The organism is Prescottella subtropica (assembly GCF_005434945.1).
Classification (GTDB): domain Bacteria; phylum Actinomycetota; class Actinomycetes; order Mycobacteriales; family Mycobacteriaceae; genus Prescottella; species Prescottella subtropica.
On the sequence record NZ_SKCH01000007.1, the window covers coordinates 1 to 57671 of the forward strand.

Genomic DNA, 57671 nt, shown 5'->3' on the forward strand with positions numbered 1-57671 from the left:
AGCTCGGATAGGGCAGACTGGTCCAGGGCCATCGCGTGGTCTCCTTGTCGTGAGTTCCTTGGTCGGTACTCACAGAGCTTCACGCGGTGGCTCTTCCGCTTCCGGGACCGACACGGTCACGGATTCGGGGATCCCGGTTTACACCACCCCAGGGGACTCTCCCCAGAGGAGGGTGCATCGCACCAATTCCGGCCCGAACTTCTCGACCGAGCGGTGCGAGGAATGCGGCGTGACACGTGGTGCGGTGTCTTCCGTGAAGACCGTCGAGGCCGCAGCCGGAAAGGGGGAGGCGCAACGTAAGCGAGAAGAGAAAATTGCCCGAGCCGAACGCGAACTGGCCAAGGCGGAAAAGGCTGCGAAGGAAGCCCGCCGCAAGCTCGATGGACTACGGGCAGATGGCGCAGACTAGCGCCGACTCGGTCCTTCGCTGATCGCACTGGCGAGTTTCGGGCGGCGACGGTCGCGATGCCACCCCATCTTGCCCGCCGCCTCCGACAGCTTCGGCGTCAACTGTCCGAGTGCCCACGGGGTGGGGAGGACGCTGCCGCACTGTACGGCGCCCGGTCCGGATTGATCGCCGACAGAGTCTTGTCGCCGCACTCGGATCGAACTTCTCCTGCAGCCACGGCATCACCCGTTCATCTCCGCGCCGAGCGCGTAGACGACGTCCTGCGCGTTCCATCCCAACGTCACCAGCCGCTCGGGTCGCGACTCGATCGTGGTGTCGCCGAACATGTTCACGATCGTGACCGGGAACGCGCCGTCGGACACCGGCGCCGTGGTAGCCCCGTCGTCGGAGGCGGACGAGCAGGGCGGCAGTAGCGCGCCCATACCGAGAACGGCGGCCGCGGTCGTGAGGGACGGCGAGCGGAGGTCGGAAGAACGCAAGTGAGCCTAGCTTTGTTCACTCGGTAGTGGTTCGGGAGGAAGCGAATCCGTGATTCACGACACTACATACCGGCCGGTAAGTATCGTCACGGGGGATCGTGTGGCGGGTCGGATCGAACCGATGGGGGAGCACATGGTGTCGGACAGTGGGAAGCGGCAGGGCGTGCGGATGCTGCTCGCGGGGACGTTGGCGGCGGGCCTGATGGCCACGGGAGCGGGCACCGCCACCGCCGAATCATCCGCCGCCCCAGGATCACTCGGGTCCACAGGATCGCTCGGGTCGAGCGGCTCGGCAGGCTCCCTGTCCAGCGATCCGCCCGCGGTGCGGACCCCGAGCCTGGGGGAGGTGTTCAACGGGTTCGTCGTCGGCGCCCTCGACTCCGGCAACGCCGTCGGACGAGGGGAGGCGTTCCGGGCGCTGACGGCCCGCGACCCGTTCTACGACGAGCCGGCCCTCACAGGCCGGGAACGCCCCGGCACCGTCCTGAAAGCGCAACCGGTCGACGTCATGTTCCTCGGCTACCAGCCGGGCCGGATCGACGCCCACAAACTGATGTACGTCACCACCGGCCTCGACGGGGTCACCCCCGAGATCAGCACCGGCATCGTGATGATTCCCGTCGACGGCACGCCGGTGTCGCAGAAGAAGGTGGTCTCCTACCAGCAGGCCAACGACAGCGTCGGTGCCTACTGTCATCCGAGTTCGCAGTGGACGGGCCGCAATCCGCTCGACGGTTCGGCGTGGTCGGCGCTCGGCCCGCTGGCCCTGATGTTCGGCAAGGGCTACGCGGTCGTCATCTCCGACGTCGGCAACGACGCGGACCCCGACCCGCACGCCGTGTTCGCCGGACGGTTCGCCGGCCACGCCCAACTCGATGCCGTCCGCGCCGCGTTCGCGGCCCCGCGGATCGGACTGGACGCCCGCGCCCCGATCTCCCTGTTCGGTATCGCCGGCGGCGGTGTCGGTGCCGCGTTCGCCGCCGAGACGCAGCCGCAGTACGCGCCCGAGTTGAACGTGCGCTCGGCCGTCCTCGAGGGCATGGTCGTCGACCAGCGCAACTTCCTGCGGGTCGCCGACGGCTCCGTCGGCTCCGGGTTCGCGTTCGCCACCCTCCTCGGACTCGAACCGAAATACCCGCAGATGCGGATCGACGAGAAACTCACCCCCGTCGGCCGAGCGATCGCGGACGCCTACCGGGCGCAGTGCCAGACTCCCGCCTACTTCACTGCGCCGTTCGTGCCGTTGAAGACGTTCTTCGCGGGCGGGCAGAGTCCCGCCGACATCCCCGAATTCCAGCCGGTGTTCGACGACAACCGGCTCGGCACCCGGGCGCCCCGCGCGAAGGTCCTCATCGCGTCGTGCGCGAGAGACGACTCCCCGATGTCGCTGGTGCCCGCGCAGGACGCCCGCGACCTCGCCGACCGCTACCGGGCCGGCGGCACCGACGTCACCTACGCGCCCAGCGACTGCAGCATGGGCCGATTCCTCACCGACCTGTACGGGTGGGGCACCGACCTGTTCGGCATGCAGACGATCGACTGGGTCGACCGCACCTTCGGTAACTGAATCACGTTCTGCCCCCACCACCGTCGAGGAGACGATGCCCGATGTTCGATGCCTTCCTCACCGGCAGCAACTACATGCTCTCCCTCGGGCCCGTCGCGTTCGCCGAGGCATTCGGGCGTCTCTTCGGCTCCTGACCCCCGAGATCGACCCCCGAAACGCGGACCGGGCGCGCCCCCCGACAGGAAGCGCGCCCGGTCCGCCGCGGCTCAGACGCTCGCGACACCCTCGCCCAGGAACGGTTTTCCGTTCACGGCGACCGACGTGCCGGTGCGGTCCAGGTACGGGGTGATGCCGCCGTTCCAGAACCCGAACCCGCCGCCCAGGATCAGGCACAGGTCGATGTCCTCGGGGGCGGCGACGACACCCTCGTCGAGCATGATCCGGATCTCCTCGGCGAACGCGCGCCGCGTCCGCTCGAGCACCTGCTCGGACGTCGACGGCTGGTCGCCCTGACGCCACAGTGTGGCGACCTCCGGGTCGACGACCTGCCCCTGCTCGGTCCACGACCACACGCCCGGCCGGCGGGCCTCGACGATCGCCTCCAGGCCGGGGGACGGCCGGAACCGCTCCGGGTAGGCGGCGTGCAGGGTCTCCCCGGTGTGCAGCGCGATGGCCGGCCCGACCAGTGCGAGCAGCGTGAACGGCGTCATCGGCATGCCGATCTCGCCGAGCGCGGTGTCGGCGACGTCGAACGGGGTGCCCTCGTCGACGGCGTTCATCACCTCGCCGAGCGCGCGGATGAGCAGCCGGTTGAACACGAAACCGGGCTTGTCCGCGGAGCCGACCGCCGACTTCTTCAGCGCCTTCGCGGTGGCGAACGCGGTGGCGAGGGTGGCATCGTCCGTCCGGTCACCCTTGACGACCTCGAGCAGCGGCAGCACCGCGACCGGATTGAAGAAGTGGAAGCCCACCACCCGCTCGGGATGCTGCAGATCCGACGCCATCTCGGTGATCGACAGCGACGACGTGTTCGTCGCCAGCACCGTCTCCGGGGAGACGTACTGCTCGAGTTCGGCGAACACCTGCTTCTTGACGTCCATGTTCTCGAACACGGCCTCGATGACGAAGTCCGTGTTCGCGAACGCGGCCTTGTCCAGCGACCCGGTGACCAGTGCCTTGAGCCGGTTCGCGCCGTCCACCGACAGTCGGCCCCTGCCGAGCAGCTTGTCGATCTCGCCGTGCACGTAGCCGACGCCCTTGTCGATGCGCTCCTGATCGATGTCGGTGAGGATCACCGGCACCTTCAGCTGCTTGACGAACAGCATCGCCAACTGGCTGGCCATCAGGCCCGCACCCACGATGCCGACCCCGGTGATCTTCCGGGCCAGCGACCGGTCCGGCGCCCCGGCGGGACGCTTGGCCCGCTTGTTCACCAGATCGAACGCGTACAGCCCGGCCCGCAACTCGTCGGTCACGAGCAGGTCCGCGAGGGCCTCGTCCTCGGCGGCGAACCCGGCGTCCAGCGACGCGGCATCCGTCAGATCCGTGTTCCGGGCGCGGTCGAGCAGCGCGACGGTGCGGACCGCGCCGAGCGCGTTGTTCGACGTCTTGGCAGCCACGAGCGCCGTCGCCCGTGCGATCGCCGCATCCCAGCCGGCGCCGCGGTCGATCTCCGGACGCGCCGGGGTGATCTCCCCGGCGAGGACCTGCGCGGCCCATGCGAGGGACTGCTCGACGAAGTCGGCCGACCCGAGCACCACATCCGCGATGCCGAGCTCGAGCGCCTTCTTGGAATTGATCACCTTGCCGTTGGCGAGCGGATTCTCGATCGCCACGGTCACCGCGTTCGACGGCCCGATCAGGTTGGGCAGCAACTGCGTTCCACCCCAGCCCGGCACCAGGCCGAGCATCGCCTCGGGCAGGCCGAGCGCGCCCACGTTGTCGGCGTACGTGCGGTAGTGGCAGTGCAGACCCACCTCGAGGCCGCCGCCGAGCGCGACCCCGTTCACGAACGCGAACGTCGGCACCGACGACTCGCGCAGCCGACGGAACACCTTGTGCCCCAACCGGCCCAGCTCGAGACCCTGCTCGCGGGACGTGATCGACGGGACCCCCTTGAGGTCGGCGCCCGCCGCGAAGATGAACGGCTTGCCGGTGACCGCGATCGCGGCCGGGTTCGCGGCGAACGCGTCGTCGAGGGCCCGGTCGAACGACAGCAGGCCACGCGGACCGAACGAGTTCGGCTTGGTGTGGTCGAACCCGTTGTCGAGGGTGATCAGTGCGACCGGCCCGTCGATCCCGGGCACCGCGACCAGCTTGGTGTAGGCGTTCGTCACGACCTCGTCGGCGAAAGCGCTTGCAATGTCGGTCATCTACTTCACTCCAGCCTGGTAGTCGGCATGGTGGGGGTTCTCCCAGACGACGCTGCCGCCCATGCCCAGACCGATGCACATGGTGGTCAGGCCGTAGCGGACGGACGGGTTCTGCGCGAACTGGTGGGACAGCTGCGTCATGAGCCGCACCCCCGATGAGGCGAGTGGATGGCCGCACGCGATCGCGCCACCCCACTGGTTGACGCGTGGATCGTCGTCGGCGATGCCGAAGTGCTCGAGGAACGCGAGGACCTGCACCGCGAACGCCTCGTTGATCTCGAACAGGCCGATGTCGTCGATGCTCAGACCGGTGCGGGCCAGGACCTTCTCGGTCGCCGGGACCGGGCCGATACCCATGACCGCGGGATCGACACCCGCGAACGCGAACCCGACCATGCGCATCCCGACCGGCAGACCCAGTTCGGCGGCGGTGTCCTCACCGGCGAGCAGGCACGCGGTGGCACCGTCGTTGAGGCCCGCCGCGTTACCGGCGGTGATCCGGCCGTGCGGACGGAACGGCGTCTTGAGTGACGCGAGACTCTCGAGCGTGGTGCCCGGACGCGGCGGCTCGTCCGCGGTGGCCAGACCCCAGCCGTCGACGGCGCGGGTCGCGACCGGCACCAGGGTGTCGGCCAGGTGCCCGGCGGCGCGGGCGGCCTCGTACTTGTCCTGCGACGCGACGGCGTAGGCGTCGGTGCGCGCCTTGGTGATCGACGGGAACCGGTCGTGCAGGTTCTCGGCGGTGTTGCCCATCACCAGTGCGGACGGGTCGACCAGACGGTCGGCGAGGAACCGCGGGTTCGGATCGGCGCCCTGCCCCATCGGATGGTGGCCCATGTGCTCGACGCCGCCGGCGACGACCACGTCGTACTGGCCGAAACCGATACCGGACGCGGTGGTGGTCACGGCGGTCATCGCACCGGCGCACATGCGGTCGATCGCGAATCCGGGGACGGTCTCGGGCAGGCCCGCGAGGATCGCGGACGTGCGGCCGATCGTCAGACCCTGATCGCCGGTCTGGGTGGTCGCGGCGATCGCGACCTCGTCGATCCGGGCGGGATCGAGCGCAGGGTTGCGGCGCAGCAGTTCGCGGATCGCCTTGACGACGAGGTCGTCGGCGCGGGTCTCGGCGTAGATGCCCTTCGGCCCGGCCTTGCCGAACGGCGTGCGGATGCCGTCGACGAAGACGACGTTTCTCTGAGTAGCGGAAGCAGCCACGCTGGATTCCTCCTGGCGGGAACGATGCGGAAACGACGGGCACGAGACCCGTCACGCACCACTGTAGCGCTGATTACCCGTCAGTAACATACGGGGTGCCGGCGTGGCTGCTTCCGCAGGTCAGGACTGTGCGCGCACCGCATCGACCAGGATCGGACCGACCAGTTCGCGCTGCCACGGGCGGGCCCCACCGGCGGCGAGCGCGTCGTCGACCGACACCGGTCGCTCCCAGCACACCCGCCGCACCAGATCGGGGCTCAGCAGGTTCTCCACCGGCACGTGGACGCGTTCGCTCAGCGCCGTGATCCCAGCCTTCGCGGCGGCCAGCCGGGCCGCGGCCTCGGGATCCTTGCGGGCCCACCGGCTCGCCGGCGGGGGACCGGTGAACGGCTGGTTCACCGGCGGCAGGTCGGCGTCCGGCAGCGCCCGGGCACGTTCGAGCGCGGCCAGCCAGATGCGCGACGACCGGCGTTGCCGCGGCCCGCCGAACACCGGCAGCTTCCGCAGCGCCTCGATCGATGTCGGATCGGCGGTCGCCGCCGCCACGATTGCAGAATCGGGCAGGATGCGGCTCGGGGAGATGTCCCGCTTGGCGGCGATCTCGTCCCGCGCGGTCCACAATTCCCGCACCGCCGCCAGTTGGCGGGGGCTCTTGAGACTGTGGATCTGCGACGTGCGTCGCCACCGGTCCGGCTTGGGCTGCGGCGGCCCGGCCTGGCGGACATGCTCGAACTCCTGCGCCGCCCACTGGGTCTTGTCCTGGGCGGCAAGCTCACTCACCATCGCCTCGCGCAGCTCGAGGAGAACCTCGACGTCGAGGGCCGCGTAGTTGAGCCACGAGTCCGGCAGCGGCCGGGTGGACCAGTCGGCGGCGCCGTGCCCCTTGCGCAGTTCCAGGCCGAGGGTGCGTTCGACGATCGCCGCGAGCCCGACCCGGTCGAATCCGGCCAGCCGACCCGCCAATTCGGTGTCGAACAGGGCCGCGGGTGCGAGACCCAACTCGGCCAGGCACGGCAGATCCTGGTCTGCCGAGTGCAGCACCCATTCGAGGCCGCCTATCGCATCGGCCAGCGGCGCCAGATCACCGGCGGTGGGGATCGGGTCGAGCAGGAACGATCCGGCACCCTCCCGGCGCAACTGCACCAGATAGGCCCGCGACGAATACCGGAACCCGGACGCCCGCTCGGCATCCACCGCGAGCGGCCCCGTCCCGGCGGCCAGACGCTCGGCGGCGTCCCGCACCCCCGCGGCGGTCTCGATCACCGGCGGCACCCCGTCGGCCGGGACCAGCAGCGGCACGGGAACGGGGGTGGATTCTGCGGGGGATTCGGTGGACTCTGGCATAAGGCAGAACTCTACGTGCCCCGCCACCGTCGTCCCGGAACCTCCACCACAGCGGCGAAACCGACGCCACCCGTTGACATATCGACGAATTCCGGCAATTGTGTCAAATGTTGGACAAGTGACCGACAACTTTCCAGGGCGCGCCGGGGATTTCGGGGCAGGTGCGGCCGGACCGTCGAACCGGAAGGTGATTCGATGCTCAACCTCGCGGCCGCCGTGGCGCCCGTCGGTGCACTACCGACCGGATCGATGGTGGAACTTCCCGGTCGGGGCAGCACATACGTGCTCGACACCGGAGCCCGTGCCGGACACGACGACCGGCCCACGCTCGTGCTGCTGCACGCCCTCGCCTGCACCGGCACCCTCACCTGGTATCCGGTGATCGACAAGCTCGCCGAGAAGGCGCGGGTCGTCGTCCTCGACCAGCGCTGGCACGGCCGGGGCATCCGCTCCGAGCGGTTCACCCTCGAGGACTGCGCCGACGACGTCGTCGCGCTCGCCGACGTCCTGGGTATCGAGCGGGTCGTCCCGGTCGGCTACTCGATGGGATCGCTGGTCTCCCAGCTGGTCTGGAAGCGGCACCGGGACCGGACCGCCGGCCTGGTGCTGTGCGCGGGTGCCGCGCACTTCAAGCGGAACTCGCGTGAGCGGATCGCGCTCGAATCGCTCAGCGCCGGCCTCGGCGCGCTCAAGCCCCGGCCCGGCCCGGTCCCGGTGGGCGGGCCGCGACTCGGCGGCGACCGGGTGTGGGCGTACGCCCAGTTCCGGGAGACCAGCTACGGCGCGATCGGCCGCGCCACCGCCGAGATCGGCAAATTCGACTCCACCGCGTGGGTCGGCGACATCGACGTCCCCACCGCGGTCGTGGTCCCCACCAGGGACCTCATCATCCCGCCGCGGCGCCAGCGCTGGCTCGCCCGCCAGATCGCCGGCGCCGCAACGTACGAGGTGAACTGCGGTCACTCCGCCTGCGTCATGGACGCGGGCCCGTTCACCGAGGGGCTACAGGCTGCTTCTGCGTCCGTGCTTGCGCGCGTGCTGCCGTGACCAGCTCGGCCAGCGCCTCGGGGAACGCGTCCGCCAGATCCCACAGGTGCGGGGCCAGTTCCTTGCACGACACCAGGCCGACGTCCAGGCGGCCCTCGAGCGACATCACCGTCACGTTGAGGCCGGCCCCGTGGAACACCGGTCCGAGCGGATACATCTGCTTGATCCGCGCGCCGAGGAAGTACAGCGGCATCGGCGGACCCGGCACGTTCGAGACCACCAGGTTGTGCACCACCGGGTGACGCTCGGCGAGCTTGAGCTTGGAGTACACGCGCATCGCGCTGCCGAACGTGGCCGGGGCGGCGAACTGCGCCCAGTCCTGCAGCAGCGTCGCCCCCAGCGACTCGGCGTGATGGTTCTTGTTGATCGCGTTGTGCTCGGCGATGAAGTGCAACCGCTCCACCGGATCGGCGATGTCGGTGCCGAGCTGCGTGAACATCACCGAGATCTGGTTGGTACCCGGCCGATCCGACTTGTCGTGCACCGACACCGGAACCGTCGCGACCAGTGAGCTGTCGGGCAGCTCGTTGCGGTCCTCGAGGTACTTGCGCAGGGCGCCGGCGCACAGCGTCAGCACGACGTCGTTCACCTTCACCCCGAACGCGTTCTTGACCAGCTTGACGTCGTCGAGGCTCAGTTCCTTGTAGGCGAGGATCCGTCGGCCGGTGATCGCGCCGTTGAACGATGTGCGCGGCGCCGTGAACGGCGTCGGCATCGCCTTGCCCTCGCGGGCCCGGCCGATCCAGCGGAACGGCAGCGTGACACTCTCGGGCAGCAGCTTGGCCATCTTCAGCGGCCGCGACGCGAACGACAGCAGGCCGCCGAGCGCGATGTCGAGCGACGACGCACGTCCCGCACCCTCGGGCAGTTCGTCGAGCTCCGGACGCGGGGCGTCCGGTTCGAGACCGCACAGCTGCGACATCAGATTCGAGCCGGTGACCCCGTCGACGTTGGCGTGGTGCATCTTCGACATCACCGCGACCGAGCCGTCCTCGAGACCCTCGATGACGTACATGTCCCACAGCGGGCGGGAGCGGTCCATCGGCTGGCTGGCGATGGAGCTGCACAGCTCGGACAGCTCGTCGCGGCCGCCCGGTGCGGGCACCGCGATGCGGTGGAAGTGCCGGTCGATGTCGAAATCGGTGTCGTCGACCCACACCGGATGGTCCAGGTTGAACCGGCTGTCCTCGAGCCGGCGCTTGAAGCTCGGCATGGCCTTCACCCGTGCCGCGAGTTCGTCGCGTAGTTTTGCGAAGGAGTAACCACCCGGGACGGTGGTGCCGTCCAGGATGATCAGGCCGCACACGTGCAGCATCTGCGTCGGGGTTTCGAGGTACAGGAAGCTGGCGTCCATCCCACTGAGTCTCTCCATGCAGCTAACGGTAGAACCTGTTCTAACTTCCCGTATGCGTTGTGACAAAGGTCATGCTTGAATGTGTTTATGACCATCGGTAACGCGTTCTTGTTCCGACAAATAGCAACCCTCGGGGCGACGGTAAATGCGCTTCGTCCGATTCCGGGCATGCCGCTGTCGGTGCCGACGTTCCTGTCCGGCTGGCTCACCGCCGAACTTGCTCCACAGTTGCTTGCCGTGACCGTCGCCGATGCCGCGCAGCGTGTCGTCCGCCGGGGTGTGCGCACGCCCGGCGACGCCGCGGGACTCGCCCTGGCCGGTCTGTCGATCGCGGGTCTCACCGCGGTGATCGGCGAAGCTCGCGGGGCCCGCCACGAGTCCGAGTCCGCGCTCACCGAAGCGCTCGGCGCCGACTACCGCACCGTCGCCGGCCGGGACGGGGCCGACGCCCGATCGTCGTGGCGGCAGCTCGCGATGCCGTTCCGGGTCCGCCGCGACGACGTAGTCCGCGTCCGTGATCTCGCGTACGCGCCGGGCGGGCGACGCTTCCGCGTCGACGTCTACCACCGCCGCGACACCCCGGCGAACGCGCCGATCCTGCTGCAGATCCACGGCGGCGGCTGGGTGTTCGGCAGCAAGGACGACCAGGGGATCCCGCTCATGATGGAGATGGCGTCCCGCGGTTGGGTGTGTGCGGCGGTCAACTATCCGCTGTCCCCGAAGGCGGTGTGGCCGGCGCACCTGATCGCGATCAAGCAGGCCGTCGCCTGGCTGCGGGACAACGCCGCCACGTACGGCGGCGACCCCCGGTTCGTGGCGGTCACCGGCGGCTCCGCGGGCGGACACCTTGCGGCGATGCTCGCCCTCACCGCCGACGAACCCGGACTGCAGCCCGGATTCGAGGACGCCGACACCTCGATCCAGGCGTGCGCCCCGCACTACGGGGTCTACGACTTCACCGGCGAGACCGGGATCAAGGCCACCCGACAGCGCGTCGAATCCGGGCTGATGCCGATGGTTCTCGGCAAGAAGGCGCGCTTCCCGCAGGACTACGCGGCCGCGTCCCCGCTGTGTCACCTGCGCGCCGACGCGCCCCCGTTCTTCGTCGTCCACGGCACGAGCGACTCGTTCATCCCGGTCGCCGAGGCCCGCGAGTTCGTCCGCCGACTCCGGGACGTCTCCGACAGCCCCGTCGCCTACGCGGAACTGCGCGGCGCCCAGCACGCGTTCGACATCTTCCCGTCCATCCGGTCCGCTGCCGTCGTGCAGGCCGTCGCCGACTTCCTGGACTGGACCCGGGCCCGGCAGCAGGCAGGTATGAGGGATGCAGCGGACGTAGTGGAGGCCGAGAACGTCGGCTAGTGGCCGTCGAGGCGGGTGACCCCCGCAGGCGGCAGCCCGGCCGCGTACGCGAGGACGTCGCAGAACGCCTCGACGTGCGCGGCCAGCGCCGACGGTGTCGGCGTCCACGACGCCCGCACCTCCAACTGGTGGGCGTGCGGGGGTCCGGCGATGTCCCCGAACCGTACCGAACTGGTCGCCGTCACCGTCCCGCCCAGGGCGACCACCTCACCGGTCCGCGCGGCGAGGGTGTCGACCAGCCAACTCCACGCGACCTCCGGCAGCAGCGGATCGGCGGCCAGCGCCGATTCGATGTCGGCCTGGATGTAGGCGACCAGACGCATCGTGCCGTTCCAGGCGTCGTCGCCGTCCGGGTCGTGCAGCAGGATCAGCCGCCCGAACGCGTCACTGTCGGAGTGTTCCGCAACCGCATCGACAGCGCCGTCGCCGGGGTGACGCACCTCGGCGCCGAGCGCGAAACTGTAGGGGGCGAGCCGCTGCGGCGGCCGGATCGGACCGACCTCGATGCCGGGATGAACGACAGCCGTGTTCATCGCTTCGACGGCGGCGCGGAATTCGGCGGGTTCGTCGGTTGCTCGCGGGGTCGTCACACCTGCGGACGGTAGACGCCACTCCTGGTGGGGCGGGGGAGGCGCGCCGATTCTCCGGACGCGCCCGGTCATGGCAGCATGAACCGCGTGAGCGGCTTGGAAGATACGAACGCAGGTATGGCGGGGCGCGTCGACTACCCGTCCCGACGAGTTCTCGACGACGCACCGTTGCTGGCGGCGGCCACCGGCCGCGCCCCGAAGCATCGGCCGGTGTGGTTCATGCGGCAGGCCGGACGGTCGCTGCCCGAGTACCGGGAGATCCGCGCCGGGGTCGGCATGCTCGAATCCTGCTTCGACCCGGAACTGGTCTGCGAGATCACGATGCAGCCGGTGCGCCGGCACAAGGTGGACGCGGCGATCCTGTTCTCCGACATCGTCGTCCCCCTCAAGGCCGCCGGCATCGACCTCGACATCGTCGCCGGTGTCGGCCCGGTCGTCGCGAACCCGGTGCGGACGGTCGCGGATGTCGACGCGCTGCCGCGGCTCGTGCCCGACGAGGTCGGCGCCGTCGCCCGCGCAGTGCGGCTGCTGACCACCGAACTCGGGGACACCCCACTGATCGGGTTCGCCGGTGCCCCGTTCACGCTCGCGTCGTACCTCGTCGAGGGCGGCCCGAGCCGTAACCACGAGCGCACCAAGGCGCTCATGCACGCCGACCCGAAGACGTGGCACACGCTGCTGGGACGCATCACCGACATCACGATCGCGTTCCTGCAGGCGCAGCTGCACGCCGGTGTCGACGCGGTGCAGCTGTTCGACTCGTGGGCCGGGGCGCTGTCCCTCGCCGAGTACCGGCAGTTCGTGTTCCCGCACTCCGAGCGGGTGTTCGCGGAGGTCGCGTCCGCGGGTGTGCCGCGCATCCACTTCGGGGTCGGCACCGGCGAGCTGCTCGGCGCGATGGGGGAGGCCGGCGCGGACGTCGTCGGCGTCGACTGGCGTATCCCCCTCGACGTCGCGGCCCGCCGCGTCGGACCGGGCAAGGGACTGCAGGGCAACCTCGATCCGGCGGTGCTGTTCGCCGGCCGGGACGCTGTCGAAACGCAGGTGCGCCGCATCTGCCGCGAGGCCGACGCCGCACTCGCCGCCGGCGCCACCGGGCACATCTTCAACCTCGGGCACGGGGTGCTGCCGGACACCGATCCGGCCGTGATCACCGATGTCGTGGAGCTGGTGCACTCGCTGTGACCAGGGTTGCGGTCGTCGGCGGCGGCGTCACGGGTCTCGTCGCCGCCTACCGGCTGCGGCAGCAGCTCGGCGGCGACGCCGACATCGTGCTCGTCGAGGCCACGATGCGGCTCGGCGGCAAACTGCGGACGATCCCGCTCGCGGGCGGGCCGGTCGACGTGGGCGCCGAGGCGTTCCTCGCCCGCCGGCCCGAGGTGTCCGATCTGATCGCCGAACTCGGCCTCGGCGATCAGCTGGTGTATCCGGCCGGACGGCAGCCGCTGATCTGGTCGCAGGGCGCACTGCACCCGCTGCCGACGCGCACCCTGATGGGTATCCCGTCGACCGCGGCATCCGTCGCCGGTCTCGTCGACGACGCCACCTGCGCCCGCATCACCGCAGAACCGTCGGTGCCGCTGGAGTGGGACCGCGCGTCCGACATGTCGGTGGCCGCGCTGGTGGCCGCCCGGTTCGGGGAGCAAGTGGTGCGCCGCAGCGTCGACCCGCTGCTCGGCGGCGTGTACTCGGGCCTGGCCGAATCGATCGGGGTCCGGGCCGCGCTACCGACGCTCGCCGCCGCCCTCGACGGCGGGGCGACGAGCCTCACCGAGGCGGTCGCCGCGGCCCTGCCCACCCCCGCACCCGGACCGGTGTTCGGGGCGCTGCGCGGCGGCTACGCCGCCCTGCTCGAGGCCCTGCGCGACGCGGCCCGCCCCCGCATCCTCACCGGCACCGCCGCGACCGGACTGCGCCGGGACGGCGACGGCTGGTGGCTCGACCCCGTCGGCCGGGTCGACGGGGTGGTTCTCGCCGTGCCCGCGCCGCAGGTGGCGGAGCTGGTCGCCGACGCCACACCCGCCCTCTCCGACGCGGTCTCCGGGATCGAACTGGCGTCGTCGGCGGTCGTCGCGCTCGCCCTCCCGGCGCACGCGGCACTGCCGGAGAACTCCGGCATCCTCGTCGCCACAGGAGAAGCGTTGGGCGCCAAGGCGTTCACGCTGTCGAGCCGCAAGTGGCCGCACCTCGCGGAACGGAACGTCACCCTGGTGCGGGCGTCGTACGGACGATTCGGGGACGCCGCCGTCGTCGACCTGCCCGACACCGACCTGATCGCGCGGGCCCGCGCCGACCTCGCCACCGTCACCGGCGTCGACGACGCACCCGTCGACGCGTTCGTCCAGCGCTGGCACGGCGGGCTGCCGCAGTACGCGCCCGGCCACCTCGGCCGGGTCGCCGCGACCGAGGCGACCGCCGCGGACGTCGAAGGCCTCGAGGTCGCGGGCGCCTACCTGCACGGAGTGGGGGTCCCGGCGTGCGTCGCGTCGGCGACGACGGCGGCGACCCGGCTCGCGGCGCGAGTGGCAGGATGAGGCCATGGCACGCCTCGATTACGACAAACTCAACTCCACCCTCCGCTACGGCATGTTCTCCGTGTTCCAGGCCCAGCCCGGTGTCCTCGGCGAGGACCGCGCCGCCGCGGTGAAGAACGCGCAGGACTTCTTCGACTCCTACGCCGACTCGGACGTCGAACTGCGCGGCATCTACGACGTCGCCGGCCTGCGCGCCGACGCCGACTACATGATCTGGACGCACGCGGAACGGCTCGAGGACCTGCAGAAGCTGTACAAGGACTTCCGCCGCACCACCGACCTCGGCCAGGCCAGCGACCCGGTGTGGTCCAACGTGTGCCTGCACCGTCCCGCCGAGTTCAACAAGAGCCACCTGCCGGCGTTCGTCGCGGGCGAGGAGCCGGGCGACTACATCTGCGTCTACCCGTTCGTCCGCTCCTACGAGTGGTACCTGCTGCCCGACGCCGAACGCCGCAAGATGCTCGCCGACCACGGCAAGGAAGCCCGCGACTACCCGGACGTGCGCGCCAACACCGTCCCCGCATTCGCGCTCGGCGACTACGAATGGCTCCTCGCATTCGAGGCCCCCGCGATGGACCGCATCGTCGACCTCATGCGCGACCTGCGCGCCACCGAAGCCCGCATGCACGTCCGCGAGGAGACCCCGTTCTTCTCCGGCCCGCGCGTGAGCGTCGAGCAGCTGGTCACCGAACTGCCGTAAGGCTGCCTCGATGTCCCGGAGTCGTCACCAGCACATGGCGCACTGGGGCATGTTCGAGGTCGAGGCATCCGGCGGCGACGTCACCGCGGTGCACCCGTACGCGGGCGATGCGGACCCGTCACCGATCCTGGGGAACCTGCCCGGATCGGTGCGGGACCGCACCCGCGTCACCGGCCCCGCCGTCCGCCGCGGCTGGCTCGACCACGGCCCCGGATCGTCGGATGTCCGCGGCGCCGACGAGTTCGTGCCCGTGACCTGGGACGAGCTGCACGACCTGTTGGCGGGCGAGCTGCGACGCGTCGTCGACGAGCACGGCAACCGGGCGATCTTCGGCGGCTCCTACGGATGGTCGAGCGCCGGACGCTTCCACCATGCCCAGAGCCAGATCCACCGCTTCCTCAACCTGCTCGGCGGCTACACCCGCTCGGTGCAGAACTATTCGATCGGCGCGACCGGCGTCATCATGCCCCACGTCGTCGGCGCCCACTGGAAGCTGTTCGCCCGCGCCACCGACTGGACCGTCATCGCCGAGCACACCGACCTGATGGTGTGCTTCGGCGGGGTCCCGGTCAAGAACACCGCCGTCGCATCCGGCGGCACCAGCGCCCACCCCACCCGCGGCGCCCTCGACCGGCTCCGCGCCCGCGGCGGGCGACTGGTGTCGATCAGCCCGCTGCGCGACGACCTGCACGGCGAGTACGAGTGGCTCGCCCCCGTCCCCGGCACCGACGTCGCGCTCATGCTCGCCCTCGCATACGTCCTCGCGTCGGAAGGGTTGCACGACAAGGACTTTCTGCACCGCTACTGCACCGGCTACGACCGCTTCGAGACCTACCTGTTCGGCGCCGGCGACGGCGTCGCGAAGACCCCGGAGTGGGCGTCGACGCTGTCCGGGATCCCCGCCGAGCAGATCGCCGCCCTGGCCCGCCGGATGGCCGCCGGCCGCACCATGGTCACCGTCACGTGGTCGCTGCAACGCGTCCGGCACGGCGAACAGGCGCCGTGGGCGGGCATCACCCTCGCAGCGATGCTCGGACAGATAGGGGTGCCCGGAGGCGGATTCGGGCACGGCTACGGCTCGATGAACGAACCCGGACTCGGACCGGTGCCGTACCCGCTGCCCACCCTGTTCCAGGGCAGCAACCCGGTCGACGACTTCATCCCGGCCGCCGCGATCTCGGAGCTGCTGCTGCGGCCGGGGGAGGAGTTCGACCACGACGGCCGACGCCACACCTACCCCGACATCCGGCTCGTGTACTGGGCCGGCGGTAACCCGTTCCACCACCACCAGAATCTGCCGCGGCTGCGGCGGGCACTGGGCCGTCCGGACACGATCGTCGTGCACGACCCGTACTGGACGCCGATGGCTCGGCACGCCGACATCGTCGTCCCGTCCACCACGAGCCTCGAGCGCGACGACCTCGCGTGCAGCCGCAACGATCCGCTGCTCGTCGCCATGAGCCGGGCGGTGCCCCGGTACGCCGGGGCCCGCGACGACTACGACACGTTCGCCGCCCTCGCCCACCGACTCGGGTTCGGGGAACGGTTCACCGAGGGCCGCACCGCCGGGCAGTGGATCGAGCACCTGTACGAGCAGTGGCGCGGGTTCGTGCGCGCCGACCCGCAGCATGTCGAGGCGCCGACGTACACCGAGTTCCGGCGGCGCGGGCACGTGCGGATGCGCACCGAGGACCGGCTCACCCTGCTCTCCGACTTCCGCGACGACCCGGTCGCGAATCCGCTGCGCACCCCGAGCGGGCGCATCGAGATCTTCTCCGCGACCGTCGAGAGTTTCGGCTACGACGACTGCCGCGGCCACCCCCGCTGGTACGAGCCCGACGAATGGCTCGGCAGCGAGCGCGCATCCCGGTTCCCGCTGCACCTGATCGCGAACCAGCCGAAGACCCGCCTGCACGGGCAACTCGACCACGGCCCGGTCAGCCGGGCGTCGAAGATCCGTGGCCGCGAACCGATCCGCATGCACCCCGACGACGCCGCCGCCCGCGGCATCACCGCCGGGGACGTGGTGCGGGTGTTCAACGACCGCGGCGCGTGCCTCGCCGGCGCCGTCCTCGACGACGGCGTCCGCCGCCACGTGGTGCAACTGTCCACCGGCGCCTGGTACGACCCCCTCGACCCCGCCGACCCGGACAGCATGTGCGTGCACGGCAACCCCAACGTGCTCACCGCCGACGTCGGCAGCTCCCGGCTGTCCCACGGCTGCACCGGCCAGCACGTCCTGGTGCAGATCGAGAAGTTCGACGGGGAACCGCCGCCGATCCGGGCGTTCGAGCCGCCGATCCGACGGCCGCTGCGCGCAGAATGACACCCCGCGCGCGCCATCGTGCGCGCGGCGCGTCGACTCGCGAGCGGGAGCGAGCGGTTCAGTCCCCGGCAGGCTGGAGCGTCAGGGAAATGCTGTTGATGCAGTACCGCTGGTCGGTGGGGGTGGGGTAGCCCTCGCCCTCGAAGACGTGGCCGAGGTGGCTGTGACACGAACGGCACAGGACTTCGACGCGGTGCATGCCGAGCGTGTTGTCGGCGCGCAGCAGGACGGCGTCCGAGTCGGTGGGGTCGAAGAACGACGGCCACCCGCAGTGCGACGCGAACTTTTCGCTGCTGCGGAACAGTTCGGCCCCGCAGCCGCGGCACGTGTACACGCCCTCGGCGGTGGTGTCGGTGTATTCGCCGACGTGTGGCGGCTCGGTTCCGGCCTGCCGCAGCACGTGGTATTCCTCGGGCGTCAGCTGCGCCCGCCATTCCCCGTCGTTCCGGCGGACGGTCGGCTCCGGCAATCCTGCATCATGTGAGGCGGTCATACCTCGACGCTAGCCCGTCCGGTCGACCGTTCGGCGACGAGGAAGTCCGGGTCGATACCGCGGTCGAGGCGTCCCTCCCGTTTCGCGGTGAGGTACCGGTTGGTCAGGACCGCGAACACCACGATCAGCAGCAGGCTCCAACCCATCGTGCCCTTGAGGTATTCGGCGGCCCGCCCCTCCTCGAGGAAACGGTTCGAGATCCACGAGTCGGCGGCGAACACGCCGTAGATCGCGAGCCACGCCGGCCAGTTCCGGAGCACCGAGTTCCGCAGCACCACCGTCATGACCAGTGGGAACAGCAGCATCGAATAGTACAGCTGGCCGAGCGATCCGATGAGGAACGATGCGGCCACGAGCACACCGGACGCCGTGGTGACGAAGAACAGTTCGTCGTGGCGGTAGTAGCGGTACAGCAGCCACAGCGACACCGCGACCATCGCGACGAAGCCCAGGCGCAGCGCCCAGATCATCACGAGCGGAAGACCGTAGTAGGTGCCGTTGCCGACGATCGCGCTGTTGAAGTAGTCCCGCGACTCCAGCAGGTACGGCAGCGTGTGCTCGACGAACGCCCACGGATCCGCGGCCAGCGGCCACGCCACCGCCGTCAGGATCAGCGGGATACCGGCGGCGGTGACGAACACCTTCCACTGGCCGCGCACCAGCGGCAGCAGCAGCAGCGGCGCCAGGATCGGTTTCACCGCGAACGTCAGACCGATCGCGGCACCCGACCACAGATCCTTGCGGCGCATCAGCAGGAACAGGAACGCGATCTCGCCGAGCAGGACGAGCCCGTTGATGTTCGAGAAGACCAGCGTGTTCGTGACGGTTTCGGTGGAGAACGCGGCCAGCAGCAGGATCGGCGCCGCCACCGAATCCAGGGCCAGCCCGAACATCTTGAGCAGCAGATACAGGGCCGCGATCACCGCGATCGCGTTCACCAGGATGAACAGCCACCGCGACTTCTCCGGGTCGAGGATCGCGATCGGCGCCATCAACAGGGTTCCGGACGGCGGATACAGGTAGTGCGGATCCACCGAATTGAAGTTCGCGGTGTAGACGTCCTCACGATTGAGGAACCGCAGCGCCGCCTGATAGACCGGCGCGTAGTCGTCGGTGTAGGCACCGTTGACGGCCCGGACGACGACCCGGTGGATCACCGTCATCACGGCGAGGGGCCACAGGGCGAAGTTGATGACCTCGGCGGTGGTGCGTCCGGTACGCGGCTCGAATCGTCGAAGGAACACCACGGCACGGTACACCGGATACCCTCCCGAATCGGACTCGGCCCAGATCAGGCCGGGCAGGCGCCCGCGTTCGGCGGCAGCGTCGCATCTTCGAGATAACGGGTCAGGTGCCCGCGGGCGCACTCCGAATGCGTCGTCGCCGGGTGCCCGAACCCCTCCCACCGCACCCCCGACCACGGTGCCCCGGCGAGTGTGAGGGAGCCGGTCAGCGTGGACAGCCCACCGGTGCCGACGACCGGGTCGGCGGCGCCGTCGAACACCAGGATCGGGACCGGAACGGCGGTCGGCAGCGCCGGCGGGGGAGTCGCCGGCCACGCCGCGCACCGCAGCAACCCGAGCGCGGCGTCCGCACCGAACACCGGATACGTCGTCGCCCACTCCTGCCGCAACTGCTCGACGCGTCCCGGGCCCGGCCACTGCTGACCGTCCGAACAGCGGGCGACGAACTGGCCGTCGGACCCGGTGACCGCATCGGTCGCCGCGATCAACCCCTGCAGCGGTGCGACGTCACCTCGGTCGGCGGCCGCCAGCACGTCCGCCAGCTCCCGCACCCGGGCAGTCTGGTCGCCGCGCGGCGACCCCAGGAACCCGGACACCGAGGCCAGCAGCGCACTCGACGACACCGTCCCCAGCTCGCCGGCCGCCGCCCGATCCCGCAGCGCGGTGACCGCCGCGACCGGATCCGCGCCGAGCGCACACGCGAGCGCGGCGCAGCGGCGGGCGTACGCGGCCAGCGCCGCCTCCTGCCCGGCCGCGCGGTGCTCGGCGGCCGTCGCCGCGTCGACGGTCGTCCCGGCCGGCGCGTCGAGCACCAGCCGTCCCACCCGCTCCGGATACTTCGCGGTGAACGCCAACGCCACCGCGGCGCCGTTCCCGGTGCCGAGCAGAGCGATCGTGTCCACCTGCCACATCCGGCGCAGCTGCTCGAGATCGTCGGCGGCATGCGCGGTGTCGAACGCGAGCGCGTACGGCGCCGCCGCATCCGTGCACGCCACTGTCGCGTCCCGGCCGGCCGCCGCCACCGCATCGGCCGCCGACCCGCCGCCCGCGGTGAACTGGCCCAGATCGGCGAGTGCCCGACGGTCGACGGTGTCCCCGCAGTCGATCGGGGTCGACGCCCCGAACCCGCGCCGGTCGACCGCGACGATCGGCTGCCGTTCGAGCAGCGTCGCGCTCGGACCCGTCGCGAGCGCCGCCAGCGTGGTCGACGACGCCGCATCGGCGCCGGACGTGAGCACGAGCGGTGCCGCATCCAGGGGTGTCCGCGGCAGGCGTGCCCGGGTGGCACCCACCTGGATCGACCGGGCCGGACCCGCCGCCGGCGTGTCGACCGGGGATGTGAACGTGGCGCACTCGAGGACGAGACCGTCCGGGCCGGGACCGACCCCGAGCGGGGCCAGGGCCGCGGTGGTGCAGTCCGTCCACGCGAGGTCGTGCACCGGCGCCCGCAGGTCCGGCGCCGGCGGTGCCTCGCTCGTCCGGGGCGTCGACCCGCCGCCGTGTTCGACGACCGCCACGTCCGGCCGGGACGACGGGCCCGCCCCGCACCCGGTCCCGACCGCGAGCACCACCCCGGCGATCGCGGCCACCCCGATCCTGCGCGCACCCGTCTGCATGCCGGACAGCCTGCCAGCCCGATCACGCATCGTCGGCCCGGACCCACCGGGTCAGCAGGGTGCCGTCGTCGTCACCGAGGACGTGGGCGCGCCGCATCGGCGTCGGGGACGCGGCAGGGGACACCGCGATCCGCCCGGCGGCCCCGGCCACCAGCTGCGGCGACATCGTCAGACACACCTCGTCGACGACACCGTCGGCGAGGAGTGCCCCGAACAGGCCCGGCCCGCCCTCGCACAGCACCCGGTACAGGCCGCGCCGGCGCAGGGTCGCCACCAGCTCCCGGCCACCGACCGCGGCGTCGGCGATCACCGCCACCTCCGCGCCCGCGTCCTGCAGTCGCGTCAACTGTCCGGCGTCGGCTCGCGCGGACGTCAGCACGATCGGCGCCACGACCGTGTCGGTGAACAGCCGCGACCCCGGATCGAGGCGTCCGCTCGCGGTCACCACCACGATCGGCGGCACGTCCGACTGTCCCCGCGACCGTCGCCGCTCCACCTCGGCGGCCGACATCCGGGCGCCGCCGTAGTCCTCGGCGCGGGCCGTCCCGCCGCCGACGACGACCGCGTCGGCCAGCTCCCGCAGAATCCCGAACACCCGTTGGTCGGCGGGTGTGCCCAGTCCCGCGCTCGCCCCGTCGACTGCCACCGCCCCGTCGATGCTGGACACGAAATTCACCCGCAGCCACGGCCTGCCCCGGCCGGACGGATACCCGTAGAGTGAACGCAGATCCTCGTCGCCGAGCGGCTCGTTTCTTGTGAAGTAGGTCGCATTATCCAGACGCTGCACGTGATCGATCACAGCACGTCGATACGCTCGGTGCATGCATGCACGTCTTGTCGATCGCAATCCGGTGGTGCCGGCCGATCAATTGGTTGCCCAGATGGTGCCCCCGGCGATGTTCGACGAGGTCAGCTTCGCGTCCTACATTCCCGACCCCAAGGAACCCAGCCAGGCGGCCGCGGTCGTCAAGGCCGAGGAGTTCTCCGCGAAGGTCGGCAAGATCCGCGGCGGCGGCCGGCGTGGCCTGTTCGGACGCAAGACACAGCAGTCCGGTGCCGGTCTGTACCTCGACGGCGGCTTCGGTGTCGGCAAGACCCACCTGCTCGCGTCGATCTTCCACAGCTCCCCGTCGCCCAAGGCGTTCGGCACGTTCGTCGAGCTGACGCACGTCGTCGGCGCGCTCGGCTTCAACCGGGCCGTCGAGGAACTGTCCCAGCATTCGGTGCTGTGCATCGACGAGTTCGAGCTCGACGATCCGGGCGACACCATGCTCGTGTCCCGGCTGCTCACCGAACTGTCGGCGCGCGGCGTGTCGATCGTCGCGACGTCGAACACGCTGCCCGGCCAGCTCGGCGAGGGCCGGTTCGCCGCACAGGACTTCCTGCGTGAGATCAAGAAGCTCGGCTCGATCTTCGAAACCCTCCGCGTCGACGGCCCCGACTACCGGCACCGCGACCTGCCGCCGGCCCCGGAACCCACCGACGACGCCGACCTGATCGCCCGCGCGGAGTCCATCGACGGTGCCACCCTCGACGACTTCGACGAGCTGTGCGCGCACCTGAGCACGCTGCACCCGTCCCGCTACGGCAAGCTCGTCGAGGGCGTCCCGGCAGTGTTCATCAAGGGTGTCCATCCGGCCGCCGACCAGTCCGTCGCGCTGCGTCTCGTCGTCCTCGCCGACCGCCTGTACGACGCCAGCATCCCGGTCACCGTGTCCGGCGCGAAGCTCGACGAGATCTTCACCCCCGAGATGGTCGCCGGCGGCTACCGCAAGAAGTACCTGCGCGCCATGTCGCGTCTGCTCGCGCTCTCGCGTTTCGAGGTCGCAGCCTGAACCACCGGCTCACGTGATGCGGCGCGGCTACAGGCCGCGCTGCATCACGAAGTCGTGGTGGGTCCGGCTACCCACCCGGAAGGTTTTCGTCCCGACCTTCTCGAACCCGTGTTTGATGTAGAACTTCTGCGCCCGCACGTTCTCCTGGTTGACGCCGAGCCACACCCCGGTGCAGTCCGCGTCCCGGGCGTATTTCACCGCCGCCTCCATGAGCGCCGCCGCCACCCCCGACCCGTGCCGGTCCGGCAGCACGTAGAGCTTGCTGATCTCCATGGTCGGCTGCAGCGACACCGCGGACCGGATGTCGTGGTCGTCGGGCATGCCCTCCACGAGCATCACGTAGCCGACGATCTCGCCGCCCGCAGTCGCCTCGAGGACCGTCCGCGCCGGATCGGTGAGGTATTCGGAGAACTTCTCCGCCGAGAGCACGTCGTCGATGAACGCCTCGATGTCCTCCTGCGTCGCGTGCGGCGGGCACGCCAACGGGAAGGTCACCGCGGCGACGTCGGCGAGCGCCTCCGCGTCCCACAGTCCGGCGCGGTCCACGGAAATCGTCACGGTGTCACCTCGGGGTCGCCTCGGGCAGGGTCGGGTCGGTCCCGGTAAGTACACCATCCTCCGGTGACGCACCGGTCCGGCGCGGCGCGAACGCCGGGGCCAGCGCGAACAGCACGACGGCGAACAGCAGCGGCACCACGAACCCGATCCGCAGGTCGGTGACGGCCGCGACACCGCCGATCACCCCGCCGGCGACGATCGTGCCCGCATAGTTGAACAGGTTGATCCGGGCGACGACGGCGTCCGTCTGCTCCGGCGGGGCCAACCGTCCGGCCGCACTGAAACTGAGCGGCGCGATGACCGGCGCACCCAGACCCACGACGAAGAATCCGACGATCGCGACGACCGGGCTCGGGGCGAGGACCGCGATCAGCAGGCCGACGACGCTGATCGCGGCACCGGCCCGCACCACCGCGGTCTCCCCGAACCGGCGCACCCAATGGTCGCCGGTGAGCCGCGAGATCAGTGCCGTCACCTGGTAGGCGCCCATCGCGAGGGCGGCGGTGCCCGCATCGGACAGCAGCACCTCCTTGAGGTACAGCGGCGAGTAGGTGCCGATCCCGAAGTCGATGGCATAGAACAGCAGCATCGCGACACCGAGCGCCAGGAACGGGCGCATCGGCACCGACAGCGGTGCGGCCGCCGACCCCGCGGCCGCCCGCTCGTGCCCGGTGCGCAACAGGTGCGGCCCGATCCACGCGCAGCATCCGGCGACCACCACGGCCGCGACGATCACCGACACCGCCACCGACAGATCCAGCGCCGAGCAGGCCGCGACGTATCCGGCGCCGACGATCGCACCGACACTCCACGACGCATGGAACGACGACAGGATCACCCGCCCGTAGGCGTGCTGGATCGACACGGCCTGCATGTTCGCGGCCGCATCCACGATGCCGAGCCCGATCCCGTACAGCGCGAACGCCGCCAGGAACGCCGGCGTCGATCCGGCGAGCGCGATGACGGCACCACCGGCTGCGATCACGACCAGCCCGGTCCTCAGTGTCGTCCGGCTCGACGTGGCCTTCGCGAGTTGCTCGGCCACGACACTGCCGACACCCGCGACGACGGAGATCCCGACGACGGTCGCCGCGACCAGGGTGTCACCGAATCCGAGGTTCTCCTTGAACTGGGGGAGCTGCGTGAGCAGCACGGCCAGCAGGAATCCCTGCAGACCGAAGGCGATCGAGGCCGAGATCCGGGCGCGGCCGGGGGTATCCGTGTTTCGTATCACTGGACGAGTGTCCAATATTGTGCTCCGTTTCGTGGCGTTCTCTGCTTCACTGCACATCATGGCGGCACAACAGTCTCTACCGGAGTTTCCCGACAATTTCCTGTTCGGTGTCGCGGCAGCGGCCTATCAGATCGAGGGGGCGGTCGACGAGGGCGGCCGCGGCCGATCCATCTGGGACGAGTTCTGCCGCAGGCCCGGCAAGGTCGCCGGCGGCGAGACCGGGGACATCGCAACCGACCACTACCACCGCTACCGCGAGGACGTCGCCCTCATCCGCGACCTCGGCGTCGACGCCTACCGGCTGTCGATCGCGTGGCCGCGGATCCAGCCCGACGGCGCCGGCGCGGTCAACGCGGCGGGACTCGACTTCTACGACCGGCTGATCGACGAACTGTGTTCCGCCGGAATCACACCCGCGGTCACCCTGTTCCACTGGGACCTGCCGCAAACCCTGCAGGACGCCGGTGGCTGGTGCAGTCGGGAGACGGCGCACCGGCTCGCGGACTACGCGACGATCGTGGGGGAGCGACTCGGCGACCGCGTCGGCATGTGGATGCCGCTCAACGAACCCGTCGTCCACACCCTCTACGGGCACGCGCTCGGCGTGCACGCCCCCGGCCTCGAACTCGGGTTCGGGGCACTGCAGGCCGCGCACCACCAACTGCTCGGACACGGCCTGGCGGTGCAGGCGCTACGCGCCGCCGGCTGCAGCAACATCGGGATCGCGTCGAATCACGCCCCCGTGCACCCGGCGTCGGACACGGACGCCGATGTGGAGGCCGCCGACATCTACGACCACATCGTGAACTGGACGTTCGCCGACCCGATCCTGCTCGGCAAGTATCCGGCCGACGAACTCGCCGCGATCCTCACCGGACCCGTCGACGACGACCTGGCCGTGATCGCGCAACCTCTCGACTGGTTCGGCATCAACTACTACGAGCCGACGCGCATCGCCGCACCCGGCGACGGGGAGGGCACGTCCGGGGTGCTCGAGGTGGATCTGCCACCCGGAATGCCGTTCGCGCCCGTGGCGCTCGACGGATATCCGCGCACCGACTTCGGCTGGCCCATCGTCCCCGACGGCCTGCGCGAGATCCTCGAGATCTTCCGGGACCGCTACGGCGCCGCACTGCCCCCGATCCACATCACCGAGAGCGGTTGCTCGTTCCACGACCCGGCACCCGACGCCGGCGGCCGGGTCCGTGACGACCGTCGCATCGCCTACCACGCCGAACACCTCGCCGCGGTCCGCGCCGCGATGGACGCCGGCGTCGACGTGCGCGGCTACTTCGTGTGGTCGATCCTCGACAACTTCGAATGGGCCGCCGGCTACCGGGAACGCTTCGGACTCGTCCACGTGGACTACGACACACTCACCCGCACCCCGAAGGACTCCTACCGGTGGCTGCAACGCGAACTGGTCGCCCGCCGGAACCGGTGAGAAACGACGAAAGGCACCTCCGAGTGGAGGTGCCTTTCGTGTGTGGTGCGCGATACTGGGATTGAACCAGTGACCTCTTCCGTGTCAGGGAAGCGCTCTCCCGCTGAGCTAATCGCGCGGGTCGTGCAGACCGGCCACAGGGGCCGATCGTGGAGCGGATGACGGGATTCGAACCCGCGACCCTCACCTTGGCAAGGTGATGCGCTACCAGCTGCGCTACATCCGCATGTCTAACATTCAAGTCCCTCGACAGCGTACTGCCGAGAAACTTGGTGCGCGATACTGGGATTGAACCAGTGACCTCTTCCGTGTCAGGGAAGCGCTCTCCCGCTGAGCTAATCGCGCGAGGTGGAGACGGGAATCGAACCCGTGTGCACGGCTTTGCAGGCCGTTGCCTCACCACTCGGCCACTCCACCATAAAAGGTCGAGTCCAACCTCTCGAGCGGATGACGGGATTCGAACCCGCGACCCTCACCTTGGCAAGGTGATGCGCTACCAGCTGCGCTACATCCGCATTTGCTCCGGCGGGGCGTTTCCGCTTCCCCGGTGCGGTGAGAACATTAGCGGACCATTCGAGAAAGGCACAAATCAGCAGGTCAACGGCAGAAAAGAGCGTGTAGAAGTGCCATTGCGGCAGGTAGTCGGACGGGCTCAACCGGTGAACGGTGAACATTCCGCGCCGCGACGGCTGAAGGGACCCCTCGTACGCCCCTGGGAGCTGAAGGGACCCTTCAGTCGGCAGTGCGAGGCCGGCGCGGCGTCGGAGAGCTGAAGTGCGCCCGTGCTCGCGTGTGTGTACGCGCGCGAGACGGCCGGCCGGTATGCGCCCGACAGTGCTGCAACGGTCGTGACCTGGGGATTCGTGTTCAGCGATGGTAGGTGTTAGTGTTTCGTCTCGTTCGACCGCGAGCATTCGGCGCGGTTCGGTCCCGTGGCTCAGTGGGAGAGCGTCCGCTTCACACGCGGAAGGTCGCTGGTTCGATCCCAGCCGGGACCACACACGACAACCCCCGATCGGTTCGCCGGTCGGGGGTTGTCTCGTTCCTCTGCCGAGGTTGTCGTCGCAGGGGTTCTGTGACTGCCCAGACCGTGTGCGCAGGGAATCGGTCTGCGACGGTTCGACAACCCCTGCGACAACCTCTGCGACGCCGCCGGCGGATCGGCCCCGACATCCGCGGCGGCGGTACGCCTCCACTCCACGCGGCACGGTGCCGATAGCATGGGATCGCCCCGGAACCGGGGCACATCCTCATACCTAGGAGCGCATCGCCGTGACCACGCCCGCATCCGTTACCCCAGCCGCACGCGTCCGGGTGCCCGCCGGGACGACCGCGGGCGCGGCAGTCCGGGAAGCCGGCCTCCCGACGAAGGGGCCCGACACGATCGTCGTCGTCCGTGACGTAGACGGCAACCTCAAGGACCTGTCGTGGACGCCGGAGACCGATGCCGAGGTGGAGGCCGTCGCCGCCGACACCGAGGACGGCCGCAGTGTCATCCGGCACTCGTGCGCGCACGTGCTGGCGCAGGCCGTCCAGCAGGAGTTCCCGGACGCCAAGCTGGGCATCGGCCCGCCGATCAAGGACGGCTTCTACTACGACTTCCAGGTCGCGGAGCCGTTCACCCCGGAGGATCTGGCGCGTCTCGAGAAGCGGATGAAGAAGATCGTCAAGGATGCGCAGCGGTTCTCCCGCCGTGTCGTCGAGGACATCGAGGACGCCCGCGTCGAGCTGGCGAACGAGCCGTTCAAGATCGAGCTGATCAGTGACAAGTCGGGGATCGACGATCCCGAGGTGATGGAGGTCGGCGGCAACGAGCTGACGATCTACGACAACCTCAATCCGCGCACCGGCGAGGTGATCTGGAAGGACCTGTGCCGCGGCCCGCACATTCCGACCACCAAGTTCATCCCGGCATTCAAGATCACCCGCAGTTCGGCGGCGTACTGGCGCGGCAATCAGGAGAACGCGCAGCTGCAGCGCGTCTACGGCACCGCGTGGGAGTCGTCCGAGGCTCTCGACAAGCATCTCGAGCTGCTCGCCGAGGCGGAGCGCCGCGACCACCGCAAGCTCGGCGCCGAACTGGATCTGTTCTCGTTCCCGGACGAGCTGGGCTCGGGTCTGCCGGTGTTCCACCCCAAGGGCGGCATCATCCGCCAGGAGATGGAGAACTACTCGCGGCAACGGCACGTCGAGGCCGGCTACGACTTCGTCAACACCCCGCACATCACCAAGGGGCATCTGTACGAGGTGTCCGGTCACCTCGACTGGTACCGCGACGGCATGTTCCCGGCGATGCACATCGACGAGGAGCGCAACGAGGACGGCACGGTGCGCAAGCCGGGCCAGGACTACTACCTCAAGCCGATGAACTGCCCGATGCACGACCTGATCTTCCGTTCGCGGGGCCGGTCGTACCGGGAGCTGCCGCTGCGCATGTTCGAGTTCGGTTCGGTCTACCGCTACGAGAAGTCGGGCGTCGTGCACGGACTGACCCGCGTGCGCGGCATGACGCAGGACGACGCGCACATCTTCTGCACCCCCGAGCAGATGCGCGACGAACTCACCAGCGTTCTGCGCTTCATTCTGGACGTGCTCAAGGACTACGGCCTCGACGACTACTACCTCGAGCTGTCGACCAAGAATCCGGACAAGTTCGTCGGCAGCGACGAGCTGTGGGAGACCGCGACCGAGACGCTGCGTGAGGTCGGTGAGGCGTCCGGCCTGAACCTGGTGCCGGATCCGGGTGGCGCCGCGTTCTACGGCCCGAAGATCTCGGTGCAGGTGCAGGACGCGCTGGGCCGCAGCTGGCAGATGTCGACGATCCAGCTGGACTTCAACCTGCCGGAGCGGTTCGAGCTCGAGTACACCGGCACCGACGGTGCCAAGCACCGTCCGGTGATGATCCACCGTGCGCTGTTCGGATCGATCGAACGGTTCTTCGGCGTGCTCACCGAGCACTACGCGGGTGCGTTCCCGGCGTGGCTCGCGCCTGTCCAGGTGGTCGGCATCCCGGTAGCGGAGGCGTTCGAGGACCACCTGTTCGACGTCGTGAAGCAGCTGAAGAAGCTCGGGGTGCGCGCCGAGGTCGACGTCAGCGACGACCGCATGCAGAAGAAGATCCGCAACCACACCACCGCGAAGGTGCCGTTCATGCTGCTCGCCGGAGAGCGGGACGTCGAGGCCGGCGCGGTGAGCTTCCGGTTCCGGGACGGCACCCAGGTCAACGGGGTGCCCGTCGCGCAGGCCGTCGCCACGATCGCCGATTGGATCGCGCGGCGCGAGAACGCGTCGCCCACGGCGGAACTGCTCGGTGGTGCGTAGTGACGGACCAGGCGAACGGCGACACGGACCACGGCACCCTCGTCGACACCGGCCCCGGTGACCCGGACCGGTTGCAGCGGCTGTGGTCGCCGCACCGCATGTCGTACATCGCGGAGGCCCCGAAGACCGCCGCGTCCGACGAGGGTCCGTTCACGGCGATCCCGAAGATGAGCGACGAGGAAGGGTTGATCGTCGCGCGCGGCGAGCACGTGTACGCGGTGCTCAACCTGTACCCGTACAACCCGGGCCATCTGATGGTGGTGCCGTACCGCAAGGTCGCGGCGCTCGAGGATCTGACGCCGGAGGAGAGCGCCGAGTTGATGGCGTTCACGCAGCAGGCGATCCGCGTCATCAAGCGGGTGTCGAATCCGGACGCGTTCAACGTCGGCCTCAATCTCGGTGCGGCGGCGGGTGGTTCGCTCGCCGAGCACCTGCACCAGCACATCGTGCCGCGCTGGGGTGGTGACGCGAACTTCATCACCGTCCTCGGTGGTGTGAAGGTGATGCCGCAGTTGCTCCGCGAGACGCGGGCGCTGCTCGCGGAAGCCTGGAACGCGTGATTCACAGCCGGCGCGGTAGGGGGGGAACAGCGTGCTGAGTTTCTTCGGACGCGCCTCTGTGTCCAAGGTGACGGCGCCGATGGGGCAGGCCCTGGTGAAGACCGGGCTCACCCCCGACACGGTGACGATCGTCGGCACCGTCGCGAGCGTCGCGGGTGCGCTCACGCTGTTCCCGTCCGGGCATCTGTTCTGGGGAACCATGCTGATCTGGTTCTTCGTGATGTTCGACATGCTCGACGGGGCGATGGCCCGTGCCCGCGGCGGCGGCACCCGCTACGGTGCCGTGCTCGACGCGACGTGCGACCGGGTCGCCGACGGCGCGATCTTCGCGGGTCTGGCGTGGTGGGCGGTCTACCACGAGGACAGCAAACCGCTGCTGGCCGCGACCCTGATCTGCCTGGTGACCTCGCAGGTCATCTCGTATGCGAAGGCCCGCGCGGAGGCCAGTGGCCTGTCCGCCGACGGTGGCCTGATCGAGCGCCCGGACCGGCTGGTCATCGTGCTGGTCGGTGCCGGGTTGACCGGTATCGCCGGGCACTACGGCATCGGCTGGCTGCACTGGGCGGTGTACGTCGCGATGTGGTTCCTCGCGGCCGCGAGCGTCGTCACCGTGTTCCAGCGGGTCCTCGCGGTCCGTAACTCGGCGGGGGCGCGTGAACTGCTGCCGACGACGCCGCCGCGTCCGGCAAGTGACGTCGAGGACGTGTCGTGACGTCCGCGGTGTCGTTCTCCGAACGTCTCACGGACCTCGGTTACGCCGCCGGCTGGCGGCTCGTGCGGGCCCTGCCCGAGCGGGTCGCGGCGACCCTGTTCGACGCCGGAGCCGATCTCGCGGCCCGGCGCGGTGCATATGGCGCGGCTCGCCGCGGTGGCGGCCCACAACAGTTGCGCCGCAACCTCGCCCGGGTGTTGGGGGTCCCGCCGGAGCAGGTGCCCGACGAGCTGATCCGGGCGTCGCTGCGCTCGTATGCCCGCTACTGGCGGGAGGCGTTCCGGCTGCCGTCGATGGATCTGGCGGCGGTCCGGACGATGCTCGACGATGTGATCGTCGGCACCGAGTACCTCGAGGCGGCGATGGCCGACGGCAAGGGCGCAGTCCTGGCGTTGCCGCACAGCGGCAACTGGGACATGGCCGGGGTGTGGTGTACCCGGACGTGGGGTGGACTGTCCACCGTCGCGGAACGGTTGAAGCCCGAATCGCTGTACCGCCGGTTCGTCGACTACCGGGAGAGCCTCGGATTCGAGATCTTCCCGCTCAGCGGCGGCGAGCAGCCGCCGTTCCGGGAGTTGACGACACGGCTGCGTCAGAACAAGGTGGTGTGCCTGCTCGGGGAGCGGGACCTGGCCGCGAAGGGGGTGCCGGTCACGTTCTTCGGTGAACCCACCCGGATGCCCGCCGGCCCGGCGAAGCTCGCGATCGAGACCGGGGCGGCGCTGCTGCCCGTGCACTGCTGGTTCACCGACGACGGCTGGGGCTTCTCGATCGCCCCGCCGATCGACGTGTCCGACGGACTCGAGGCGGCCACCCAGGCTCTTGCGGACGCGTTCGCGTCGAACATCGCCGCCCATCCCGCGGACTGGCACATGCTGCAGCCGCTGTGGCTGGACGACCTGTCCGACGCCCGTCGTGCCCGCATGGAGACGCCCGGGACGGAGGCGCCGTGAGGATCGGCATGGTCTGCCCGTACTCGTTCGACGTGCCGGGCGGGGTGCAGGCGCACGTCGTCGAACTCGCGCAGGTGTTCATCGAACGCGGGCACAAGGTCAGTGTCCTGGCGCCGGCGTCGGAGGGCACCGAGCTGCCCGACTTCGTGGTGTCCGCGGGCCGCGCCGTCGCGATCCCCTACAACGGGTCGGTGGCGCGGCTGACGTTCGGGCCCGTCTCGTATGCGCGGACCCGGCGCTGGATCGCCGACGGCGACTTCGACGTCCTGCACATCCACGAGCCGAACGCGCCGAGCCTGTCGATGCTCGCGATGAAGATCGCGGAGGGGCCGATCGTCGCCACGTTCCACACGTCGACGACGAAGTCGTTGGTGCTCAGCACGTTCCAGGGGGTGCTGCAGCCGTACCTGGAGAAGATCAGCGGCCGGATCGCGGTGTCCGAGCTGGCGCGGCGCTGGCAGGTGGAATCGCTCGGCTCGGACGCCGTGGAGATCCCCAACGGCGTCGACGTGCCCGCGTTCGCGCACGCGCAGCCGCTGCCCGGCTATCCTCGGGCCGGGAAGACGGTGCTGTTCCTCGGCCGCTACGACGAACCCCGCAAGGGCATGGCCGTCCTCCTCGGCGCGCTTCCGGCGCTCGCCGAGAAGTACCCGGATCTCGAGGTGCTCGTCGTCGGCCGCGGCGACGAGGACAAGCTGCGCAAGGACGCGGGACGTCACGCGAAGCATCTGCGACTGCTCGGTCAGGTCAGTGACGCGGAGAAGGCGTCGGCCCTGCGCAGTGCCGACGTGTACTGCGCCCCCAACCTCGGCGGCGAGAGCTTCGGCATCGTGCTGGTGGAGGCGATGGCAGCAGGTGCGCCCGTCGTGGCCAGCGAGCTCGACGCGTTCCGCCGGGTGCTGCGCGACGGCACCGCCGGCCTGCTCGTCCCGGTCGGGGACGCAGCGGCGCTGGCGTCCGCGCTCGGCACCGTCCTCGGGGACGCGGACCGTCGCCGCGCCCTGACCGACGTCGCGAGTGTCGTGGTCGGCGAATACGACTGGCCGGTCGTCGCCGAGCAGATCCTGCGGGTGTACGAGACGGTGACGGTCGGTGCCGCCGGTGTGCGTGAGGTGCGGTCGTGACGTTCTCGGCCACGACGATTCTCGTCGTCGCGCTGATCGCCGCCGTCGTCGTGGTGATCGGGGCGTGGGCGTACGCGACCGCGAACCGGCTCGACCGGCTGCACGTGCGCTCGGACCTGTCGTGGCAGGCGCTCGACGCGGCCCTCGCCCGCCGATCGGTGGTGGTGCGGGCGATCGCGTCGGCGATGAACGGCCCGGTCGAGAGCAAGCGGCTCACCTCGCTGGCCGGGCATGCCGAACGCGCCGACCGCACGCATCGGGAGGCCGCGGAGAACGCGCTGTCGGCGGCGCTGGTGAACGTCGACACCCACACGCTGCCACCGCAATTGGTCGCGGAACTGGCCGACGCGGAGGCCCGGGTGCTGATCGCCCGCCGCTTCCACAACGACGCGGTCCGCGACACCCTCGCGCTGCGGACCCGGCGCCCGGTCCGGTGGCTGCACCTCGGCGGCACCGCGCCGCTGCCGACGTACTTCGAGATCGCCGAACGCACCGAGCCGTCGGGCCTGCAACTCGACGAGGTCCGCACGTCGGCCCGCGTCGTCCTGCTCGACCCGGACGGCCGGGTGCTGCTGCTGCGCGGGCACGACCCGGACGCGCCGGAGGCGGCGTTCTGGTTCACGGTCGGCGGCGGCGTCGAGTCGGGGGAGACCCTGCGGGCGGCCGCGGTCCGCGAGGTCCACGAGGAGACGGGGCTTACGCTCACACCGGACGCGTTGCGCGGCCCGCTGTGGCGCCGGGTGGCGATCTTCCCGTTCGCCGGTGACCTGATCCGCTCCGAGGAACTGTTCTTCGCGGCCCGGACCGGCGAGTTCGCCCCGTCCGGCGGCGGTTTCACGGACCTCGAGCAGCGCACGATCACCGAGCAGCGTTGGTGCGCGGTATCGGACATCCGGGCGATCCAGCAGTCCGGGGAGCCGGTGTACCCGCAGGATCTGGCGGAGTTGCTCGGTGAGGCGAACCTCGTGGTCGTCCGGGCCGACGACCCCGAGGTCCGTGCGATCCGCTGATGTGACCGACGCCATTGCGGTCCGGCTATCCGACACTGGCTATCGGCGCCGCGGCGGTGTCGTCCTAGAATTACGCATGCGCCTCGGGACCGAGCGGATCCGCGCGCGCAAGATCATTCCCAGCCGGCGAGAACCCAGGAGATTGCTGTGAGCACCCCCGACACCACCCCCACTACCGGCACGGCACGCGTGAAGCGGGGCATGGCCGAGATGCTCAAGGGCGGCGTCATCATGGACGTGGTCAACGCAGAGCAGGCCAAGATCGCCGAGGATGCCGGCGCCGTCGCCGTCATGGCCCTCGAGCGGGTCCCGGCCGACATCCGCGCCCAGGGCGGCGTCTCGCGCATGTCCGACCCGGACATGATCGACGGCATCATCGAGGCCGTCTCGATCCCGGTCATGGCGAAGGCCCGCATCGGCCACTTCGTCGAGGCGCAGATCCTGCAGTCCCTCGGTGTCGACTACATCGACGAGTCCGAGGTCCTCACCCCGGCCGACTTCGAGAACCACATCGACAAGTTCGCGTTCACGGTGCCGTTCGTGTGTGGCGCCACCAACCTCGGTGAGGCCCTGCGCCGCATCAACGAGGGTGCCGCGATGATCCGCTCCAAGGGCGAGGCCGGCACCGGCGACGTCTCCAACGCCACCACCCACATGCGCAAGATCCGTCAGGAGATCCGTCGCCTGACATCGCTGCCCGAGGACGAACTGTACGTCGCCGCCAAGGAACTGCAGGCACCGTACGACCTGGTCGTCGAGGTCGCCAAGGCCGGCAAGCTGCCCGTCACCCTGTTCACCGCCGGTGGCATCGCCACCCCGGCCGACGCCGCGATGATGATGCAGCTCGGCGCCGAGGGCGTGTTCGTCGGCTCCGGCATCTTCAAGTCCGGCAACCCGGCCGAGCGGGCCGCCGCGATCGTCAAGGCCACCACGTTCCACGACGACCCGGATGTTCTCGCGAAGGTCTCCCGTGGTCTCGGCGAGGCGATGGTCGGCATCAACGTCGACGAGATCCCGCAGCCGCACCGCCTGGCCGAGCGCGGCTGGTGATCCGGCGCGTCGGACGTTGCTGACGCACTGACACAGACGAACGCGGTGAGGACCCGATGGGGTCCTCACCGCGTTCGTGTTTCTCCGTTGCTAGCCTGAGCGCACATGCTGCGGAAGGGGATTCGTGTGATGACGAAGATCGAGCAGATTCTGGAGCTGGAGCGGCTCGAGAAGGACATCTACCGCGGTATCGCGACGGAGACGATGCTGCCCCGCACGTTCGGCGGTCAGGTCGCCGGGCAGGCGCTGGTGTCCGCGGTCCGCACCGTCGACGAGCACTTCCACGTCCACTCGCTGCACGGCTACTTCCTGCGGCCGGGCAACCCGGTGCTGCCGATCGTGTACCTGGTGGACCGGATCCGGGACGGCCGCTCGTTCGCGACCCGGCGGGTCACCGCGGTGCAGGACGGTCAGGCGATCTTCACGATGTCGGTGTCGTTCCACGTCCTCGACGAGGGCATGGAGCACATGGACGCGATGCCGGACGTGCCGGCACCGGAGGATCTGCCGGACGCGGCGAGCCTGGTCGGCGACGACGTGCACTGGGAGTTCCGGGAGTGGGCGGACTGGGATCTGCGGTACGTGCCGGCCGACCGGATCGCCCGCAAACCCGGTGTGCCGGTGCAGCAGCAGGTGTGGTTCCGGTCCCGCGACCGGCTGCCCGACGATCCGGTCTTCCACATCTGCACTCTCGCCTACATGAGCGACATGACGCTGCTGGCGTCGGCGAGCATCCTCGACCCGGACACCCCGATCCAGAGCGCGTCCCTCGACCACGCGCTGTGGTTCCTGCGCCCGTTCCGGGCCGACGACTGGCTGCTCTACGACCAGACGTCGCCGTCCGCAGGCCACGGTCGGGCCCTGACCGAGGGCCGGATCTTCGACCGCCACGGCAACCTCGTCGCATCCGTCGTGCAGGAAGGGCTGACGCGGTTGCTGCGTCGGGACTGACGGCCGCGGCTGATAGCGTTTCCGTCTGTCAACGGCGTCGAACAGTGCAGGAATTTCTCTCGTGACGAATCAACCGACCATCGGCGTGCTCGCTCTGCAGGGCGACGTGCGTGAGCATCTCGCGGCCCTCGAATCGTGTGGGGCCCAGGCGATCGGTGTACGCCGGCTCGCGGAACTCGAATCCGTCGACGGACTGGTGATTCCCGGTGGCGAGTCGACGACGATGAGCCGGCTGCTCACGGTGTTCGACCTGCTCGAGCCGCTGCGCGCCCGGCTCAAGGACGGCATGCCCGCCTACGGGTCGTGCGCGGGCATGATCCTGCTCGCGAGCGAGGTCCTCGACACCCGCCCCGACGCCGAACACCTCGACGGACTCGACATCACGGTGCGCCGCAACGCGTTCGGCCGTCAGGTCGACTCGTTCGAGGCCGACCTCGACTTCACGGGCATCGACGGCGACCCGGTGCGTGCGGTGTTCATCCGCGCGCCGTGGGTCGAGCGGGTCGGCCCGGGCGTCGACGTCCTGGCCCGGGTGCCGGAAGGCCCCGCCGCAGGCGCCGTGGTGGCGGTGCGGCAGGGTCCGGTCCTGGCGACGTCGTTCCATCCGGAGGTCACCGGCGACCGTCGCGTCCACGGACTGTTCGTGGACATGGTCCGCGGAAACTGACGGTGCGCGGGAACTGACTGCGCACACACCGGCGGTGCGGGGGAACCGAGGTTCCCCCGCACCGTCAGCGTTCGTGAACCGGGCTCACCACGCGTTGAGCGTGTTCAGGATCTGGCCGCGGGAGTGCCACAGCTGATCCGACCAGTAGCCCCACGCGTGCGTGCCGCGTGGCGTGAAATCGTAGGTGGCCGGGATGCCCAGGCTGTTCAGCCGCATCTCGAACGCCCGGGTGTTGGCCAGCGAGATGGTCTCGAGGCCCATCGCGGTGGACGTGTTGAACGACGTCGTCAGGCCCGCGGAGCCGGCCGAACCCATCGACCCGGTGTCGGACGAGCCGAGCGATCCGAGGAACCAGCCGGGCGTGTCGTACTGGCCGGGCAGGCCGCTGCCGGACGAGATGTACATCGACAGCCCGCGCAACTTCTCCGCGTTCACGAACGGGTCGTTGCGCATCCACGCCGGATCCCACGGCGGGCCCCACATGGCGTCGACGTTGTAGCGGCCGGCGTCGAGCATCGCGATCCGGATCATCTCCCGCATACCGGGCGCGGACAGGTTGAGGTAGCCGGAATACGAGGCCGCGAACTTGAACTGGTCACGGTGCCACGCGGCGAGGGTCAGCGCGGCGGAGCCGCCCATCGACAGGCCGGCGACCGCGTTGTTGGTGCGGGAGACGCCGCGAGTCTCGAGGTAGGCGGGCAGTTCCTGGGTCAGGAACGTCTCCCACTTGTAGGTGTACGGCTGGCTGTTGAAATTGCTGGGGCCGTACCAGTCCGAGTAGAAACTCGACTCGCCGCCGACCGGCAGCACGAGCGTGAGATTGTCCCGGCGGAACTGATCGAACGCGTTGGTCTCGAACGACCACGCGTTGCGGTCGTCGCGGGCCCGCATACCGTCGAGCAGGTACAGCGCGGCGTTACCGCCCCGCTCCGCCCACTGGATCTGAACCTTGATCGGCCCCATGCTCGACGGGACCTGTACCTCCTCGTAGCCACCCCACGGCGCCGCCTGGGCGGTCGCCGGGGTGACTGCCACCGCGAGCGCGGGCGCCAGCAGCGCGGCCGCTCCGAGTCCGGCCAGCCGTTTCTTCCACCGGTCGGTGAATCTCGGTCTGTGCGTACGCATTCGTTCGCCTTTCCCCCAACGATGCCGTCGTCCTCGTCGTCTCACGCCCCCGCGCGGCGGACGACCCGGCCCCGTCGATCTCGATGTCTCGTCAGTTTCGTCTCTGGAAGGGTGCCCTCCGGGACGGCGAGCGTCCGGAGAACACAACAAGTTCTACCCGATCGTGACCTTTCGGGGGAGTCGCGGATTCGGATCGGGCGTGTGGGCGGGTAGGATCGAACCTCCGACAAGTGTGCAGTCGTACCGCCGTGGGAGTCGTCGTTTCTGTCACGGCACGCTGCAGAAAGGGGCTCCCACGAATGAGCGGCCACTCCAAATGGGCTACCACCAAGCACAAGAAGGCCGTGATCGACGCCAAGCGCGGCAAGATGTTCGCGAAGCTGATCAAGAACATCGAGGTGGCAGCTCGTACGGGTGGTGGCGATCCGTCGGGTAACCCCACGCTGTTCGACGCCATCCAGAAGGCCAAGAAGAGCTCGGTCCCGAACGACAACATCGAGCGGGCCCGCAAGCGTGGCGGCGGCGAGGAAGCCGGCGGCGCCGACTGGCAGACCATCATGTACGAGGGCTACGGCCCCAACGGTGTCGCCGTCCTGATCGAGTGCCTCACCGACAACCGCAACCGCGCGGCCGGCGAGGTGCGCACCGCGATGACGCGCAACGGCGGCAACATGGCCGACCCGGGTTCGGTGTCGTACCTGTTCACCCGCAAGGGTGTCATCGTGCTGGAGAAGAACGGCCGCACCGAGGACGATCTGCTCGAGATCGTGCTCGAGGCGGGCGCCGAGGAGATCAACGATCTCGGTGAGCAGTTCGAGATCGTGTGCGAGGCCGCCGATTTCATCGCGGTCCGGACCGCGCTCGTCGACGCCGGCGTCGAGTACGAGTCGGCCGACCCGGACTTCCGGGCATCCGTCGAGGTCCCGGTCGACGCCGAGGGCGCCCGCAAGGTGTTCAAGCTCGTCGACGCCCTCGAGGACTCCGACGACGTGCAGAACGTCTACACCAACGTCGACCTCTCCGACGAGGTGCTCGCCGAACTCGACGCGTAGCAGCACGACGGTCAGCGAACTCCCGCCCCCGGAACGGTCACCCGTTCCGCGGGCGGGAGTTCTGCATCCGGCCCGGGATCGGGAATCCTCCCGCCCGGCGGGAAGCACGATGGCCGCGGCCGGGTCCCCGTACCTAGCGTTCAGCGCACTATCCCGAGGAACAGGAGAGTGCCGTGAGCGACACCAGTGCGAGCAACCGCCGAGAATCGGCTCCGACCCCCGTGCGTGACGTCACCGTCGACCTGCTCGTCGTCGGGGCGGGGACGGGCATGGCCGCGGCCCTGGCCGCGCACGAACTGGGCCTGTCCACGCTGATCGTCGAGAAGACGAAGTACGTCGGCGGGTCGACCGCGCGGTCCGGTGGCGCGTTCTGGATCCCGGCGAACCCGGTGCTGCAGGACGCCGGTGCCGGGGACACCCTCGAGCGTGCCCGCACGTACGTCCGCTCGGTGGTCGACGGATCCGCGCCGGAGGAGCGGGGGAGCGCGTTCCTCGACCACGGCGCCGCCACCGTCGAGATGCTGCGACGGACCACCCCGATGCGGTTCTTCTGGGCCGAGGAGTACTCCGACTACCACCCGGAACTGCCCGGCGGATCCGCGCGGGGCCGGACCTGTGAGTGCCTGCCCTTCGACGCCTCCGTCCTCGGTGCCGAGCGGTCGCGACTCCGTCCCGGAGTGATGGAGGCTCCGATTCCGATGCCGACGACGGGCGCCGACTACAAGTGGATGAACCTCGTCGCGCGGGTGCCGTCCAAGGGCCTGCCGCGCATCGTCAAGCGCGCCGCCCAGGGCATCGGCGGGCTCGCACTGAAACGCGAATACATGGCAGGCGGTCAGGCCCTCGCCGCCGGCCTGTTCGCCGGCGTGCTCGACGCCGGGATCCCGGTCTGGACCGAGACGTCCCTGACCCGCCTGGTCACCGAGGGGGACGCGGTGACCGGTGCGGTCGTCGTCCGGGGCGGGCAGGAGGTGACCGTGACGGCCCGCCGCGGCGTCGTCCTCGCCACCGGCGGCTTCGACCACGACATGGCCATGCGCCACAAGTTCCAGTCGGAGAATCTCGTGGACCACGAGAGTTTCGGCGCGGAGGGCAACACCGGCGACGGGATCCGCATCGCCCAGCAGGTGGGTGCCGGCACCGGACTGATGGACCAGGCGTGGTGGTTCCCCGCCGTTGCGGCACTGCCCGGCAAGGATCCCCTGGTCATGCTGGCGGAACGGTCGCTGCCCGGGTCGTTCATCGTCGATCACACCGGCCGCCGGTTCGTCAACGAGTCCACGGACTACATGTCGTTCGGCCAGCGGATCCTCGAGCGGGAACGTGCCGGCGACCCCGTCGAGTCGATGTGGATCGTCTTCGACCAGGCGTACCGCAACAGCTACATCTTCGCGGCGGGACTCTTCCCCCGACAGCCGCTGCCCCCGTCCTGGTACGACGCCGGCATCGCCCACCTGTCGTCCGACCCCGGGGAACTCGCCCGCTCGGCGGGTCTGCCGGAGGGCGCGTTCACGGAGACGTTCCGGCGGTTCAACGAGGCCGCGGCGGCCGGTGTCGACTCGGACTTCCGTCGTGGCGCCAGTGCCTACGACCGCTACTACGGCGATCCGACGGTCACCCCGAACCCGAACCTGCGGCCGTTGACCAAGGGGCCGTACTACGCGGTCCGGATGACACTCAGCGACCTCGGCACGTGCGGCGGGGTCCGGGCCGACGAACGGGGGCGCGTCGTCCGCGAGGACGGCAGCACCGTCCCGGGGCTCTACGCGATCGGCAACACGGCGGCCAACGTGTTCGGCGACAAGTATCCCGGTGCGGGAGCGACGATCGGGCAGGGACTCGTGTACGGCTACATCGCCGCCCACGACGCCGCACGGCGCGCCGTCTGACCCACGGCGCTCGCCGCCCGCGCCCACCTCCCGCTATGATCGAACAACTGTTCGGAGAAATGTGCGAGAGGTGGGCGCGTGCGTGTTTTCGGGGTCGATCCGGGTCTGACGCGCTGCGGGTTCGGGGTCGTCGACACCGGCCGGGGACGTGAGGTGACACCGGTCGCGGTCGACGTGATCCGGACGCCACCCGACATGGAGCTGGCGTCCCGGCTGCTCGGGATCTCGAACGCGGCCGAGGAGTGGCTCGACCGCTACCGGCCGACGGTCGTCGCCGTCGAACGGGTGTTCTCGCAGCACAACGTGCGCACCGCTATGGGCACCGCGCAGGCCGGCGGCGTGGTGGCCCTGGCCGCGGCCAAACGTGGCATCCCGGTGTGTTTCCACACGCCGAGCCAGGTCAAGGCGGCGGTCACCGGCAGCGGTACCGCCGACAAGAAGCAGGTCACCGCGATGGTCACCCGCATCCTCGGACTCGACACCGCACCCAGGCCCGCCGACGCGGCCGACGCCCTCGCGCTCGCGATCTGCCACTGTTGGCGCGCGCCGATGCTCGACCGGATGGCAGCCGCCGAAGCCGCGGCCGCCGAACAGAAACGACGCTACGAAATGCGGCTGGCGGCCGTGCGCACGCCGGCCGGGAAGACGGGACCACGGTGAAGGCGGGAACACAGTGATTGCTTCGGTACGGGGTGAGGTCCTCGACATCGGCCTCGACCACGCGGTCATCGAGGCGGCCGGCGTCGGCTACCGGCTCAACACCACCCCCGCGACACTGGCGACGCTGCGCCGCGGAGAGGAGTCCCGGCTGCTGACGACGATGATCGTCCGCGAGGACTCGATGACGCTGTACGGGTTCGCCGACGCCGAGTCCCGCGACCTGTTCGGGCTGCTGCAGACCGTGACCGGGGTGGGGCCGCGGCTCGCGATGGCCGTGCTGGCCGTCCTCGAACCGGACGCGCTGCGGACGGCGCTCGTCGACGGCAACATCACCGCCCTCACCCGGGTACCCGGGATCGGTAAGCGCGGCGCCGAACGGATGATCGTCGAACTGCGCGACAAGGTCGAGTCGGTGGTCACCGAGACCGGGCTGCCCGGTGCGCCCGGCGGTGCGGCCGGTGGCCTGCGCGACCAGGTCGTCGAGGCGCTCGTCGGACTCGGGTTCCGGGCCGACCAGGCGGAGAAGGCCACCGACACCGTCGTCGCCGCGGATCCGGAGGCGGCCACCGCGGCGGTGCTGCGGTCCGCGCTCGCCCTGCTGGGGAAGACCCGATGACCGGAGAGTTCGACGACGAATCCGCGGTGACCGCCGAGTTCGTCCGGTCCGACGGTGAGATCGAGGCGAGCCTGCGCCCGAAGTCGCTGTCCGACTTCATCGGTCAACCCCGCGTCCTCGAACAGTTGCAGCTCGTCCTCACCGGTGCCAAACTGCGCGGCGGCACCCCCGACCACGTCCTGCTGTCCGGGCCGCCCGGCCTCGGCAAGACCAGCATGGCGATGATCATCGCCGCCGAGTTGGGGACGTCGCTGCGGCTGACGTCCGGGCCGGCCCTGGAACGCGCCGGGGATCTGGCGGCGATGCTGAGCAACCTCGTCGAGGGCGACGTGCTGTTCATCGACGAGATCCACCGCATGGCCCGGCCCGCCGAGGAGATGCTGTACCTGGCGATGGAGGACTTCCGGGTCGACGTCGTCGTCGGCAAGGGTCCGGGGGCCACGTCGATTCCCCTGGACATCGCGCCGTTCACGCTCGTCGGCGCGACCACCCGTTCGGGTGCGCTCACCGGCCCGCTGCGCGACCGGTTCGGGTTCACCGCCCACATGGACTTCTACGAGCCCGACGAGTTGCAGCGGATCCTGCTGCGCTCGGCCGGCATCCTCGGCGTCGAGTTGGGGGAGGAGGCGAGCGCCGAGATCGCCGGCCGGTCCCGCGGCACGCCGCGCATCGCCAACCGGCTGCTGCGCCGGGTCCGCGACTACGCGGAGGTCCGTGCCGACGGCGTCGTCACCCGTGACATCGCCAGGGCCGCGCTCGCGGTGTACGACGTCGACGTGCTCGGGCTGGACCGGCTGGACCGGGCGGTGCTCGGTGCACTGGTCCGCAGTTTCGGTGGTGGGCCGGTGGGCGTGTCGACGCTCGCGGTCGCGGTCGGGGAGGAGCCGAGCACCGTCGAGGAGGTGTGCGAGCCGTTCCTGGTGCGCGCCGGGATGATCGCCCGGACCCCGCGGGGTCGGGTCGCGACGGCCGCGGCGTGGGCGCAACTCGGGCTGACACCGCCGCCGGACGCCGCGATCGGCGGGATCGAGGTGCGGGCGCGGGAGCCGCAGTTGGGCGCGTTCGACGGTGATGTCCCCATTTGACGGGGTGCGCAATGGCACACTGGAAGCGCACGGTCGCCGACCCGGCTCCGTGACGTAGCTCCGTGACCACACCCGTGTGACGAAAACCGAGGACTGACTTCCTGATGGAAATGCTTTTTCCCCTTCTGATTCTCGTTCTGCTGGTGCCGATGTTCCTCGGCATCCGGCGTCAGAAGAAGGAGATGAAGAAGACCGTCGAACTCCAGGATTCGCTGGCGATCGGTGACCGGGTGATGACGACGGCCGGCCTGCACGCCACCGTCGCCGGTCTCGCCGACGGCACCGTCGACCTCGAGATCGCCCCCGGCGTCGTCACCACGTGGTCGCGCATGGTCATCCGCGAGCGCCTCACCGAGGATGCGGCCGAAGGCTCGCAGCTCGGCCACAGCGAGGAGACCCCGGACGACACGCAGCGTCGTCTCGACGGCGAATAGGCGTCACCCGCCCCCTCCGGCAGGTTCTGCAGACCTGCCGGAGGGGGCGTGTCCGCGTGGGGTCCTGTGCGCGTGGACACGACCATCTGCTAGCTATTGCGTCAATCACGAAGAACGCATCGAGGAGACAGACAGACCGTGGCACCTTCGACAGGATCGGTGCACCCAGTGCGCGCGCTCACCGTTTTCGCGGTGATCGTCGCGGCACTGTATGCCCTGGTCTTCTTCACCGGAGACAAGTCCCCGACCCCGGAACTGGGGATCGACCTGCAAGGTGGGACACGCGTCACCCTCACCGCCCGGACCCCGGACGGCAGTACCCCCGGCCAGGACAGCCTGCGGCAGGCGCAGCAGATCATCGAGACCCGCGTCAACGGTCTCGGTGTGTCCGGCTCGGAGGTCGTCGTCGACGGCGACAACCTGGTGATCACCGTCCCCGGCGACGACAGCTCGCAAGCCAAGTCGCTGGGGCAGACGGCCCGGCTGTACATCCGGCCGGCCCTCGGCTCGCAGCAGGCGCCCGCGCCGGGCAGCGTGCCCGCACCGGAGGCGCCCGCCGAGGGGGCACCCGAACAGGGGTCGCCGGAGGCCGCGGCCGCGGAGATCGCCAAGGCCAAGGAGACCCGGCAGAGCCAGGATCCGACCGTGCAGCAGCAGGCGATGGCCGCGCTGGACTGCTCGGCGCCGGATCCGCTGCAGGGCAACGACGATCCGGCGCTGCCGCTCGTCGCGTGCTCCACCGACGGCACCGCCGTCTACCTGCTCGCCCCGAGCATCATCGACGGCCAGGAGATCTCGGACGCCACGTCCGGGTTCAACACCCAGCAGTCGCGCTACGAGGTGAGCCTGAGCTTCAAGTCCGGTGGCAGCTCCACGTGGGCGCAGTTCACGGCCGACAACATCGGCAAGCAGGCCGCGTTCACGCTCGACTCGAAGGTCGTCAGCGCGCCCGTCGTGCAGGGCGCCACCCCGGCCGGCAGTTCGACGTCGATCACCGGCCAGTTCACGCAGACGCAGGCGCAGGAACTGGCGAACACCCTCAAGTACGGCTCGCTGCCGCTGTCGTTCTCGGCGTCCGAGGCCGAGACGGTGTCCGCGACCCTGGGTCTGGCGTCGCTCGAGGCCGGTCTGATCGCCGGCGCCGTCGGCCTGGTGCTGGTGCTGGTGTACTGTCTGATCTACTACCGCATGCTCGGCCTGCTGACCGCGCTGTCGCTGATCCTGTCCGGGGTGATGGTGTACGCGGTGATGGTGCTCCTCGGCCGCTACATCGGGTTCACCCTCGACCTCGCGGGCATCGCCGGCCTCATCATCGGTATCGGCATGACCGCCGACTCGTTCGTGGTGTTCTTCGAACGCATCAAGGACGAGATGCGTGAGGGCCGCAGCTTCCGCTCCGCCGTCCCGCGCGGCTGGGCGCGGGCCCGCCGCACCGTCCTGTCCGGCAACGCCGTCAGCTTCATCGCCGCCGCCGTGCTGTACGTGCTGGCGGTCGGCCAGGTGCGCGGCTTCGCGTTCACCCTCGGCCTGACGACGATCCTCGACGTGGTCGTGGTGTTCCTGGTGACGTGGCCGCTGGTGTACATGGCGTCGAAGTCCAAGTTCTGGTCCAAGCCGGGTGTCAACGGTCTCGGTGCCGTCGCGCAGGTCGCGCGGGAACGCAAGCAGGTCGCGGCGTCGGCCACCACCTCGCCCGAGACGGAGGCATGAGCATGACCGAGTCGAACACCTCCGGTGCTGTGCTGCCGCACCACAGTTGGCTGCAGCGGCTGTACACCGGTACCGGCGGCTTCGAGGTCATCGGACGCCGCAAGTTCTACTACTGGCTGACCGGCGTCATCGTCGGCCTGTCGCTGCTGAGCATCGTGGTGCGCGGCTTCACCCTCGGCATCGAGTTCGAGGGCGGCACCCGCATCCAGTTCCCGGCCCCCGACGGGGTGAGTACCTCGCAGGTCGAGACCGTGTACGCCGACGCGCTCGGCACCGACCCGGTGTCGGTGCAGACCGTCGGATCGGGCGCGAGTTCGTCGGTGGAGATCCGGTCCGAGGCCCTCGACGCGGGGCAGGTGAACACGCTGCAGAACGCGCTGTTCGACGCCTTCCACCCCACGGACAAGAACGGTGACGCCTCGAAGAGCGCGATCAGCGTCGCCGACGTCAGTGAGACGTGGGGCGGCCAGATCACGAAGAAGGCGCTCATCGCGCTCATCGTGTTCCTGGTGATCGTCAGTATCTACATCGCGATCCGCTTCGAACGGGACATGGCGATCGCGGCGATCATCTCGCTGTTCTTCGACATGATCGTCACCGCCGGCATCTACTCGCTGATCGGTTTCGAGGTCACCCCCGCCACCGTGATCGGTCTGCTCACCATCCTCGGCTTCTCGCTGTACGACACGGTCGTCGTGTTCGACAAGGTCGAGGAGAACACCCGCGGCGTGCTGCACCTGAACCGGCGCACCTACGCCGAGCAGGCCAACCTCGCCGTGAACCAGACCCTCATGCGGTCCATCAACACCACCGTCATCTCGGTGCTGCCGGTCATCGGCCTCATGGTGGTCGCGGTGTGGCTGCTCGGGGTGGGCACCCTCAAGGACCTGGCGCTGGTGCAGCTCGTCGGCATCCTCGTCGGCGCCTACTCGTCGATCTTCACGGCGACCCCGCTGCTGGTGTCGATCAAGGAACGGTGGGGTCCGGTGGCCGCGCACACCGAGAAGGTGCTCGGTAAGCGGGCCGCCGCCGGCACGGTGACCGCCCCGGGTGTCGCACCGGCGGTGCGGGCAGCCGCACCGGTCACCCCGCAGGTGGGTGCGACACCGACCGGGAAGCGCAACAAGAAGAGGCACTGAGACGATGACCAGCCCACGCCGATCCGGCCGCCGCGTCCTGCGGGCGCTGGGCGCCCTGACCGCCGCCACGGCGGTCGGGGCGGGGGCTGCCGCGTGCAGCGAACCCGCCGACCAGGTCCCGTCCCTCGGGTACGCGATCGACGACGTCGTGACCACCTACAACGCCAACACGGTGGAGGGGGCGGCCACCGGGACGACGGCGGCCCTCGGCCGGGTGCTGGTCGGAGCCAACTACCTCGGGCCGTCCGGTGCGCCGGTCGCCGACACCGACGTCGCCACCGCCAGCATGCTGCCGGGGGACACGCTCACCGTGCAGTACCGGGTGAACCCGGCGGCGGTGTACTCCGACGGTGTCCCCCTGTCGTGCGACGACTTCGTGCTCGCGTGGGCGGCCGGCAGCGGCCGGTTCACCCGGCCGGGCGAGCCCGGCCCGGTCCCGATGTTCGACGCCGCGAGCCGCGCCGGCTACGCGGACATCGACCGGGTGGACTGCGAGCCCGGTTCGAAGGACGTGACGGTCGTGTTCACACCCGGCCGCTCCTACCTGGGCTGGCGGTCGCTGTTCGGGGCGACGGAGCTGATGCCCGCGCACGTCGCGGCGCGGGCCGCGGGGGTGCCGGACGTCGTCGGTCCGATCCGGTCGAACGACACCGACGCGGTCGGCCGGATCGCCGACTTCTGGAACAACGGCTGGCAGCTGGTGCCCGGGGAACTCGACCTCACGGCGCTGCCGTCGTCGGGTCCGTACCGGATCGACTCGTACACCGTCGACGGCGGTCTCGTGCTCGTCGAGAACGAGCGCTGGTGGGGCAACAAGCCGGCCACGTCGCGGATCGTGGTGTGGCCCAAGGGGTCCGACGTCCAGTCGCACGTGGACGCCGGTGACGTCGAGGTGGTCGACGTCGGTGCGGGGTCGATCGCCGGTCTCGACCTCGGTGGCTTCGAGGCCGTCGACGAGCCGTCGCGCAGCGTCGAACAGCTGGTGTTCTCCCACGGCGGCGTGTTCGCGGACGCCGAGGCGCGTCGGGCGTTCGCGCTGTGCCTGCCGCGCAGGCACCTGTTCGACACGCTCGGCCACCCCGGGTTCGAGCGGGCGCAGGGACTCGGGTCCGGCGTCGTCGATTCCCGGATCACCGCCGCCGACTCGCTGTTCTACCGGTCCGCGGTGGACGCCGAGGGCGGCATCTACACCGACCCGGACATGCCCGGGGCGAAGGCGGCACGGGAGACGGCCGGCCTGTCCGAGATGACGGTCCGGGTCGGATACCTCGGCCCCGACGAGCGTCGCGCACAGACGGTCCGCACGATCGCCGAATCGTGCGCGGGCGCGGGCATCACCGTCGTCGATGCCGGATCACCGGGGTTCCGGCCGATCGCCCTCGGCGCCGGCGAGGTCGATGCGGTGCTCGCGGGCACCGGATCCGTGGCCGGCGCGGCCGGTTCCAGCGTGCCCAGCGACGCAGCGTTCGCGCTGCGCACCGGCAACGGCGACAACGCCGGCAGCTTCGCGAACCGCCGCTACGACGAGGTCGTCGACAAACTCGCGGTCGACGGTTCCCTGTCGTCCCGGATGACGCTGTCGGGGGAGGCGGAGGCGATCCTGTGGGACGAGATGCCGACGATCCCGCTGTTCGACCAGCCGCGCACCACCGCGCACACGGCGGGCATGCACGCCGTCGTACCGAACCCGACGAGGTCCGGTGCGGGCTGGAACATGGACCGGTGGATACTGCTCAGGTGACGCCTGCCATGCCTTCTCGTGACCGTGACACCGGTCCCCGTGCCGCCGCCCTCGACCGGGCCGGCTCGGCCGTGTCCCGGCTGACCCGCTGGTGCGACGACTTCCCCACGGCGGGTGTCCGGTTCGCGGATCTGACGCCGGTGTTCGCGGACGGCCCCGGCTACCGCGCAGTGATCGAGGGACTCGCCGCGGCGGGCGCCGGAGCCGACCTGGTCGCCGGTGTCGACGCGCGCGGCTTCCTGCTCGGTGGCGGTGCCGCCCTGGAACTCGGCTGCGGGGTGCTCGCGGTCCGCAAGGCCGGCAAGCTGCCGCCGCCGGTGCACGCGCAGAGCTATGCGCTCGAGTACGGTGAGGCGACGCTGGAGATCCCGTACGACACTCCCGACCTGACCGGTCGCCGGGTGTTCGTCGTCGACGACGTCCTTGCCACCGGCGGCACCCTGCTGGCGGCCGCGGAACTGTTGTCGCGGGCGGGCGCCGACGTCGTCGGTGTCGCTGTGGTCCTCGAGATCGAGGAACTCGGGGGACGCGCCCGATTCGAGCGGTATCCGCTGACATCGCTCGTCCGGGTCTGAGACGTACAGAGGACTACAGTTGTGCCTGGTGGTGTAGCAGCACCACCCGGCCCGAGGGACCGCCCGCAGCGCGGTGGCAGGAGGTGACGGCATGACCCAGCATCTTGACCGGTCCCAGAACACAGGTTCGGGCGGCACACCGGCAGGCGACAAACCTGCCCCGGTGCCCACGTCGGCGTCCCGCCGCGTCCGGGCCCGCCTGGCCCGGCGGATCACCGGCGCCCGCAACGCCCCGGTGCGCCCGGTGCTCGAACCGCTCGTCGCCCTGCACCGCGAGGTGTACCCGAAGGCGGACGTGTCGCTGCTGCAGCGCGCCTACGACGTCGCCGAGCAGCGGCACGCCACCCAGTTCCGCAAGTCCGGCGACCCGTACATCACGCATCCCCTCGCCGTCGCGAACATCCTCGCCGAACTCGGCATGGACACCACGACGCTGGTCGCGGCGCTGCTGCACGACACCGTCGAGGACACCGGTTACTCGCTCGAGGAGTTGACCGCCGAGTTCGGTGAGGAGGTCGCGCACCTCGTCGACGGTGTCACCAAACTCGACAAGGTGGTGCTCGGCTCGGCCGCCGAGGGCGAGACGATCCGCAAGATGATCATCGCGATGGCCCGCGACCCGCGGGTGCTGGTCATCAAGGTCGCCGACCGGCTGCACAACATGCGTACGATGCGGTTCCTGCCGCCGGAGAAGCAGGCCCGCAAGGCCCGCGAAACCCTCGAAGTGATTGCGCCGCTGGCCCACCGGCTCGGCATGGCCACCGTCAAATGGGAACTCGAGGACCTCGCATTCGCGATCCTGCACCCCAAGAAGTACGACGAGATCGTGCGTCTGGTCGCGGACCGGGCGCCGTCCCGCGACACCTACCTGGCGAAGGTGCGCGCCGAGATCAACGCGACCCTGTCGGCGTCGCGGATCAGCGCGACCGTCGAGGGCCGGCCCAAACACTACTGGTCGATCTACCAGAAGATGATCGTCAAGGGTCGCGACTTCGACGACATCCACGACCTGGTGGGCGTGCGGATCCTGTGCGACGAGATCCGCGACTGCTACGCCGCGGTCGGTGTCGTGCACTCGCTGTGGCAGCCGATGGCCGGACGGTTCAAGGACTACATCGCCCAGCCCCGGTACGGGGTGTATCAGTCGCTGCACACCACCGTCATCGGGCCGGAGGGCAAGCCGCTCGAGGTGCAGATCCGCACCCGCGACATGCACCGCACCGCCGAGTTCGGTATCGCCGCGCACTGGCGGTACAAGGAGCTCCGGGGGAAGAACACAGCGAAACACGACTCGACCGAGGTCGACGACATGGCGTGGATGCGTCAGCTCCTCGACTGGCAGCGGGAGGCTGCCGACCCGGGCGAGTTCCTCGAATCGCTGCGCTACGACCTGGCGGTCAAGGAGATCTTCGTGTTCACCCCGAAGGGGGACGTGATCACGCTGCCGTCCGGGTCGACCCCCGTCGACTTCGCGTACGCGGTGCACACCGAGGTCGGGCACCGGTGCATCGGCGCCCGCGTCAACGGCCGCCTCGTCGCCCTCGAACGTCAACTCGAGAACGGTGAGGTCGTCGAGGTGTTCACCTCGAAGGCTGCCACCGCCGGCCCCAGCCGGGACTGGCAGTCGTTCGTGGTGTCGCCGCGCGCCAAGGCGAAGATCCGGCAGTGGTTCGCGAAGGAACGCCGCGAGGAAGCCCTCGAGGCCGGCAAGGACGCCATCGCCAAGGAAGTGCGCCGCGGCGGACTTCCGTTGCAGCGCTTGATGAACGCCGAATCCATGACGGCGCTCGCCCACGAGTTGCGGTACCCGGACGTGTCCGCGCTGTACACGGCCGTCGGCGAACACAACGTGTCCGCGCAGCACGTCGTGCAGCGGCTCGTCGCCCACCTCGGCGGTGTCGGCGCCGTCGAGGAAGAGCTCGCGGAGCGGTCCACACCGTCGAACATCCCGCTGTCGCGTCCCCGCAGCGGTGATGTCGGCGTCCTGGTGCCCGGCGCCCCCGGCACCGTCGCCAAACTCGCCAAATGCTGCACCCCGGTACCCGGCGACGAGATCATGGGTTTCGTCACCCGCGGCGGCGCCGTCAGCGTGCACCGCACCGACTGCACCAACGCGACCTCACTGCGTGAACAGTCCGAACGCATCATCGACGTGCAGTGGGCGCCGTCCCCGTCGTCGGTGTTCCTCGTCGCCATCCAGATCGAAGCCCTCGACCGGCACCGGCTGCTGTCCGACGTCACCAAGGCCCTCGCCGACGAGAAGGTCAACATCCTGTCCGCGTCCGTCACCACCTCCGGCGACCGCGTCGCGATCAGCAAGTTCACCTTCGAGATGGGCGACCCGAAACACCTCGGCCACGTCCTCAACGTGGTCCGCAACGTCGAGGGCGTCTACGACGTCTACCGCGTCACCTCCGCGGCGTAGGCGTACACCTGCCCGAGACTCCCGGGGCCGGCCTGGCCTATCAGCTGAAGGGACCCTTTGTTCGCTCCAGGCGTACAAAGGGTCCCTTCAGCTGTGTGTGGGTGGGGGCAACCGGCCCCGTCAGCCCACCTTCGCGGTCTGGATGGTGACGGCGGTGTTGGGGGCGCCGCCGCCGGCGGGGCTGGAGCCGTCGTCGCCGGCTGCGGCGATCTTCTCGACGGTGGCGATGCCCTCGTCGGTCATGGTGCCGAAGACGGTGTACTGCGGGGGCAGGACGGAGTCGGCGTAGACGAGGAAGAACTGGCTGCCGTTGGTGTCGGGGCCGGCGTTGGCCATGGCGATGGTGCCGCGCGGGTAGACGACGGGTTTCTGGGCGGCGGGGTCGCCGGCGGCGTAGGCGGTGGTGGGGTATTCGTTGGCGAAGTCGTAGCCGGGTCCGCCGGAGCCGCGGCCGGTGGGGTCGCCGCACTGCAGCATCTGCAGGCCGGGGTTCGTGGACAGGCGATGACAGGGGGTGCCGTCGAAGTAGCCCTGCTCGGCGAGGCTGACGACGCTGTTGACCGTGCAGGGGGCGGCGGCCCGGTTCAGGTCCATGCCGACGGGGCCGACGTTGGTGGTGAGGGTGACGGTGACGGTGCCCTCGGCGGGAACGCCGGTGGCGTTCGGGGCCTGGACGGATTTGGCGGCGGGCCCGGACTCCGGGTAGCTGCAGTCGACGGTCGGGGTGCCGGCCGGGACGCCCGGCAGGGTGCCGTAGCGGGACAGGTCGAGTTGCGGGGCGGCCGGGGTGGACCACATGCTCGACGCTGTCGTCGAGGCGGCGGTGTCGCTGCCGGAGTCGTCGTTCGAGCATGCGGTCAGGGCCAGTGCCAGGCCGAGTCCGGCTGCGGCGATCGTGGTGCGCTTGTTCATCAGTCCAGCCTCACACTCGTGATGTCGACGGCCTCGGCGGGTTTGCCGTCGGCCGCGGCGCCTTCGACGCCGGCGGCGGCGATGGTGTCGAGGGTCGCGAGTCCGGTCTCGTCGATGCTGCCGAAGACCGTGTACTGCGGCGGCAGGGTGGAGTCCCCGTAGACGAGGAAGAACTGGCTGCCGTTGGTGTCGGGGCCGGCGTTGGCCATCGCCAGGGTGCCGCGCGGGTAGGTGGCGGGCATCTGGGCGGTGATGTCACCGGCCGCGAACTGGTCGGTGGGGAATTCGTTGGCGAACTGGTAGCCGGGTCCGCCGGCGCCGGTGCCGGACGGGTCGCCGCACTGCAGCACCTTCAGCGAATCGCTGGTGGTGAGGCGGTGGCAGGCGGTGCCGTCGAAGTAGCCCTGCTGTGCGAGGCTGACGAAAGAGTTGACGGTGCAGGGGGATTCGGCGTTGTCCAGGGTGAGGCCGATGTTGCCCCGGCTGGTCTCCATGGAGGCGCTGACCGTTGCCACGGTGGTGTCGATGCCCTCGCTGCGCGGCGGCGTGTTCGGCTTGGCGGCCTCCCCGGCGGGGGTGTAGCTGCAGTTGACGAGATTCGGCAGCGCCGCGGCGCGGGCCGTGGGCAGGGCGGCGGCCGTGTTCTCGGTGGTGGTGTTCTCGGAGGCCGTGTTCTCCGTCCCGCCGTCGTCGCGGCTCGACAGGGTGACGACGACGGCGCCGACGGCCACGACGACGACCGCCCCGACGATCGATCCGGCGATCGTCATCTGCTTGCGCTTGCGGGCGCGTTCGGCGCGTCGTTCGAGCTGGCGGTCCAGCTTCCGTTTCGCCGCATCCCGGCGCTGCTGATTGCTCGGCACTGCAGTCGTCCTCCCGTACGTTTCGTTCGGTATGTGTCCGGCCGCTCAGTCGACCAGCGTCTGTGGGCCGCACAGAGTCTCCCATTCCAACCTGAGAAGATGCCGGAAGGGCGAGCGCCTAGGCTGTAGGCGATTCGTTCTCGGTCCGTCACCGACCCGCACTCTAGGAGCTGACAATCGTGCTCGTCACCGGATTCCCGGCCGGGATGTTCCAGACCAACTGCTACATCCTCGCGCACGACGACGCCACCGAGTGTGTCGTCGTCGATCCCGGTCAGGACGCGGCGGAGCCGTTGGCGCAGTTCCTCGACCAGCAGTCGCTGACGCCGCGGGCCGTGCTGCTCACCCACGGGCACCTCGACCACACGTGGTCGGTGGCGCCGGTGTGCGAGCGGTACGGCATTCCCGCGTACATCCACCCCGACGACCGCTACATGCTGTCCGATCCGGGCCGCGGGATGGGGCCGGGCATGAAGCAGATCGTCGGCGACACCGTATTCCGGGAGCCGTCCGAGGTGATCGACCTCGCCGACGGCGACGAGATCACGCTCGCCGGTATCGACTTCGTCGTCGACCACACGCCCGGTCACACGCAGGGGTCGGTGGTGTTGCGCACCGAGATCGGCACCGACGACGGCCCGCTGCAGATCGCGTTCACCGGCGACACCCTGTTCCAGGGGTCGATCGGCCGATCCGACCTGCCCGGCGGTGACCACGAGCAGTTGCTGGCGTCGATCGCGGCCAAGCTCCTCGTCCTGGGCGACGACACCGCGATCCTGCCCGGGCACGGTGGCACCAGCTCGATCGGTCAGGAACGTGCCACCAATCCGTTCCTCGTTGGACTGTCCGCGTCCCGGTAAGGAAAAGTAGACACAGTGAGCAAGTCAGGCGCCAGCACCTTCTCGGCCCCCAAGGGCATTCCCGACTACGTCCCGCCGCAGTCCGCGGAGTTCGTCGCCGTGCGCGACGGGCTGACCCGCGCGGCCCGGCTGGCCGGCTACGGGCACATCGAGTTGCCCGTCTTCGAGGACACCGGTCTGTTCGCGCGCGGGGTCGGTGAATCCACCGACGTCGTCTCCAAGGAGATGTACACGTTCGCGGACCGCGGCGACCGGTCGGTGACGTTGCGCCCCGAGGGCACGGCCGGGGTGATGCGTGCGGTCATCGAGCACGGCCTCGACCGCGGCCAGCTGCCGGTGAAGTTGAGTTACGCGGGCCCGTTCTTCCGGTACGAGCGTCCGCAGGCGGGCCGCTACCGGCAGTTGCAGCAGGTCGGTGTCGAGGCGATCGGCGTCGACGATCCGGCCCTCGACGCCGAGGTCATCGCGATCGCCGACGCCGGGTTCCGCGGCCTGGGCCTCGACGGTTTCCGGCTCGAGATCACCTCGCTCGGCGACGACACGTGCCGCCCGCAGTACCGGGAACGGTTGCAGGAGTTCCTGTTCGGGCTCGATCTGGACGAGGACACCAGGAAGCGCGCGGAGATCAACCCGCTGCGCGTCCTCGACGACAAGCGCCCGCACGTCAAGGAGATGACGGCGGACGCCCCGCTCATGCTCGATCACCTGTCGGAGAGCGCGAAGGCGCACTTCGATCAGGTGCTCGCACACCTCGACGCGCTCGGCGTCCCGTACGTGGTCAACCCGCGCATGGTCCGCGGCCTGGACTACTACACCAAGACCACGTTCGAGTTCGTGCACGACGGTCTGGGCGCACAGTCCGGTATCGGCGGCGGTGGACGCTACGACGGCCTGATGGCGCAGCTCGGTGGTCAGCCGCTGTCCGGGATCGGGTTCGGTCTCGGTGTGGACCGCACCATCCTGGCGCTCGCCGCGGAGGGCAAGACGGCGGCGGTGCCGGGGCGGTGCGACGTGTTCGGGGTGCCGCTCGGCGACGCCGCGAAGGCCCGCATGGTGGTGCTCGCGCACGAGCTGCGGACGGCCGGGATCCGCGTCGACATGGTGTACGGCGACCGCGGCATCAAGGGGTCGATGAAGGCCGCGGACCGTTCCGGTGCCCGGTTCGCGCTGGTGCTCGGCGACCAGGATCTCGAGGCCGGCACGATCGGTGTAAAGAACCTGACCGACGGCGAGCAGGTGTCGGTGCCGCTCGGGGAGATCGTCGCGCGGACGGGTGCGCTTCTTGCCGACGCCTGACGGGGCCGGCCGCGACGAGTTCGCGCTCGACCTGATTCCGGCCGAGCTGCTGGCGCCGCGGATGCGCCGGGTGGCGCTGGTGTCGGTGCTGATCGGTGTGGTCGCCGCCGGGGTGGTGGCGCTGTTCGCGTCGCTGCCGGTGGCGGTCGCGGTCGGTGTCGTCGTCGGCGCCCCGACCGCGGTGTCCGCGTTGCTCGCGACACGACGTCGAATCTGGTTGGACGGCACCGTACTGCACGCGTCGAACGGTCTCCGGCGCCGCCGCCTGGATGTCGCGCAGGCGGTGACGGTGGAGTTCACGGTGCGGTCGGCGCGGGTCAACCAGGTGGTGCTCCGGGTCGGGGACGGCCGGGTGGTGCAGTCGGTGCCGCTCGCGCTGTACACCGCGGACGGTGGCCGGGAACTCGAGGTCCTCGGGCTTCGCAAGCTCGCCGACGCCCTGTCGTCGAGCGAGTTGGTGCCGGCCGTGGCGGCGGCGTCGGTGCTGATCGGGCAGTTGCGGGCCGAGGCGCGCGGCGCCGGTCTCGAGGAGCGCCCCCTGTACCGGGCCGTCGTGCTGGTGCGCGATGCCGGACGGGTGCCGCAGACCACGCTCACCGACGGGGAGGTCGCGGCACTCGCCGATTGACCCCGCCCGGACGAGACGGACCGACCGGACGGTAACTCCCCGGTTGCGGCTTCGGCTGTTCGCTGCGCGTCGTCGCCGGCGAGGATTATCGTTCAGTCATGGTCGGTCTCTGGCCCGTCCTGGATCGTCGGGAGGCGTTCCGCGACGCAGAGGAGTTGCTCCGCGACGGCACGTCGTGCGGGGTGGTATTGGTCGGCACCGCCGGGGTCGGCAAGACGACGATGGCGCGGGAGTTGGTCGGTGCGCTCTCCGGCGACGCCCGCTGGATCGCCGGCACCGAATCCACCCAGAACATCCCGTTGGGTGCGTTCGCGCCGCACCTGGCGCGCACCACGTCCCGTGATCCGGTGGTCGCGTTGCGGGCGGTGCGGGACGTGCTCGCCGAGGACGGACTCGCCGCCGACGGTGGTGTCGGGATCGTCGGGGTCGACGACGCCCACCTGCTCGACGACTTCTCCGCGGGACTGGTGCACCAGTTGGCGGTGGGCCGTGACGCCCGACTGGTGGTGACCGTGCGCAGCGGCGCCCCGGTGCCGGCGGCGATCGAGGCGCTGTGGAAGGACGGCCTGCTCACCCCGCTGGTGGTGCAGCCGTTCACCCGGGCCGAGATGGATCGGGAACTGGTGACGGTGCTGGGGGCGCCGGTCGAACGGTTCAGCGCCGACGCGCTGTGGGCGGAATCCGAGGGCAACCCGCTGTTCCTGCGGCACCTGGTCGAGAGCGCCCTCGACGGCGGCACCCTCCGCCGGTCCGGTGGTGTGTGGCAGTTGCGGGGCCGGCCGGGCGTGTCACCGGCGCTCGCGTCGCTGCTCGAATCCCGGTTCGCCCGCATCCCGAAGGATGTTCTCGGTGTCGTCGAATACCTGGCGTTCTGCGAACCGCTCGAACTCGAGGTGCTCGACGAACTCGTCGGCCGTCGGCCCATCGAGGACGCCGAACGTCTCGACCTGGTGCGGGTGCGGGACGTCGGTGACGCGCCGGTGGTGCGGCTCGCCCACCCGCTGTTCGGTGAGGTGGTGCGCGATCGGGCGGGCACCCTGGCCGCGCAGCGCATCAAACGGCGGCTGGTGGAGGTGCTGCGGGAGGCCCCCGACCCGGGGGTGGTGACGTCGATGCGGATAGCGGAACTGGCGATCGAGTCGGGTGTCGAACCGGATCCGGAACTGCTGGTGCGCGGTGCCGAGGATGCGATCGCGATGTGCAGCCTCGATCTGGGGGCGCGGCTCGCGACGGCGGCGGTGCGCCGCGGCGCCGGGTTCGGTGCGTCGTTCGCGCTGGGGCGGGCCCTGATGTGGCAGGGGCGGGGCGACGCCGCCGAGGACGTGTTCGCGGCCGTCGACCCGGACGAGTTGTGCGAGTACGACGTGGCCCGCTGGCTGCTGACCCGCGTCGCCAGCCTGTACCTCGAGGCGGGCCGGCCCCGCGAGGCCGTCGACCTGTTCGAGCGGGAACGCGGACGCATCACCGACCCGATGCTGCGGGTGTCGGTCGTCGCGCTGGACGCGGTGCTGCACCTGTACGACCGGAAACTTGCCGACGCGATCACCCTGGCGTGGCAGGTGCAGGCCGCCGAGGAGGCGCACCCGTGGGCGCGGGCGAGCGGAGTGTTCGCCGGCACCGCCGCACTCACCACCGCCGGTCGCGGGTTCGAGGTGGGTGCGCTCGCCGCGTCCGCGTGGGAGGCCATCGAACACGGCGACGGCCTGCTGCGCTTCCACATCGGCTACTTCGAGGTGCTGGCGTCGACGTTCGTCGGACGGCTGGGTGCCGCCGGCGACACCGCCGCCCGCTACCGGGCGCTGGCGGCCGGCCAGCCGAACAGTGCGGCCCTCGCCGACGTCGCGTCCGGGGTGGTCAAACAGATGGGTGGACGACTGAACGAGGCGGCCGCCCATCTCACGGAGGCGCTGGCGGTCCTGGACCGGGACACGCGTTCGGAGTGGATGCTGCTGGCCGCGGTGAGCCTGTGCCAGGTGCGGGCCGCGCAGGGGCGCGCCGACGACGCCGCGGCCGCCGTCGCTGTCGCCGAACGGCATTCGGGGCCGGAACTGGCGTTCTTCGACCCGCTCGTCGACGTCGCGCGGGCCTGGGCGGCCGGCGCGGCGGGGGAGGTGTCCGCGGCGGTGCGGGCCGCGCGCCGCGGCGCCGAGCGGGCGGCGTCGGCCGGGCAGTTCATGCTCGAGGTACTGGCGCTCGACGTGGCCACTACGTTCGGCGACTACGGGGCGGTGCCGCGGCTCGAGGAACTCGCGGTCCTCGTCGACGGCCCGTTCCCGGCGGCCGCCGCGGCCCGCGGCCGGGCCCTGGCCCGCTCGGACGGGCCCGCCCTGGACCGGATCGCGGCAGGATTCGAACGGGCCGGTGTCCTGCTGCTCGCCGCCGACACGTACGCGCAGGCCGCCACCGCGTACGCGCGGTCCCACGACCGGCGCGGCGAGCTCGCGGCCGCGGCCAAGGCGCACTGGCTGGCGTCGCAGTGCGACGACGCCCGCACCCCGGCACTCGCGAAGGCGGCCCGGCCGCTCCCGCTCACCGACCGGGAACGCGAGATCGCGGTGCTCGTCGGGCGCGGCCTGTCCAACAAGGACATCGCCCGGCGGCTGGTGCTGTCGGTGCGCACCGTCGAGGGGCACGTCTACCGGGCGTG

At 70.2% G+C, this 57671-nt stretch carries 49 protein-coding genes and 6 tRNA genes (1 of these 55 running past the window's edge); 35 read left to right on the forward strand and 20 right to left on the reverse strand.

All coding sequences use genetic code 11. The features are described from left to right. The first annotated feature begins 253 nt into the window (after window positions 1-253). Window positions 254-409, forward strand: a complete 156-nt coding sequence (locus tag E0497_RS20420) for a hypothetical protein (protein WP_161987403.1) — start codon at window positions 254-256, stop codon at window positions 407-409. Between the two features lie 221 nt (window positions 410-630). On the opposite strand, the gene E0497_RS08840 is transcribed toward E0497_RS20420, so the two are convergent. Then, a complete protein-coding gene (locus E0497_RS08840) occupies window positions 631-888 on the reverse strand; it encodes a hypothetical protein (RefSeq protein ID WP_421958322.1) in 258 nt (85 codons plus the stop codon). A 202-nt stretch (window positions 889-1090) separates the two neighbouring features. On the opposite strand from E0497_RS08840, the gene E0497_RS08845 reads away from it, so the two are divergent. Then, a complete protein-coding gene (locus E0497_RS08845) occupies window positions 1091-2455 on the forward strand; it encodes a lipase family protein (protein WP_137724573.1) in 1365 nt (454 codons plus the stop codon). A 206-nt stretch (window positions 2456-2661) separates the two neighbouring features. Here E0497_RS08845 and E0497_RS08850 read toward each other — a convergent pair whose 3' ends face one another. The 3 genes from E0497_RS08850 to E0497_RS08860 all read right to left on the reverse strand — a co-directional run bounded on the left by E0497_RS08850 (window position 2662) and on the right by E0497_RS08860 (window position 7329). Next, window positions 2662-4767 (reverse strand): 3-hydroxyacyl-CoA dehydrogenase NAD-binding domain-containing protein, encoded by a 2106-nt coding sequence (locus E0497_RS08850; RefSeq protein ID WP_137724431.1) that lies wholly within the window; start codon window positions 4765-4767, stop codon window positions 2662-2664. Then, a complete protein-coding gene (locus E0497_RS08855) occupies window positions 4768-5985 on the reverse strand; it encodes a thiolase family protein (RefSeq protein ID WP_137724432.1) in 1218 nt (405 codons plus the stop codon). A 120-nt stretch (window positions 5986-6105) separates the two neighbouring features. Beyond that, window positions 6106-7329: an HRDC domain-containing protein gene (locus E0497_RS08860; protein WP_137724433.1), complete on the reverse strand. Its 1224-nt coding sequence runs from the start codon at window positions 7327-7329 to the stop codon at window positions 6106-6108. A gap of 195 nt (window positions 7330-7524) precedes the next feature. Here E0497_RS08860 and E0497_RS08865 point away from each other — a divergent pair, with 195 nt between their 5' ends. Then, window positions 7525-8376: an alpha/beta fold hydrolase gene (locus E0497_RS08865; protein ID WP_137724434.1), complete on the forward strand. Its 852-nt coding sequence runs from the start codon at window positions 7525-7527 to the stop codon at window positions 8374-8376. Here E0497_RS08865 and E0497_RS08870 read toward each other — a convergent pair. Continuing rightward, window positions 8321-9748 (reverse strand): WS/DGAT/MGAT family O-acyltransferase, encoded by a 1428-nt coding sequence (locus E0497_RS08870; RefSeq protein ID WP_170312922.1) that lies wholly within the window; start codon window positions 9746-9748, stop codon window positions 8321-8323. The genes E0497_RS08865 and E0497_RS08870 overlap by 56 nt on opposite strands. A gap of 75 nt (window positions 9749-9823) precedes the next feature. On the opposite strand from E0497_RS08870, the gene E0497_RS08875 reads away from it, so the two are divergent. Then, window positions 9824-11092 carry an alpha/beta hydrolase fold domain-containing protein gene (locus tag E0497_RS08875; RefSeq protein ID WP_479681065.1) on the forward strand — a complete coding sequence of 423 codons (1269 nt, stop codon included), beginning with the start codon at window positions 9824-9826 and terminating at the stop codon, window positions 11090-11092. Here the strand turns inward: E0497_RS08875 and E0497_RS08880 are convergent. After that, window positions 11089-11682: a DUF3000 domain-containing protein gene (locus tag E0497_RS08880; RefSeq protein ID WP_137724436.1), complete on the reverse strand. Its 594-nt coding sequence runs from the start codon at window positions 11680-11682 to the stop codon at window positions 11089-11091. The two genes, E0497_RS08875 and E0497_RS08880, sit on opposite strands and share 4 nt — an antisense overlap. Before the next feature lie 117 nt (window positions 11683-11799). Between E0497_RS08880 and hemE the strand changes: the two genes are divergently transcribed. From hemE to E0497_RS08900, 4 genes are read left to right on the forward strand one after another with little or no spacing between them, the layout of a single operon-like run. Continuing rightward, window positions 11800-12867: a uroporphyrinogen decarboxylase gene (gene hemE, locus E0497_RS08885; protein ID WP_137724575.1), complete on the forward strand. Its 1068-nt coding sequence runs from the start codon at window positions 11800-11802 to the stop codon at window positions 12865-12867. Beyond that, window positions 12864-14216: a protoporphyrinogen oxidase gene (locus E0497_RS08890; RefSeq protein ID WP_137724437.1), complete on the forward strand. Its 1353-nt coding sequence runs from the start codon at window positions 12864-12866 to the stop codon at window positions 14214-14216. The genes hemE and E0497_RS08890 overlap by 4 nt, the downstream gene beginning before the upstream one ends. A 4-nt stretch (window positions 14217-14220) precedes the next feature. Then, entirely contained in the window at window positions 14221-14916 is a 696-nt protein-coding gene (gene hemQ, locus E0497_RS08895) for a hydrogen peroxide-dependent heme synthase (RefSeq protein WP_137724438.1), read from the forward strand. Window positions 14917-14950: 34 nt separating this feature from the next. After that, window positions 14951-17242 (forward strand): molybdopterin-dependent oxidoreductase, encoded by a 2292-nt coding sequence (locus E0497_RS08900; RefSeq protein WP_137724576.1) that lies wholly within the window; start codon window positions 14951-14953, stop codon window positions 17240-17242. Between the two features lie 58 nt (window positions 17243-17300). On the opposite strand, the gene msrB is transcribed toward E0497_RS08900, so the two are convergent. From msrB to E0497_RS08920, 4 genes are read right to left on the reverse strand one after another with little or no spacing between them, the layout of a single operon-like run. Beyond that, a complete protein-coding gene (msrB, locus tag E0497_RS08905) occupies window positions 17301-17735 on the reverse strand; it encodes a peptide-methionine (R)-S-oxide reductase MsrB (protein ID WP_137724439.1) in 435 nt (144 codons plus the stop codon). Further along, complete coding sequence (locus E0497_RS08910) at window positions 17732-18979, reverse strand: glycosyltransferase family 87 protein (RefSeq protein ID WP_421958323.1); 1248 nt, start codon at window positions 18977-18979, stop codon at window positions 17732-17734. The genes msrB and E0497_RS08910 overlap by 4 nt, the downstream gene beginning before the upstream one ends. Window positions 18980-19026: 47 nt before the next feature. Continuing rightward, window positions 19027-20595: an alpha/beta hydrolase gene (locus E0497_RS08915; RefSeq protein WP_241665806.1), complete on the reverse strand. Its 1569-nt coding sequence runs from the start codon at window positions 20593-20595 to the stop codon at window positions 19027-19029. Between the two features lie 22 nt (window positions 20596-20617). Further along, window positions 20618-21394, reverse strand: coding sequence for a pyrimidine reductase family protein (locus tag E0497_RS08920; RefSeq protein WP_137724442.1), 777 nt, complete (start codon window positions 21392-21394; stop codon window positions 20618-20620). Window positions 21395-21416: 22 nt separating this feature from the next. On the opposite strand from E0497_RS08920, the gene zapE reads away from it, so the two are divergent. Then, on the forward strand, window positions 21417-22430 hold the full coding sequence (gene zapE / locus E0497_RS08925; protein ID WP_137724443.1) for a cell division protein ZapE: 1014 nt from the start codon (window positions 21417-21419) through the stop codon (window positions 22428-22430). Between the two features lie 27 nt (window positions 22431-22457). Here the strand turns inward: zapE and E0497_RS08930 are convergent, their stop codons facing one another. Next, on the reverse strand, window positions 22458-22988 hold the full coding sequence (locus E0497_RS08930) for a GNAT family N-acetyltransferase (protein ID WP_137724444.1): 531 nt from the start codon (window positions 22986-22988) through the stop codon (window positions 22458-22460). A 4-nt stretch (window positions 22989-22992) separates the two neighbouring features. After that, entirely contained in the window at window positions 22993-24222 is a 1230-nt protein-coding gene (locus E0497_RS08935) for an MFS transporter (RefSeq protein ID WP_241665807.1), read from the reverse strand. A gap of 58 nt (window positions 24223-24280) precedes the next feature. On the opposite strand from E0497_RS08935, the gene E0497_RS08940 reads away from it, so the two are divergent. Beyond that, the gene (locus E0497_RS08940; protein WP_137724445.1) at window positions 24281-25666 is read left to right on the forward strand and encodes a GH1 family beta-glucosidase; all 1386 of its coding nucleotides are present in this window, start codon (window positions 24281-24283) and stop codon (window positions 25664-25666) included. 43 nt (window positions 25667-25709) lie between these two features. Here the strand turns inward: E0497_RS08940 and E0497_RS08945 are convergent. The 5 genes from E0497_RS08945 to E0497_RS08965 all read right to left on the reverse strand — a co-directional run bounded on the left by E0497_RS08945 (window position 25710) and on the right by E0497_RS08965 (window position 26181). Continuing rightward, window positions 25710-25784: transfer RNA gene (locus tag E0497_RS08945), tRNA-Val, on the reverse strand. Between the two features lie 32 nt (window positions 25785-25816). Further along, a tRNA-Gly gene (locus tag E0497_RS08950) sits at window positions 25817-25892 on the reverse strand. Between the two features lie 44 nt (window positions 25893-25936). Next, a tRNA-Val gene (locus tag E0497_RS08955) sits at window positions 25937-26011 on the reverse strand. A gap of 1 nt (window position 26012) precedes the next feature. Continuing rightward, window positions 26013-26083, reverse strand: a tRNA-Cys gene (locus E0497_RS08960). Window positions 26084-26108: 25 nt separating this feature from the next. Continuing rightward, a tRNA-Gly gene (locus E0497_RS08965) sits at window positions 26109-26181 on the reverse strand. Window positions 26182-26592: 411 nt separating this feature from the next. Here E0497_RS08965 and E0497_RS08970 point away from each other — a divergent pair. The 10 genes from E0497_RS08970 to pdxT all read left to right on the forward strand — a co-directional run bounded on the left by E0497_RS08970 (window position 26593) and on the right by pdxT (window position 36014). Next, window positions 26593-26664 (forward strand) — tRNA-Val (locus E0497_RS08970). Window positions 26665-26938: 274 nt separating this feature from the next. Continuing rightward, entirely contained in the window at window positions 26939-28987 is a 2049-nt protein-coding gene (gene thrS / locus E0497_RS08975; protein WP_137724446.1) for a threonine--tRNA ligase, read from the forward strand. Then, on the forward strand, window positions 28987-29547 hold the full coding sequence (locus E0497_RS08980) for an ATP adenylyltransferase (protein ID WP_137724447.1): 561 nt from the start codon (window positions 28987-28989) through the stop codon (window positions 29545-29547). The genes thrS and E0497_RS08980 overlap by 1 nt, the downstream gene beginning before the upstream one ends. Before the next feature lie 31 nt (window positions 29548-29578). Further along, complete coding sequence (gene pgsA, locus E0497_RS08985) at window positions 29579-30259, forward strand: phosphatidylinositol phosphate synthase (protein WP_137724448.1); 681 nt, start codon at window positions 29579-29581, stop codon at window positions 30257-30259. Window positions 30260-30267: 8 nt separating this feature from the next. Further along, window positions 30268-31212 (forward strand): phosphatidylinositol mannoside acyltransferase, encoded by a 945-nt coding sequence (locus E0497_RS08990; RefSeq protein ID WP_137724578.1) that lies wholly within the window; start codon window positions 30268-30270, stop codon window positions 31210-31212. Continuing rightward, a complete protein-coding gene (locus E0497_RS08995) occupies window positions 31209-32336 on the forward strand; it encodes a glycosyltransferase family 4 protein (protein WP_137724449.1) in 1128 nt (375 codons plus the stop codon). Before E0497_RS08990 ends, E0497_RS08995 begins: the two co-directional genes overlap by 4 nt. Then, window positions 32333-33346, forward strand: a complete 1014-nt coding sequence (locus E0497_RS09000; RefSeq protein WP_137724450.1) for an NUDIX hydrolase — start codon at window positions 32333-32335, stop codon at window positions 33344-33346. Before E0497_RS08995 ends, E0497_RS09000 begins: the two co-directional genes overlap by 4 nt. Before the next feature lie 147 nt (window positions 33347-33493). Beyond that, window positions 33494-34396 (forward strand): pyridoxal 5'-phosphate synthase lyase subunit PdxS, encoded by a 903-nt coding sequence (gene pdxS, locus E0497_RS09005; protein ID WP_137724451.1) that lies wholly within the window; start codon window positions 33494-33496, stop codon window positions 34394-34396. Between the two features lie 129 nt (window positions 34397-34525). Next, on the forward strand, window positions 34526-35347 hold the full coding sequence (locus E0497_RS09010) for an acyl-CoA thioesterase (protein WP_137724452.1): 822 nt from the start codon (window positions 34526-34528) through the stop codon (window positions 35345-35347). Between the two features lie 61 nt (window positions 35348-35408). After that, window positions 35409-36014 (forward strand): pyridoxal 5'-phosphate synthase glutaminase subunit PdxT, encoded by a 606-nt coding sequence (gene pdxT / locus E0497_RS09015; protein WP_137724453.1) that lies wholly within the window; start codon window positions 35409-35411, stop codon window positions 36012-36014. 84 nt (window positions 36015-36098) lie between these two features. Here pdxT and E0497_RS09020 read toward each other — a convergent pair whose 3' ends face one another. Further along, window positions 36099-37139, reverse strand: a complete 1041-nt coding sequence (locus E0497_RS09020) for an alpha/beta hydrolase (protein WP_137724454.1) — start codon at window positions 37137-37139, stop codon at window positions 36099-36101. Between the two features lie 299 nt (window positions 37140-37438). Here E0497_RS09020 and E0497_RS09025 point away from each other — a divergent pair, with 299 nt between their 5' ends. From E0497_RS09025 to E0497_RS09075, 11 genes are all read left to right on the forward strand, one after another. Further along, a complete protein-coding gene (locus E0497_RS09025) occupies window positions 37439-38191 on the forward strand; it encodes a YebC/PmpR family DNA-binding transcriptional regulator (RefSeq protein WP_137724455.1) in 753 nt (250 codons plus the stop codon). 173 nt (window positions 38192-38364) lie between these two features. Further along, a complete protein-coding gene (locus E0497_RS09030; protein WP_241665808.1) occupies window positions 38365-40080 on the forward strand; it encodes a 3-ketosteroid-delta-1-dehydrogenase in 1716 nt (571 codons plus the stop codon). A gap of 78 nt (window positions 40081-40158) precedes the next feature. After that, the gene (gene ruvC / locus E0497_RS09035) at window positions 40159-40740 is read left to right on the forward strand and encodes a crossover junction endodeoxyribonuclease RuvC (RefSeq protein WP_137724456.1); all 582 of its coding nucleotides are present in this window, start codon (window positions 40159-40161) and stop codon (window positions 40738-40740) included. A 13-nt stretch (window positions 40741-40753) separates the two neighbouring features. Next, on the forward strand, window positions 40754-41356 hold the full coding sequence (gene ruvA / locus E0497_RS09040) for a Holliday junction branch migration protein RuvA (RefSeq protein WP_137724457.1): 603 nt from the start codon (window positions 40754-40756) through the stop codon (window positions 41354-41356). Continuing rightward, window positions 41353-42441, forward strand: a complete 1089-nt coding sequence (ruvB, locus tag E0497_RS09045) for a Holliday junction branch migration DNA helicase RuvB (RefSeq protein ID WP_137724458.1) — start codon at window positions 41353-41355, stop codon at window positions 42439-42441. The genes ruvA and ruvB overlap by 4 nt, the downstream gene beginning before the upstream one ends. Before the next feature lie 104 nt (window positions 42442-42545). Further along, window positions 42546-42875: a preprotein translocase subunit YajC gene (yajC, locus tag E0497_RS09050; protein ID WP_137724459.1), complete on the forward strand. Its 330-nt coding sequence runs from the start codon at window positions 42546-42548 to the stop codon at window positions 42873-42875. A 138-nt stretch (window positions 42876-43013) separates the two neighbouring features. Beyond that, on the forward strand, window positions 43014-44585 hold the full coding sequence (gene secD / locus E0497_RS09055; RefSeq protein WP_137724460.1) for a protein translocase subunit SecD: 1572 nt from the start codon (window positions 43014-43016) through the stop codon (window positions 44583-44585). After that, a complete protein-coding gene (gene secF / locus E0497_RS09060) occupies window positions 44582-45724 on the forward strand; it encodes a protein translocase subunit SecF (RefSeq protein ID WP_137724461.1) in 1143 nt (380 codons plus the stop codon). Before secD ends, secF begins: the two co-directional genes overlap by 4 nt. 4 nt (window positions 45725-45728) lie before the next feature. After that, entirely contained in the window at window positions 45729-47465 is a 1737-nt protein-coding gene (locus tag E0497_RS09065) for an ABC transporter substrate-binding protein (protein WP_137724462.1), read from the forward strand. 8 nt (window positions 47466-47473) lie between these two features. Further along, complete coding sequence (locus E0497_RS09070; protein WP_137724463.1) at window positions 47474-48040, forward strand: adenine phosphoribosyltransferase; 567 nt, start codon at window positions 47474-47476, stop codon at window positions 48038-48040. Between the two features lie 91 nt (window positions 48041-48131). Then, the gene (locus tag E0497_RS09075) at window positions 48132-50465 is read left to right on the forward strand and encodes a RelA/SpoT family protein (protein ID WP_137724464.1); all 2334 of its coding nucleotides are present in this window, start codon (window positions 48132-48134) and stop codon (window positions 50463-50465) included. A 120-nt stretch (window positions 50466-50585) separates the two neighbouring features. Here the strand turns inward: E0497_RS09075 and E0497_RS09080 are convergent, their stop codons facing one another. Both E0497_RS09080 and E0497_RS09085 read right to left on the reverse strand, forming a co-directional pair. Further along, window positions 50586-51377 (reverse strand): peptidylprolyl isomerase, encoded by a 792-nt coding sequence (locus E0497_RS09080; RefSeq protein ID WP_137724465.1) that lies wholly within the window; start codon window positions 51375-51377, stop codon window positions 50586-50588. Next, entirely contained in the window at window positions 51377-52240 is an 864-nt protein-coding gene (locus E0497_RS09085) for a peptidylprolyl isomerase (RefSeq protein WP_137724466.1), read from the reverse strand. Before E0497_RS09085 ends, E0497_RS09080 begins: the two co-directional genes overlap by 1 nt. A gap of 179 nt (window positions 52241-52419) precedes the next feature. On the opposite strand from E0497_RS09085, the gene E0497_RS09090 reads away from it, so the two are divergent. From E0497_RS09090 to E0497_RS09105, 4 genes are all read left to right on the forward strand, one after another. After that, the gene (locus E0497_RS09090) at window positions 52420-53100 is read left to right on the forward strand and encodes an MBL fold metallo-hydrolase (protein WP_137724467.1); all 681 of its coding nucleotides are present in this window, start codon (window positions 52420-52422) and stop codon (window positions 53098-53100) included. A gap of 15 nt (window positions 53101-53115) precedes the next feature. Beyond that, the gene (gene hisS, locus E0497_RS09095) at window positions 53116-54396 is read left to right on the forward strand and encodes a histidine--tRNA ligase (protein ID WP_137724468.1); all 1281 of its coding nucleotides are present in this window, start codon (window positions 53116-53118) and stop codon (window positions 54394-54396) included. Between the two features lie 61 nt (window positions 54397-54457). Next, the gene (locus E0497_RS09100; RefSeq protein ID WP_137724580.1) at window positions 54458-55024 is read left to right on the forward strand and encodes a hypothetical protein; all 567 of its coding nucleotides are present in this window, start codon (window positions 54458-54460) and stop codon (window positions 55022-55024) included. Between the two features lie 98 nt (window positions 55025-55122). Then, window positions 55123-57671: the 5' portion of a LuxR family transcriptional regulator gene (locus E0497_RS09105; RefSeq protein WP_137724469.1), read on the forward strand. The gene runs 55 nt beyond the window's last position; only the first 2549 of its 2604 coding nucleotides appear in the window; its start codon is at window positions 55123-55125; the stop codon falls past the right edge of the window.

Excerpts from the sequence above, each read along its gene's own strand:
- E0497_RS08845 (WP_137724573.1), top strand. The coding sequence starts at position 1,091 with ATGGCCACGGGAGCGGGCACCGCCACCGCCGAATCATCCGCCGCCCCA.
- E0497_RS08850 (WP_137724431.1), bottom strand. The coding sequence starts at position 4,767 with ATGACCGACATTGCAAGCGCTTTCGCCGACGAGGTCGTGACGAACGCC.
- E0497_RS08860 (WP_137724433.1), bottom strand. The coding sequence starts at position 7,329 with ATGCCAGAGTCCACCGAATCCCCCGCAGAATCCACCCCCGTTCCCGTG.
- E0497_RS08865 (WP_137724434.1), top strand. The coding sequence starts at position 7,525 with ATGCTCAACCTCGCGGCCGCCGTGGCGCCCGTCGGTGCACTACCGACC.
- E0497_RS08870 (WP_170312922.1), bottom strand. The coding sequence starts at position 9,748 with ATGGAGAGACTCAGTGGGATGGACGCCAGCTTCCTGTACCTCGAAACC.
- hemE (WP_137724575.1), top strand. The coding sequence starts at position 11,800 with ATGGCGGGGCGCGTCGACTACCCGTCCCGACGAGTTCTCGACGACGCA.
- hemQ (WP_137724438.1), top strand. The coding sequence starts at position 14,221 with ATGGCACGCCTCGATTACGACAAACTCAACTCCACCCTCCGCTACGGC.
- E0497_RS08900 (WP_137724576.1), top strand. The coding sequence starts at position 14,951 with ATGGCGCACTGGGGCATGTTCGAGGTCGAGGCATCCGGCGGCGACGTC.
- msrB (WP_137724439.1), bottom strand. The coding sequence starts at position 17,735 with ATGACCGCCTCACATGATGCAGGATTGCCGGAGCCGACCGTCCGCCGG.
- E0497_RS08915 (WP_241665806.1), bottom strand. The coding sequence starts at position 20,595 with ATGCAGACGGGTGCGCGCAGGATCGGGGTGGCCGCGATCGCCGGGGTG.
- zapE (WP_137724443.1), top strand. The coding sequence starts at position 21,417 with ATGCATGCACGTCTTGTCGATCGCAATCCGGTGGTGCCGGCCGATCAA.
- E0497_RS08940 (WP_137724445.1), top strand. The coding sequence starts at position 24,281 with ATGGCGGCACAACAGTCTCTACCGGAGTTTCCCGACAATTTCCTGTTC.
- E0497_RS09010 (WP_137724452.1), top strand. The coding sequence starts at position 34,526 with ATGACGAAGATCGAGCAGATTCTGGAGCTGGAGCGGCTCGAGAAGGAC.
- E0497_RS09020 (WP_137724454.1), bottom strand. The coding sequence starts at position 37,139 with ATGCGTACGCACAGACCGAGATTCACCGACCGGTGGAAGAAACGGCTG.
- E0497_RS09025 (WP_137724455.1), top strand. The coding sequence starts at position 37,439 with ATGAGCGGCCACTCCAAATGGGCTACCACCAAGCACAAGAAGGCCGTG.
- ruvB (WP_137724458.1), top strand. The coding sequence starts at position 41,353 with ATGACCGGAGAGTTCGACGACGAATCCGCGGTGACCGCCGAGTTCGTC.
- yajC (WP_137724459.1), top strand. The coding sequence starts at position 42,546 with ATGGAAATGCTTTTTCCCCTTCTGATTCTCGTTCTGCTGGTGCCGATG.
- secF (WP_137724461.1), top strand. The coding sequence starts at position 44,582 with ATGAGCATGACCGAGTCGAACACCTCCGGTGCTGTGCTGCCGCACCAC.
- E0497_RS09065 (WP_137724462.1), top strand. The coding sequence starts at position 45,729 with ATGACCAGCCCACGCCGATCCGGCCGCCGCGTCCTGCGGGCGCTGGGC.
- E0497_RS09070 (WP_137724463.1), top strand. The coding sequence starts at position 47,474 with ATGCCTTCTCGTGACCGTGACACCGGTCCCCGTGCCGCCGCCCTCGAC.
- E0497_RS09075 (WP_137724464.1), top strand. The coding sequence starts at position 48,132 with ATGACCCAGCATCTTGACCGGTCCCAGAACACAGGTTCGGGCGGCACA.
- E0497_RS09080 (WP_137724465.1), bottom strand. The coding sequence starts at position 51,377 with ATGAACAAGCGCACCACGATCGCCGCAGCCGGACTCGGCCTGGCACTG.
- E0497_RS09100 (WP_137724580.1), top strand. The coding sequence starts at position 54,458 with ATGCGCCGGGTGGCGCTGGTGTCGGTGCTGATCGGTGTGGTCGCCGCC.